The following is a 57,671-nucleotide window of genomic DNA, read 5'->3' as shown; positions in this document are numbered from 1 at the left end:
CCAATGCCATTATTCTCGATTATACAGGCATTTATAAAGCTGATATTGGTGTGAAGGATGGTTATATTGCTGCTATAGGTAAAGCGGGAAACCCGTTATTGATGGACAATGTTGATATTGTTATTGGTGCTTCTACGGAAGTAATTGCTGCAGAGGGAAAAATAGTAACTGCGGGTGGGATTGATGCTCATATTCATTTCATTGCTCCTGGGCAAATTGAGACTGCCCTTTCCTCAGGGATCACGACCATGTTAGGTGGAGGTACAGGTCCTGCAACAGGTACTAATGCAACCACTTGTACACCGGGGCCATGGAATATTCATGGGATGCTTCTTGCTGCAGAAGAATACCCTATGAACCTAGGATTTTTAGGCAAGGGAAATTCTTCAGATGAAAAACCTCTTATTGAACAGATAGAAGCAGGAGCTATTGGCTTAAAGCTTCATGAAGATTGGGGAACAACCGCCGCAACGATTGATACTAGTTTAAAAGTAGCGGATCAATTTGATATTCAAGTGGCTATCCACACAGACACTTTAAATGAAGGAGGGTTTGTAGAAGATACCTTGGCAGCTATTGATGGTCGAGTGATCCATACCTACCATACTGAGGGTGCAGGAGGTGGGCATGCTCCCGATATTATTAAAGCAGCTGGATATTCAAATATTCTTCCTTCATCTACAAATCCAACCCGTCCATTTACAGTAAACACACTTGAAGAACACCTAGATATGCTGATGGTTTGTCATCACTTGGATCCGAGTGTACCGGAGGACGTTGCTTTTGCGGATTCGAGAATTAGAAAGGAAACCATTGCGGCTGAAGATATATTACATGACCTAGGTGTGTTCAGTATGATTTCGTCAGACTCTCAGGCAATGGGACGTGTGGGTGAGGTGATTTCCCGTACGTGGCAAACAGCCGATAAAATGAAGAAGCAACGAGGTAAGCTGCAAGAGGACCTCTCAGTAGGAGATAACTTTCGGGTGAAAAGATATATTGCTAAATACACCATTAACCCAGCGATTGTACATGGTATTTCGGAATATGTGGGATCTGTGGAGGTTGGTAAATTTGCAGATTTAGTTTTGTGGGATCCAGCCTTTTTTGGGGTGAAACCAGATCTTATTCTAAAAGGTGGGATGATTGCTCATAGTATAATGGGTGATCTAAACGCGAGTATTCCTACTCCTCAGCCTGTCTTGTATCGCCCGATGTTTGCGAGTCATGGAAGCTTGAAGTATCGAACATCCATCACATTCGTTTCTAAGGCTGCATACGAAAACGGTGTTCATAAGAAGTTAGGGCTTCAAAAAGAAATAAAGTGTGTTTCAGGAATACGGAACATATCCAAAAAATCAATGATATTTAATGATGCAACACCAAATATTGAAGTAGATCCGCAAACATACGAAGTTCGTGTGGATGGGGAATTAATTACATGTGAACCAGCTGAGGTTGTTCCAATGGCCCAGCGTTATTTCTTATTTTGAGGTGGATAAAATGATCATTGAAAAAGTGCTAGGTAATGTATCGACAATGGAAAAAAGAACTCCGCATGTTGAACGTGTTTATTTGGAAAGTGATTTATTGGTCAAAAGAATCCAACGGGTTGTTACAGACCATGGGAGAGAAATTGGAATTCGTCTAAAGGATAATAAAGATTTGGTTGATGGTGATATTCTTCATATGGATGAAAAAAATATGATTGTTATTTCGGTGAAAGAGGATGATGTGCTGGTAATCATGCCAACTTCGATTGGACAAATGGGTGATATTGCACATCAGTTAGGAAATCGCCATCTTCCAGCCCAATTTGAAGGTGATGAAATGTTGGTTCAGTATGATTACCTTGTTGAGGAATTACTTAAACAGGTAAAGGTACCTTATAAACGTGAAAATAGAAAAGTGGGTCAGGCGTTTCGTCATATAGGACATAGTCATGGATAATGATTTAATGCCTTTACTACAATTATGTGATTCTAATTTTCCTTCTGGCGCATTTTCGCACTCATTTGGATTAGAAACATATATCCAAGAGCAAGTAATTGTAGATAAGGAAAGCTTTAAAACTGCGATTTCTACCTTTGTGGATAAACAATTAGTCTTCTCAGATGGACTTGCTTGTAGGTTATCATATGAAATCTTGGAATCTAGCAGAGATATAAATGAGCTACTCGAAATTGATCGTCTATTGTTTGTATCGAGTCTCGCGAAGGAAACAAGAGAGGGTAATCGCAGAATTGGGGAACGAATGGCGAAGCTGTGTATGGATTTATACTCTTCAACTACCTTAGGGGAGTATTTCCATTCTATAAAAAATAAACAGGGCTACGGTCATTCGGCACTTGTGTTTGCGTTTGTGGCCCATCACTTGCAAATAGATAAGGAGAAAATTCTCTCAGCCTACCTATTTGCCTCTGTGTCATCACTTATTCAAAACGCCGTTCGAGGTGTGCCACTAGGTCAAACAGATGGTCAAAAGCTATTGGTCGAAATGCAAGTGAAGATTCACGAGGCCAAAAATAGAATTATGACACTAACAAAGGATGATTTAGGTGCGGTAAGTCCGGGCTTGGAAATTGCGCAAATGCGTCATGAGAGGCTGCCTGTACGATTATTTATGTCTTAAATAAACGTTATGAAGGAGAGAAGAAGATGGAACCGATACGAATTGGAGTTGGTGGTCCAGTTGGGGCCGGTAAAACAATGCTAGTCGAAAAATTAACGAGAGCAATGAATGAAGAGCTGAGTATGGCGGTTGTGACAAATGATATTTATACAAAAGAAGATGCGAATTTTCTAATTAAAAATGGAGTATTGCCTGAGGACCGTGTGATTGGTGTGGAAACTGGCGGATGTCCTCATACAGCTATTCGTGAGGATGCATCTATGAACTTTGCGGCTATTGATGAGCTAATGGAACTGCATTCGGATTTAGAATTGATTTTTGTGGAAAGTGGTGGAGATAATTTAGCCGCAACCTTTAGTCCGGAGTTGGTTGACTTTTCCATATATATCATAGATGTTGCCCAAGGGGAGAAAATCCCTAGAAAAGGTGGGCAGGGGATGATTAAATCAGATTTATTTATTATTAATAAGATTGATTTAGCTCCGTATGTGGGCGCAAGTCTAGAGATTATGGAAAGCGATACGATTGCAGCGAGAGGAGAAAAAGCATATATTTTCACGAATTTGAAGGATGGAACTGGTTTAGATAAGGTCGTTGATTGGATTAAAAAGAACGCATTATTAATGGGATTGGGTTCATGAGCTACACAGGAGTTTTAGATCTATTCGCCTCTAAAAAGAATGAAAAAACGATTATCTCATCGTGCTATTATGAGGGTGCTTTAAAAATAGCGCGTCCAATCTACCTAGAGGGAGATTCGCCTTCTATCTATCTCATTCATGTGGGTGGAGGGTATGTTAATGGAGATTCTTATTTCACTCAAATACAGGTAGATGACAGTGCTCATCTCCTGGTTACTACACAATCGTCAACAAAGGTGTATAAAACTCCTACTGAACCTGTACGTCAGCAAACAAAAATAAAACTTGGATTTGGAAGTGTACTAGAGTACATTCCAGATCCTTTGATTGCGTATGAAGACGCTCGGTTTATACAAGAAACAGAGGTTGAAATAGAACGTGATTCGTGTTTTTTATATAGCGATATCATTACTCCTGGCTGGGCAAAAGATGGGAGTTTTTTTAAATATGATTGGATTCGGTCCAAACTTAAGATTTTTAGAGATGGACAGCTCGTGTTATTTGATCATCTTTTATTAGAGCCTGATCATCAAATGAACGGAATTATGCAAATGGAAGGATATACTCATATAGGAACATTCATCCTCATTCATGAGCAGGTGAATAAAAAGTTTTTAGATAAGCTTTATTCTCATCTTATTGAAACCTTTTCTGATGTTCATTTAGGATTATCAGCATTACCTGATCAAGGGGGGATTCTGCGAGTATTAGCCAATCATTCTGGAATCATTGAAGCAATCATAGCAGAAGCCCAGACGTACAGCAGGCGTGTGTTATTAAATAAGGAATCAATTCTTTGGCGGAAATATTAAAAAACATCAAAGAATGCTTAAAAAGGTCTTAATTATTGGGGGATTATCATGGAAGATGTAGGATTGTTGTCTATTTTGTGGATTGGCTTATTTCTAGGTATAAAGCATGCGATTGAGCCGGATCATGTGATCGCTGTGTCTACGATTGCGAGTCAAAGTCAAAGGCTTTTAAGATCGTCTTTAACAGGAGTATTTTGGGGGATTGGCCACACGGCGACATTATTTATTGTGGGGATTACGATTTTTCTACTAAAAGGACAGATCCCGGAAGTATGGGCGATGTCACTAGAGTTTTTGGTTGGGATCATGCTTGTCTACTTCGGGGTAGCATCCTTTATGGTTAAAAAACATAAGGATCACGAAGAGGCAATGAATAAACAAGGGAACAAGGAAGTTTCATACGGGAAGTCTCTGTTTATGGGGGTTATTCATGGTTTAGCAGGAAGTTCTGCTATGATTATTTTAACGATGAGTACGGTAAGCTCGATTTGGGAAGGTGCCCTTTATATGGTGATTTTTGGTGTGGGAACAGTAGTAGGGATGCTATGCTTTACTACCATTCTTGGAATTCCGTTTATTTTATCGTCAAGGAAGGCTGCTATTAATAGGCGGTTTATTCAGGCTACAGGAATTATAAGTGCCGCATTTGGAGTTTATTATATGTATAATTTAGGGATCTCAGAAGGTTTATTTAAGTTATGGGTTTCTTAAAGTTGAGGTTAAGAGGTTGTAAGAAAAAGCGCTTGTTGTCTAATTAGGCATCAAGTGCTTTTTGGTTTTTGGGGAAAGTAAAAACCATGTTATATTACCTCACATATTAATGGAACAACGTTTGTAAGGTTGGTATCATTGGATTGTCAGAAAATTTTACATATAAAAATGGGGGTTGAAAAAATGAAAGTAAAACAGTTTTATCTTTTTTTACTAATGGTAGCTTTTACAACGATCATTTCAGCGTGTTCAGGTAGTAATGGTGCATCGGCTCCGGAAGAGGGAAGCTCGGGATCAACTGAAGGTTCTTCTGATTCAGAAGAAGATGTGATTGAAGTAGGAATCTTGCATTCTTTAAGTGGCACCATGGCGATTAGTGAAACATCTGTACATGATGCAGAATTATTAGCAATAAAAGAAATTAATGCAAACGGAGGCGTTTTGGGTAAGCAAATTAAGCCGGTTATTGAGGATGGCGCATCAGATTGGCCTACATTTGCAGAGAAAGCGAAGAAATTATTACAGCAAGATAAGGTTGCAACCATTTTTGGTGGCTGGACCTCTGCAAGCCGTAAAGCCATGCTTCCGGTGGTAGAAGAAAGTAATGGGTTACTATGGTACCCAGTTCAATATGAAGGGATGGAAAGCTCTCCAAACATCTTTTACACAGGTGCAGCTCCAAACCAACAAATTGTACCTGCTGTTGATTGGTTACTAGAAAATCGTGGTACAAAATTCTACTTATTAGGATCAGATTATGTATTCCCAAGAACAGCAAATGCAGCAATTAAAGCACAACTTGAAGATGCGGATGCAGATTTAGTGGGTGAGGAATATACACCACTAGGGCATACAGACTATAACACTGTTATTGCGAAAATAAAAAGTGAAAAACCAGATGTGATTTTCAATACGTTAAATGGTGATAGTAATGTTGCGTTTTTTAAACAATTAAAGGATGCGGGTATTACGTCAGAAGATATTACTGTGCTTTCAGTTAGTGTTGCTGAAGAAGAAGTCCGAGGGATTGGTGCAGATGTGATTGCAGGTCATTTAACGAGCTGGAACTACTATCAATCGACTGAAACTCCTGAAAACAGTGAGTTTGTCGCAGCCTACAAAGCAGCTTATGGAGAAGATCGTGTAACAGCAGATCCAATTGAAGCAGGTTATTTTGGAGTTTATTTATGGGCTGCTGCAGTAGAAAAAGCTGGAACAACAGATGTGGATGCTGTAAAAGAAGCTGCTAAGGAATTAGAATTCCAGGCACCAGGTGGTCTTGTAAAGGTTGACGGTGAAAACCAGCATGTTTATAAGACTGTAAGAATTGGTGAAGTACAGGAGGATGGACAAATTAAAGAGCTATGGAATTCAGGTGAACCAGTAAAACCGGATCCATTCCTAAAGGGATTTGATTGGGCAAGCGGGTTAGCTGAAAGCCTAGGTCAGTAATCATTTTATTAGATTCATATTTTTTAAGATTTATAACATAAGGTACTTGTTGAACGAACTAAATTAGATAGAGGTTTGAATAGCCTCTATCTACTTTTTTTCAATCTTTAGAAATTATAACTATCAAAATTGTTTTGTAGAAAGGAGCAAGGATATGAGTGGTACAATATTAACCCTTTTCAATGGATTAAGCCTTGGTTCCATTTTATTATTAATTGCTCTAGGACTTGCTGTTACCTTCGGTTTAATGAAGGTTATTAACATGGCTCATGGAGAGTTAATTATGATAGGAGCATATGTAACATATGTGATTCAATCTCTTTTTTTAAAGTATGTCCCAGAATCATTTTTTGATCTTTACTTTTTATTATCCATTCCTATCGCCTTTTTCATTGCTGCAGGATTCGGTATTTTACTAGAGGTATCGTTGATTCGATTTTTATATAAACGTCCTTTAGATAGTTTATTGGCAACGTATGGTGTTGGTTTAATGCTTCAACAATTAGCAAGATCGATCTTTGGTGCACCTAATGTTGGTGTACAGAGTCCTAGTTTTTTAAATGGTGGACTTACGATAGGTACGCTTGTTTTGCCATACTCACGCCTTTTTATTTTAAGTCTTTCAATCTTATGTCTTGTTGCTATTTTTCTTTATTTTTATCGAACGACTAATGGTAGAAGAGTTCGTGCTGTTATGCAAAATAGACAAATGGCAGAATGCTTAGGTGTTCAAACCAGAAGGGTCGATTTAGCGACTTTTGCGATTGGTTCAGGTTTTGCTGGTATTGCGGGCTGTGCCTTAACCTTATTAGGTCCAATTGGTCCAACCATTGGTACATATTATATTATCGATGCGTTTATGGTAGTAGTCGTTGGCGGAGTTGGTGCTCTTGTAGGAGCAGTGGTTGGTGCATTTGGAATTGGTTTTTTCAATACCGTCTTTGAATTCTTCACTTCAGCTACAATCGGGAAAGTGCTGGTATTTATGCTAATTATCGCATTTTTACAATGGAGACCTTCTGGACTTGTCAGTTCTCGATCAAGAGCACTTGACGAATAGAGATAAGGAGCGGTGATTTTTATGGGGAAAATAATAAATCAATCGATATTTAATAAAAAAAATCTTCTATTGTTAGGTTTTATCGTGTTACTTTTAGCGCCCTTATTTCTAACAGATTTCCGTCTGAATCTTCTCGGTAAATACTTAGCTTTTGCTATTTTAGTTATTGGTTTGGACTTGTTATGGGGTTATACAGGTGTACTGAGTTTAGGACACGGGATTTTCTTTGGGATTGGTGCCTATGCTATGGGAATGTATTTAAAGTTAGAGGCCTCCGGTACTACTAAACTTCCTGATTTTATGGCATGGAGTGGTGTGCAAGAGCTTCCATTCATTTGGGTGCCATTTCAAAATCCAATCCTAGCCATCCTATTAGGAATATTCATTCCCTTAGTAATTGCATTGCTACTTGGACTGTTAACGTTCCGTAATCGTATTAATGGAGTTTATTTCACCATCTTATCTCAAGCGTTAGTCGTAGTTGTTGTCACTCTTTTTGTAGGCCAACAAGGTTTAACGGGTGGAACAAATGGCTTGACAAGTTTCAGTACCATTTTTGGATTTTCGCTAGCATCTACAACAACGCAGACTGTTATTTATCTTATTACAGCTGCTGTTCTGGCAATGGTTTATTTTGCTAGTAAAGTGCTGATTAACGGACGCTTAGGGCAGGTGTTAATCGGTATTCGAGATGGGGAAAATCGCCTTCGGTTTTTAGGATATGATCCTGCCATCTTCAAAACTTTTATTTATGCTTTATCGGCTGGAATTGCGGGATTAGCTGGGATGTTATTTGTTCTTCAGGTAGGTATTATTTCACCAACCATGATGGGAATTATTCCTTCTATTGAAATGATGCTATGGGTTGCATTAGGGGGACGAGGTACACTGATTGGTCCAGTGCTAGGAGCGATTTTAGTAAACTGGGCAAAAACAACCTTTAGTGAGTCCTACCCAGATATTTGGTTATATTTCTTAGGACTTATGTTCGTTATTGTCGTTGTGTTTTTACCAGACGGTTTGATGGGATTATTTAAGAAATTCCAAAAAAGGTGGAGTGGTTTACATGATAAACAGCCAAACAGTGCTAGAGTCGAAAAAAATTACAGTTGAATTTAGTGGATTTAAAGCAATTAGTAATTTGGATTTTAAGGTAACAAATAATAAAGTTCATTTCTTGATTGGACCAAATGGGGCAGGTAAGACAACTTTATTAGATGTTATTTGTGGGAAAACGCAAGTAAGTCAAGGAAAGGTTGTGTATATGGAGGATCAGAATCTAGTGAAACTAAAGGATTTTAAAATCGTCCATATAGGAATATCTCGAAAGTTCCAAACTCCTTCTATCTTTCAAAACTTAACTGTGTATGAAAATTTAATCATTGCCCTAAAGCAGGATAAGGGACTTTGGGCAACTATTACAGCAAAAATAACAAAAAACCAACAAAAAGATATAGAGGAGATGCTTCATTTAACCGGATTAATAGAAGAAAAGGATCAGCAGGCGGGTGCTCTATCACATGGGCAAAAGCAATGGTTGGAAATTGCGATGGTTTTATTACAGGATCCAGGTCTGGTGTTACTAGATGAACCTATTGCAGGAATGTCTAAAGTTGAAAGAATGAAGACAGGAGAAATGATTCGTGAAATTGCAAAGGATCGAACCGTATTAATTGTTGAGCATGATATGGATTTTGTAAAAGAGTATGCAGATATCGTGACGGTGATGCATGAAGGACAATTACTTTGTCAAGGTTCAATGGAAGAGGTTCAAAATGATCCTCGGGTTCGTGAAGTATACCTTGGACGAAAGGAGGATTAATATAATGCTAGAACTGATAAATTTAGAGGTTGGTTACGGTGAAAGCATGGTGGTAAGGAATATACAGCTGAAGGTAAAGGAAAGCCAAGTGGTTTGTATTATGGGACGGAATGGTGTTGGTAAAACAACATTATTAAAAGCCATTATGGGAATTTTATCACCGAAAAGTGGCAGTATTCTTTTTAAAAATGATAATATCACAAAAACAAGTCCTTCGTATCGTGCCATAAAGGGTATTGGTTATGTTCCACAAGGCAGAGAGATTTTTCCGAAGCTTACGGTTTATGAAAACTTATTAATCGGTCTAGAAGCAAGTGGTGGGACAAAGAAGAATGTAATTCGAGAAGATATCTATGAATATTTTCCAATTTTAAAGGAATTTAAGAATCGAAATGGTGGGGACTTAAGTGGAGGTCAACAGCAGCAGCTAGCTATTGCAAGAGCTTTGGTTTCTAACCCATCTTTCTTGCTATTAGATGAACCAACAGAAGGAATTCAGCCTAATATTGTTGCAGATATTCAAAGAGTTATTCGGGATATTAAAGAAAATAGTAAAACTTCCATGATTTTAGTAGAACAAAATTTAGACTATGCGAAAAGTGTAGCAGATTACATTTATGTCGTTGATCACGGATCAATCGTGTATGAGAGCTCGGTAGATGAGATACAGGATGAAGATGTATATCGGTACTTGAGTGTTTAAGGGGGAAAAGAGGTATCATTTTGAAAGAAACCTTGAAAATTAAATTTCAAAAACGGAATCACCTACAGACTTATGTGCTGAGGTGATTTTTTTATCTAAAAACTCATAAAAATAGACAAATTGTTAGGTGGAAAAAGAAAGTTGATATTCTAAATATACACGTGTTAGACAGAATTAAATAATCATCCCTTGGATATGTACAAAAGAAAAATGAAGTTAATGAGAAAAAATTTGTCACCATGTTAGAAAATGGCGAAATCACCCCAGAGGAAGCTATTAAGCCTTTATAAGATGAATAAGATTGAAACTTACTTAAGATTAAATCGTATACATAAGGTGATAAAGAGAATAAACATGTTTTGGAAAGGGGAGAGGGCCATGGAATATTTTATTGGTTTTATGATGATCGGACTTTTTTTACTGATAGGAAGTACGTTGTTTTCTAAAGGAAAGAAAAAATCCTTAAGGAATGACCCAATCCCAGAACAGCTAGGTTTACAGGTAGTAGAAGGAATTCCGATTGTGAAAAAGCTGAACCAATCATTGCCCAACTTTTATATAGACAATGTGAAAAACCGTGTCTTACAGAGTCATCCGAAATGGAAGGATCATGAGTTCGACTGGGGAATGTTTGAGTTGAAGCGGTATTTCTTGATGAATAGTCTGTTAAAAACAGTCCCGATGTTTAGTCATCATGTGGATGAAATTTGGCATGAGATGCTAATGTTTACAAGGGATTATGAGAAGTTCTCCAAGGACTTTTACAATGATACACTGCATCACACACCTAACATGGATAGCACACCCATTCCAGGAGAACGAGCATTTTTTGATTGGGTATATATTAGTCTATTTGAAGTAACCACAAACAGTAGAGCCATCTGGGGGAGTTTTTTACAGAACCCTATTAAGCGTGAGATTTTAGATGATTTCGTCCTATTGCCTGAAGAGGAGTTACTATCAAAATATTTTAGAAAAAATGAAGATTGGTTGGATGTGAAAAGATATTTAATTCGTAAAATGAAAAGTGAGATTCATGAGGCTAAGCAGCAATACACGGACTCTAAGGAGTTTGCTCCGTATCCCTCAACTAGTAACGCCCACATGTATTCATTGGCAGCGGGGGCAGCTGTCTATTATTCATTTTACGATGAGGAAGAATTTCATGAGCAGATGAGCGAAGTCGTTCCTGAAGAGTACCAAAAAGCAGCTCCTTTCGGTGGAGGATCTTCATGTTCTGGCTTTGCTTGTAGTAGTGATTCACACGATTCAGGTGGTGGTGGAGATTCAGGAGGTTCCAGCTGCTCTAGTTGTGGAGGCGGATGTAGTAGTTAATTTTCATAAAAGCTGAATCCCGCATCTGGGTTCAAGAGGGTCCGCACTTAGCGGTTGGTCACTATGATTTAGCAGAAACAGCACCCGAGTTGATAAATAGACGGAGAAATTCCGTTTAATTAGAAATTTTGATTAAAAATAAGCTTAATAGAAGGAGAGATTCCGCCTATTGGCTAGAAAAGTTTGAAAAGGGGAGATTTTGCTTAGCATAAGCGGAAAACCTTCCCTTATTTTCCCCGAAATGAGCTCCATTCTGCATTTAACCGAAAAATCTCCGCTTATCAATATAACTCGCCAATTATGGCGAGTTATACTTTTTTATTTCACTACCTCAGGCTTCAGTAAAACACTGATCAACCGGTCCATTCCAAGTTCAATGGTTTCAGGGGTTGAATGGCTAAAGTTTAGTCTGAATGTGTTGTTCTTTGGCTCATTCACGTAGAACGGTGCACCCGGAACAAAGGCAACTCCTTTTTCCACTGCTTGGTTTAATAGAGCGGTTGTGTTCAAATGTTCATTCCCTTCTACCCAAATAAACATTCCGCCTTTTGGTTCCTTCCATTTGAATAAATCAGGTCCTAATTTATTTAAATAGTCTCTCATAATCGTCATGCGTTCATAGTAGACACTTCTTATTAAATCAATATGGGAAGCAAGGTTGAAATCACGTAATAAATAATAAAGAGCTTGCTGGTCGATCGAACTGGAATGTAAATCATTCATCTGCTTCGCTTGTACCATCATATTGATGACTTCCGATGGTCCAGTTACCCAGCCTGTACGTAACGCAGGAACCACAGACTTTGAAAATGTGCTCGTATAGATTACATGCCTATGATCATAGTCAAAGGAGGCTACTGGGCAGTATTGTTCCTCTGGATGAAATTGAATATCCCCATATGGATCGTCCTCTAAAATAAGGACATTATTTTCTTGGCAAAGGCTTAATAGCTTTCGACGTCTCTCATCGCTCCAAACCTTTCCGTCAGGATTAGCAAAGGTTGGAATGACATAAACAAATTTAGGACTCCATGTTTCCAATTTCTCTTTTAAATCTTCAGGTAACATCCCGTCTTCATCGCTGCTAACGGAAATGACATTTGCCCCGTAAGATCTAAAAACCTGGAGAGCAGCTAAGTAAGTTGGATCCTCTGTAAGGATAACATCTCCGGGAGTCAGCATGATCCGTGAGAACAAGTCAATGGCTTGCTGAGAGCCTGTTGTTACGAGAATATTGTCAACAGTAGATGAAATTCCTCTATCCGCCATCTTTGCTTTAATGGCGTCTCTAAGCGGAACAAATCCTTCTGTTAACCCATATTGCAAAGAAGAATTTCCTGAAGCAAATACTTTCTCGTAGGCAATTTTTACTTGTTCAATAGGAAAGATATCTTCTGCTGGTAATCCACCAGCAAAGGAGATCACGTGTCCTTGTTGAGTAACCTTAAGAATATCTCTAACTGCAGATGATGCATAGTTTTTAGTTTGGGGTGCAAATGAATAATGCATGGTGGTCGCTTCCTTCTATTAATAGTCTATTAGTTGATTAAAGTAAATTTAAATCGGCATATAATATATTGTTATAAATAGTACAATATAACATCCAGGTTATGCAATGGTTTTTTTAAAATATTTAGAAAAATTAAATAAATATTTTTAATAAAAGGTCCGTGTATTGACAATTTTCTGACTAGTGATAAAAATATTATAATAACATATTGCGAACTGAAATGAAGGAGCAAAAGTAAATGGATAAAGATTTATTAACTGTCCAAATTGGGGAACGGCTGCGGTATTTTCGGCAACAGCGTCATTTGACGTTAGAAGATTTAGCTGAGTTAACAGGTGTGAGCAAACCAATGATTGGGCAAATTGAACGTGGCACCTCTAATCCTACTGTTTCGACTCTTTGGAAAATTGCAGCAGGACTTCAGATTCCTTTTGCTTCTTTCTTAACGACCAATCCCTCAATTAAAATTAATAAAGTAGAGGAACAACCTTTTTTTACGGATGATGATGATTTATTTGAAGTTTACAATACCTTTTCATCACCTGGTATTCCATTTGAACTGTATAGAGTTCGTTTGTTACCTGGGTGTAAGCATTTTTCTGAACAAAGTGGAGCGGGTACACTGAAGTCTATTACGGTCCTTTCCGGAAGGTTAACGGTAAAAATTGGTGAGGAAGAACCTTTTACGATTGATCAGGGGGATTCGGTCTCCTTTACGACGGATATTTCTCAAATCTATGAAAATGCTTCGGACAAGTTATGCGAAATCAATATGGCAATATATTACTCTCGTACACAAGTACAAATTTAGTTTGCCAGGCCTCGCTCAGAATCTACCTATATTTCTTATATTAGGGGATGGATAGGAATACTTTGTGACAATTCCAAATTATATTGACAATGAGTAACTCCAACTCTATTATTGATAATGGTTATCATTATCAACTTAGGAGGAGCAAATAGTATGTCAAACCGCATAACAAAGAAACCCATTTTAATGATGTCTGTGATCATTCTTATTCTATCAATAGCATTACTTGGTTGTTCAAATGAATCAGTAGAAAATGAGAGTTCTACAGGTGAAAGTGGAAATGTGATTACTTTCGCTTGGCCAAGAGATATAGGTGAATTGAATCCGCATATGTATAATCCATCACAATTATTTTCTACATCGATGGTCTATGAGCCTTTAGTAAGTTATGGTGATGGCGGAGAGCTAAAACCACATTTAGCAGAGACTTGGGATATCTCTGCGGATGGGAAAGAATATTTGTTCCATTTACGTCAAGATGTCAAATTTTCGGATGGCACGAGTTTCAATGCAGAGATTGTGAAAAAGAACTTTGATGCTATACTTAATAATGTCGATTTACACAGTTGGTTAGGATTTATTTCAAAGATTGCTCAAACAGAGGTTGTTGACGAGCATACGTTTAAATTAACATTAACAGAACCCTATTACCCTACTATTCAGGAGTTAGCTGTTGTACGCCCTGTACGTTTCCTTGGAGAAGCAGGTTTCCCTGAGGATGGCGACACTTCTAAAGGTGTAGAAAAGCCAGTTGGGACAGGTCCATGGGTATTGGAAGAATATAAAGTCGATGAATACGCTATTTTTACACGTAACGAAAATTATTGGGGAGAAGTCCCGAGTGTTGAGCAAATTAAGGTTAAAGTTGTCCCAGATGCAGAAACACGCGTACTTGCCTTTGAAAAAGGGGATTTAGACCTTCTTTATGGTGAGGGGGTTATCAGTATAGATTCTTTTAATCAATTAGAATCGACTGGTTCCTATGAAACTAGCATATCTGAACCAGTTGCTACTAGGCTGCTTGTGATGAATACGAATAAAGATCAACTATCGGATGAACGTGTCCGTCAAGCTTTACACTATGGATTTAATAAAGAAGCTTTGGTTGAGGGAGTGACATCTGGCTTAGAAGAGAAGGCAGACTATATCTTACCGACAAACTTACCCTACACTTCAGAGGTGGCTGCAACCAAGGTTGATTATGATGTTGAAAAAGCGGTGCAATTATTAGAAGAAGCCGGCTGGAAGTTGCCAAAAGGAAAAACGGTTCGTGAAAAAGATGGGAAATCACTAGAAATAGAGTTAATGTATAACTCAGCTGAGTCGATTCAAAAAACAATGGCTGAAACCTTGCAATCAGAATGGGCAGGATTAGGTGTAAAGCTAAATATTGTTGGAGTGGAGCTTACTACTCAAGTAGAACGATTTAAAGCAAATGAGTTTGAAATGAACTTCTTTAGTAACTATGGGGCACCATATGACCCACATACTTTTGTAAACGTCGTTGCTACAGAAGGATTTGGGTTTAACGAAGCGATCTCAGCTTATCCTAATAAGGAAGAGATACTAAACAAGATTGCTCAAGTAACAAAAACAACAGATGAAGCAGAACGTCAACAACTATACACAGAGATTTTAGGCTCATTGCAAGAGCAGGGTGCAATTGTACCTATTTCGTATATTAAGAAAATAGCTATTTATCAAAAAGATGTTTCTGATTTTACATTCCCTGCGAACCGAGATGAACATCCATTTACAGGAATTAGTGTAAAAGAATAAACAACAGGAGGAGGTTTTTATGGGGACTTATGTCTTGAAACGAATCATCACTATTGTTCCAATTTTTCTTATAGCCACTTTAGTCACATTTGGAATGATCAATCTATCACCAGTAGATCCAGCAGAGGCTTACTTTGCTACAGCACATATCCAGGCAACTGACGAAATGTTGGAACAAAAAAGACATGAGTTCGGATTAGATCAACCTCTTCTTATTCAATATGTGAATACCATCATTAAGATATGCCAATTTGATTTTGGCATATCTTATGTTACGAATAAGCCTGTTTGGGAAGAGATTTCCTCTCGATTGCCAGCAACGATTCAATTAACGATAGGGAGTCTTTTGATCGCTATTTTAGTAAGTGTACCTTTAGGTTTTTTAGCAGGTATAAAGAAAAACAGTGGAATGGACCATTTTAGTCGATTCCTCTCTTTTATTGGAGCATCCATTCCATCATTTTGGCTGGGATATTTATTTATTTTTTTCTTTTCTGTTAAATTAGACCTTTTTCCGGTAGAAGGTACCGGTACTTGGAAACATTTGATTTTACCTTCAGTCACCTTGGCATTCCCTTTAATAGCTTTATATACGAGGCTGTTACGTGCAAGTGTTCTAGAAAATTTACAAGAGTCTTATGTGCTTTTTGCTAGAACGAGAGGGTTTCATGAAAAAATGATCATGGGAAAGCATGTATTACGAATGGCTATCTCTCCAATGATTACGGGACTAGGAATGAATATAGGAAACTTATTAACTGGGGCGATCATTGTAGAGGCCGTCTTTTCATGGCCAGGTTTTGGACGGTATTTTATTGATGCTATTTTTAACCGTGATGTTCCTGTTATTCAAGCCTATGTATTATTGGCAGCGGGTGTCTTCCTTATAAGCAACTTAATTGTCGACCTGGTCCAAATGTATATTGACCCACGTATTTCTAGAAAAGGAAGGCAATATCAATGATTGCAAAGCTTCAATATCAATTAAAAAGCCAAAAAGTGATTGTTATTTCTTCTTTTATATTGCTCGGATTATTTATGATTACGCTCTTTGCTCCTTGGCTTGCACCCAATGACCCTATCGCGGTGAATTTAGCTCACAAACTTCAGCAACCTTCATGGGATTACCCATTAGGAACAGACCATTTAGGCCGATGTACATTTTCCCGTATTCTTTATGGTGCTCGCATCTCTCTCGGTTTTGCCATGCTTATTTTTATTTCGGCTTTGAGTATCGGATTAATTATTGGGATCATAGCAGGGTATAAAGGTGGTTGGGTGGATCAGTTACTCATGAGATTTGGTGATGGCTTAATGGCGATTCCTAGCCTATTGCTTGTCATTGGTTTTGTTGGTATATGGGGAGCAGGTCTAAAACAAGTCATTTTAGGATTGATACTCGTACAATGGGTTTATTACGCTAGGGTCATCCGAGGCATGGTACTAAGCCTGAAAGAACAGAATTATATTACGGCAGCTAAAATCAGCGGGTCCTCTACATGGACCATTATGAAAAAGCATATTATTCCGAATGTCATTCCTTCTCTAGCGGTAATGGGAACATTAGAAATGGGCTGGGCCATTATGAATCTGTCATCGATGTCCTTTTTAGGATTAGGGGTCCAACCTCCTACACCAGAGTGGGGGGCTATGATTCTAGAAGGAAAGTCATATATCAGAACGAATCCAGCTTTGATGCTTTACCCAGGTTTGATGATTATGATCGTGGTTGTTACTTTTAACTTATTAGGAGAAGCACTAGCAGAACGATATGGGGTGAAAAGTCGCTAATAAAAAAGGACGGTTGAAAAATGGAATCAAAAGAGCGATTCATTTTACATGTTCGAGATTTACATGTAGAAGTCAGAACAAAAGAAGGTTCTTTCAAACTGGTTGAGGACATTAATTTTGGAATCAAAAAAGGAGAGATCCTTGGTTTAGTTGGAGAGAGTGGGAGTGGTAAAACCGTTACAAGTATGTCTATCTTACAGCTTCATGATAGAAAAAACATACAAGTGACGGGGAGTATCACACTTCACGACCGAGAATTGAATGGCTTGAAAAACAAGGAGATGCGAAAGATCAGAGGGAAGGATATTGCTTTTATTATGCAAAATCCGATGAATGCTTTTACTCCTGTTTTTACAATTGGTCATCAATTTATAGAAACGATTCAGGCTCACACTTCATTGAATAAAAAGGATGCTAGAGAGCTTGCGGTTGATGTGATGGAAAGTGTCAATCTGCCAGAGCCGGAGAAATTATTAAAACTCTACCCTTTTCAACTAAGTGGAGGTATGCTCCAAAGAGTGATGATTGCCATGGCAGCATGTTTAAAACCGTCTGTTATCATTGCAGATGAGCCGACTACAGCCCTTGATCTTCACAGCCAATTATTAGTTCTGCGTCTGTTAGAAAAAATTCGTGTGGAACATGGAACATCTATCTTACTTATTTCTCATGATCTTGGAGTGATTTCGGAAATGGCTGATCATGTGATTGTGATGAAACATGGGAAAATAGTAGAAACGGCCAATGTGCTAGAGTTATTTGATAACCCACAACATGAATACACGAAGAAGCTATTACGGACAAGGCCGACCTTATATTCTGAAAAACAACCTTATACTTATACGTTGTGAATACTGTCTGAAATTCCAGGAGGTGAAACCAATGAGCTTATTACAGGTAAAGCAAGTAAATCTAAGCTTTTATTCAAAGAGACTTTTCAAAGGCAAGGATCAACCAAAAGTTCTAAAGGATATTTCCTTTGATATTCAGGAAGGAACCTGCTTAGGATTAATAGGTACTAGTGGCGCTGGTAAAAGCACGTTAGGGAGAGTCATCCTTGGAATTCAACGTCCAGATCAAGGTCAGGTTTTGTTTCAAGGACATGATATTTACAAGGCTGATAAACACACTAGACAAAAAATCCGTCGAGATCTCCAAGTGGTTTTTCAAGATTCCTATTCTTCGGTTAATCCTCGCATGACAGCTGAATCAATAATCAGTGAGCCATTAGAGAACTATGAAAAACTAACCATTGAGGAACAAAGAAGAAACGTGATAGAACTATTGGAAAGAGTAGGCTTAAGTGAAAAGGATTTAAAAAAATACCCGCACCAATTTAGTGGTGGACAATTGCAAAGGATAAATATTGCTCGAGCCATCGCTCTGAAACCAAGGTTGATTGTTCTTGACGAATCCGTAAGCAGTTTAGACATGGTCACGCAAAGCTTAATCTTACAATTATTAAGCGACTTAAAGGATGACTACGGCTTAGCGTATCTATTTATCACACATGATATTAAAGCAGCATTTTCCATTTCAGATCAAATAGGCATGCTTGAAAAAGGGGAATTGCTAGAACTCTACGATTCAAAAGACGAATTCTTTGCCTCCAAGCACCCTGTAGTGAAACGGTTAAGAGATTCTGTTCTTTCTGAACATCCGCGCTTTCGTATGATTAGGACTTGGGAGAATAGGGTGTAAAGATTCCCCTCTATTAAGTTACTGAAAATCTTCAGAAAAAAAGTATTGCCATTACAAAATTCCTAAATAAGATGTCTTATTCTAAATCGAGTAGCCAGCAGTATAATAAGCGGAGTTTTTCCGGTTAGATGCAGAATGGAGCCCGTTTCGGGGTAAATAAGGGGAGATTTTCCACTTATGGATAACAAAACCTCCCCATTTTAATGTTTTTCAAGTAAATAGGCGGAATTTCTCCGTCTAATTATGCTATTTTTTATCCTAGTTACCAATTAAGCGAAATTTCTCCGTCTATTTATCAGCTCGGGTTCATAACCTGATTCCCCAACCGAAAAGTATCGTTTTATATTTATACACCAGTATCTAGCTAAGATTCACGAATTTATTACTCATTCGAACTCCCACCAAAAGCCTCTGGAATCATCGTAAATCCTTCAATCACCGTATCTTCTTCTACTTCAATCATCAGGTATCGTTTCCCAGCAAGATGGACTTGTTTGACGTACCGTAAATCTTGTGGGCTAATGGAAATATTAGCGATTTTTGTGCTGATTTTAATGGATTTCGAACTGAACTTCGGTAAGATGTTACTTGCTTTGATCTCATATTTGTCATCATCTATGATTTTTTGGAACGCTGCTTCTACTTTTTCCGTGTTTATATCTTCAATACCACTCATCGTTAACACACGTTCCACGTCTTTGGTATCTAATTTTGGTTGCTCTTCCTCTTCGTTTTCGACGATCATTCGATTAATCTCTTCATACACATTCGCAAGTGTGGAGGTATTTAGCTGATCTCCTGTAACATCTTTAATAATCTCTTCAAAAACGATTTTATCGTCTTGTGCTGTCATGATTTCTTCGCCATTTAAAACGTCCTCAATGAAAGAATAATCTGGCTCGTGAACCTTTCCTGCTGAATAGAGAATATGGTTCACATCTGCTGAATTATCAGTGAAGGCAGGGAATAGAAAGCCAGCGATGGGGGCGTTCAAGTTAATAATGGGATCCACAACAAAATGGTATTTGAACTCTCTTTCTACATAATCAAAGAGCAGCTCTTTTTTCGGCTCCTGGGTATTATTTATGCTACAAAGAATAAAGGGATGAGAGTAAACCCTATCTCGTTCGCTTTCCTCGGCTTCTTCATTTCGGCGTTTTGTAGGTTTTAAATATTCTGCACGTATAAATGTAACGACAATATCCATTTCGTATTGTCTGTTCAAGAGCATTTTGCCTACGATTTTCAGCATTTGCTCTTTCCAGTCTTCCACATCATTGCTTAGTAACCCCTGATGCAAAATGAGCTGGCTACTATTTTCAGCATTCCGTTGAAATTTTAATTCGAAAAGTTTCTCATCCATTTGACCAGCAAGTAACTTCTTAAAATTACCCATAAATAATTCTTGTTGATCTTGGTCAAGCATGGCAAAAGGTTGACTTTCGTGATGATAAATATCACTTGAGTCTTTCATAATATAGACATTGTAAATATCGCTTATTTTAAGTAAATCATTATTTATTTTGAATTGTTTTCGTATGTTTGCTACGTCTTTTTTGTTCATTACTTATTCCACTCCTAAGCTACGCTAATTGCATTTCAACGTGATATATAAGTATTCATCCTCTTTTGGACATTCACTTATTTTAACATAATTTGTGATGGGGAAGGCTTTATAATAGAAAAACCACTTCCTAGGAAGTGGTTTCATGCTTGTTAATCGTTTTGATTTTCTTGATAAAATAGTAATGCTTGTAGAGGGCTGTTCCCACTAATATGATTTGAACGAAAAGGATGTCCACATAAAGGATGGAAAACAGGATGAAGGTATCAGCAATCAAGTTAATCCGTATTTTCTCTTTCCGTGTGAGCCCTTTTTTCTGGAGAAACCTTACTACATATTTTTCATAAAGAACGGTATTCTTGAACCAATTTTCAATCCTTTTAGAACTTTTAGCAAAGCAATAAGAGGCAAAAAGTAAAAATGGAAGGCCTGGCAGAACCGGGAGGATAATCCCTGAAATACCAATTCCTAAGGAGATAAATCCAATAAGGAAAAATAGAATGCTTTTTATATTTTTAATGGTAATCACCTTACTTTACCGAGAGATATACTATAAGCTATAACACAAATAGTGGTATATCTCCAGACATCTATCTCCTTTTTTCAGAAAAAGCATTTAGCCTAAGATGCGTTTTTCCCCATCAATTTCTTTAATCGGGGCGATATTTTGGGTGAACTCCAGTGTCCCCATATACGTTCCCTTCTCATCTCTGACAGCAAAGTATCGGATATAAACATATTTATCTTTGAATTTAATCCAAAAGTCTTCGCTATCTTTTTTCCCTGATTTAAAGTCCTGTAAAATTTCTTCCACCATATGAACACTTTTCGGAGGATGGCAATTTTGGACGGTTCTTCCAATGACGGCTTTCGTTCTTACGAAAATACGCTCTTTCCCATGAGAGAAGTATCGTACCACATCGTCCTGGTCGATAAAGGTGATATCCACAGGTAAATGATTTAACATGAGTTCGAGTTGCTCGATCGATAAAAAGCCTGTTTCCATTCGAATGAAGCCTTCTGACATAGCTGAACTAGCAAGTGCCTTTCTTTCTGGTTTCCACTCGACAGTAGGACTTGTTAAACAATAGCCAATCTCATCACTTTCGTGTGCGATCTTAACCCATTCATCCTCGGTTAGATGCTGAAGTGCCATAGGGAATAGGATATTTTCTTCTTTAAAGATCATCTCAGATACTTCGCGGATCACGAATTCGATACTATTCACGGCTGTTTGATGATCATGATTGGTATAGTTGGTTAAGACTTGTTTAGCCGTTTTTATCGATTCTCGAATTCGATCATCCACTCCCCACATTACTTTGGTAGGACCAAAAATACCGTATTTCTCTAAGAAAGGAAATAACAAATTCTCCTTACGACTGTAATGCTTATCAAGGTCGATTAACAAATTTAAGTCTTCTATTAACTTAAATACGTTATCACTACTATCCTCTACTTTGAAACGGTCAAAATGTAGTTGAATTTTGAAGTTTACAAGCATATCAATTTCTTTATTTTCTAGCTTATAGGTATGAACAGGGTGTCCAGGTTGATCTTCTGGTTTTTGGCTGCGGTGGATTTCTTCAATCGATCCTTTAAAAATGGCTGTATGAACCGAACATAGGCGTTGAACTTCTTCCACTGGTATGCCTTCCTCTTCCATAAGAGCTTGCTCAAGCTGTGAGATCTCCTCGATCGATATCGTTCCGACCGCTTTCTCGAACTCATCTCTAACTTCCTCCACACTTCGTCCCATGTGTAAATCTTTGATAATTGCTTTTAATAGTTCTTGTCGTTCGGTTTTATTTAATGTTTGTTGCTCACGATTATTAATTAACTCACTCATTGGTAGCCCTCCATTACTCTTTTATCTCAAAACCATGACTTTGAAATGTTGTGATTACGGTGTCTAAAGGAATGTCTTTCACTCGACAGCCTTTAGGTATGGTCATGACACGACCGACGGATTGGAGCATAGTAGGTTTGGATATGTTTTCAAAACCTAGACTCTGCATGATGGATACTACTTCCGGATATTGAGTGGATATTTCATAAAGGGTTTGATTTAAATGAATGGTTTTTGACATGTTCATCACCCCAGTAAGTTAGTGCTTTATGTGGTTAATGTATCATATCTGTCTTGAAACAAATGTGATGTGAATCACGAATGAAAATCTTCCTCATTTATAATGAATAATTAGTACTAGGTATATGTTAGTAATCTATCTATTATTTCTATTAAATTTCGATATAATGAATATATTACCAGGACTTTATAAAGGGGGATTTTTATGAAAAGGAAGGAAAAGTCTTTAAAGAATACATTTACGTTCATGCTTTTTACTTTGATCATTGGCATTTTTATCATAAACGCTGCCATCATTTACTTTAATTCTCAACAGTCCATTGATAAAACCCTCAAGACGAATGGAATCATCCATGCGGAAAGGGTCGCAAAGGCGATTGACGCGGAAGATTATGCAAATTTTTTATCAAATCCAGTAGAAAATGAAATGTATACCCAGCTTCGAGAAGAGCTAAATGATTACCGAATAAAAATGGGGGCCATGTATGTTTACACCCTTAGGGTAGAAGAGGATCACTCGCTAGAAATCATGATTGATGGTCTACCAGAGGGTGAAGCGGTTCCGATTGGTGAACCAACGACAGCCACAACATATGAAGATATAAAAGGGGCTACAGCTGGTGGGGTTAGTAGCACAGATATTGTAAAGGATCCTGAGTTTGGGGAATATATGTCGGCTTTTGCTCCTATAAAGGACAAGACTGGTAAGGTGCTAGGGATTGTAGGTGTCGATATGGAAGCGACCCAAGTGCATGCCATCAGCGACTCCGTCATTAAAGAGTCGATTCCTATTCAACTGGGTGTATCTCTTGTGATCCTGTTAACCTCTCTTGGGGGAGTTTATGTTTACCTTGGAAAAAAACTTCGTCCCTTAACGATTTTAACGGATGTATCCAAAGAAATAACGCAAGGGAATCTTTTACAGGCAAAAGAAACCTTAGACACTCTTACCCTTCGATCAAAGGATGAAATTAGTAGATTACATCATTCCATGACAGAAATGAGTACAATACTTGAAAAGATGGCTCATAATATGCAAGGAACCTCTTTAACGATCAATGGAAAAAGCGAAGCGTTACATGCTGCATCTACTGAATTATTGGAAGGTTCGAGCCAAATTGCTTTAACGATGGAGGAAATGGCTACTGGAGCGGAGACTCAAGCAACCTTATCAACAGAATTAGCTGAGAATATGAGACAATTCTCAGGGGTAATTGAAGAAGCAGATTCGAAAGGGAAAGAATTGGCACAATTGAATGATGAAGTGACTCAATACACGGAATCAGGTTACCAATTAATGCAGCAGTCGGTCACTGGTATGAATGATATCCACAAGGTAGTCACACGTTCCGTCACGGAGGTAAAGGACTTAGCTGAACAAACTAGACAAGTATCTTCGTTAGTCACTCTGATACGTTCGATTGCAGACCAAACCAATTTGCTAGCACTTAATGCAGCGATTGAAGCGGCAAGAGCAGGAGAGCAAGGAAAGGGCTTTGCGGTTGTGGCTTCAGAGGTTCGAAAACTAGCGGAGGAAGTATCAAAGTCAGTTGATGAAATTCAAGAGATTGTTGGAAAAGTAGACAATAACTCAAGAAAAGTGGTTGATACCCTTGAAGAAGGATTACTAGTGGTAACAACGGGTCAAGAGAATGTAAAAGATACGGGCCATACCTTTAAGGAAATTTCGCAGTTAATCGATGGAATGAATAGGAAAATTACGGACTTAAGTCAGCAGCTGAATCGAGTTGTTACGCAACAGGACAGCATGAATAAGTCGATTGAAGAAATTGCCGCCATTGCAGAAGAAAATGCAGCCGGTATTGAAGAAGTATCGGCGTCCTCTCAACAGATGACTGGGTCGACGGAAGAGATCAACCAGTGGGTGAAGGAACTGAACTCAGCTTCTGTAGAGCTTAAAGAGGAAAGTGAGCGGTTTAAGGTTTAGAAACTTGGGTCTAGAGGGGGAGCACTTTTGGGTTGGGGGATCAGGTAGAGCACCTGAGCTAATAAATAGAAGGAGGAATTCCGCTTAATTAAAAATTACTATTAAAAATGGCCTAATTAGACGGAGAAATTCCGTCTATTGGCTCGGAAATCCCAAAAATGAGGGATTTTGCTTTGCATAAGCGGAAAACCTCCTCTTATTTACCCCGGAAAGAGCTCGATTCTGGATATAACGGAAAAATCTCCGCTTATTTGATTAACGATAATCTTAATTCACACTACGCTAAACATAAAGAAACTCGCCAAAATGCTATGGCGAGTTTTACTTTTTTACTTAAGAAAGGGGAACTCTTGTTTCTAATTGAGGTGATTTTCGTTTATATACCTGGTATAGAATTAGGGCTAAAAGTGAAAGAATGGCACCAGACACATATGGAAGTGGAATAGCAACCGAGAATAGCCATCCTCCAAGTGGTGGGCCAATGATTCGACCTAGTGAATCAAAGGATGAGAGCAATCCGGTAGTACTTCCGTGTCCTGCACTTGATGTCTTCGTTAGCAATGATGAGACACTTGGCCTAATAAATCCATTCCCAACCCCAAAAACAGTTAAATAAATTGCTGCGGTTACAAAGTTATCAATGAGTAAAATTAAAGAAAAGCCGACGGCAGAGATCAAAATTCCGAGTTGGATAACCGCTCCTTCTCCCCATTTTTTTGTTAGCCTTCCTACTAGTCCACCCTGAACGATGGCACCCGCAAGCCCCATAATCATAAATACGTAACCAAGCTGAGCTGACTCGAGCCCGGCTTTTTCAAAAGCAAAGTAGGCAAATGTGGCTTCCAAACCTGCTAAGGATAAGGTGACAAACCATTGTAGGATATACAAAATGGATGTTGGTCCTTTTAAGGCTGAAAAGATGGACTCTTTCTTTTTATGTAGGTTTTCTTTACGCTGCTCACTTGATAGTGACTCTTTTAAAACAAACAAAACAAGCAAGAAGGTTAGGACAGATGATGCACCTGCAATAAAGAAGGGCGTGTGTAAGCTTTCTTTTGAAAAAATCCCACCAATAGCTGGTCCGAAAATAAATCCGAGTCCTACGGAAGCTCCGATGATTCCCATCCCTTTACCCCGGTTCTCATGTGAAGTGATATCTGCCACATAAGCCATCACGGTTGGCATGTTAGCTGCTGATAAAACTCCCCCGATGATTCTCGCTACAAATAACATCCATAAAGAGGAGGACATGCCCATTAAAAAGAAGCTGACCGCCAGTCCAAAGATTCCAATCATAATGACTGGTTTCCGACCGATTTTATCAGAAATTCTCCCCCAAAAAGGCGCAAAGAATAGCTGCATAAGCGAGTAAACCGCCATTAATAAGCCAAGCTGAGTAGGGGAAGCTCCCAATTCTTCCGCGTAGAACGGCATGACAGGGATAATAATCCCAAACCCTACCATGACTAGAAACATAACTGCAAATAATATAGGCAACGCTTTCTTAACTTCCAAAATCAATACACTCCAATAGGTTTCATTTGTTTCTTTCCTCTTTATTATAACTCTAAGATTGCAGGTGATAAAAGTCTTAAAAGTACTTCGGATATTCTTAGTGGTTTTATACTATGTGTGATTTCATTCGACAAATTTCTCGCACTGGGACAGGGTAATTTTTAACTTTTTTTGTAAAATGAAGATTTATTCCTAATGGACGGGTCTTTTTTTAATAAGAAAAGGAGGAAAACCCCATCTGATTCATAAAGATTTTAGTTCTTTGTATCTGTTAAAAGTCTTGAAGTTGAGATTTTGGTAGTTTGATAGTACCGGACAAAAATCGACAAAGCGCTATGGGTCATTTGACGGGGTTTTCACTACGTGTTACTAAATAATATAGGAAAAAATTACTTCAAAATATAGGAAATTATGAAGGAGCGGTTTGTCTTTGAAAGTGTTTAAGCATTTCCTCCTATTATTAGTCGTTACATGTTGTACCGTTGCTTGTTCAAACAAGGAGCAAACAAAGCAGGAAGAAGAGCCGAATAAGGAAACGACAACGGCTAGTGAGGATAGTAATAAAGAAGAAGAGAAGGAAGTCGTTGAAGCGGTGACGTATCCGGAACAACCTACTGTAGCTGAAGAGATGGTTCAGCAACCAGCTGGTCTCCACTCAGAGGACTTATATGCATCTTTAGCAGGTTCTAATGTTGATTCTGAACTTCCAATGGGTTCTGCCATAGAGGATTTAGTGGTGGAGGATTTAGAGGCAGAAGAAATTTATAATGGATTGATTCATTATATAGGTGCAGATTATTCTCTCGTTTTTGATTCCTTGAAAAATTTTACTCCTGACTACGGAGCATACGATTTATCAAAGGAACAACCATCCTTTAAAAACGTAGCCATTCTTCTAGATTCAAGTGGAAGTATGAATGCTCAAGTTTCCGGTGGAGTGAAGATGGACTTAGCCAAACGTGCTATTGCTACCTATGCTTCTGGACTACCTGCTTCAAGTAAAGTTTCTCTTAGAGTATACGGACACCAGGGTACAGGGAGTGACAATGACAAGGCAATATCATGTTCGAGCACAGAAATGATGTACGATGCCAATACATATGATCAGGCTAGCTTTGAACAGGCACTAACAAAGTTTAAGCCAAGTGGGTGGACACCACTTGCAGCATCCATTACAGCTGCATATGAGGATTTAAAGAAATCAGCGGATGATAAGTCTGAAAACATCCTTTTTGTTGTAAGTGATGGGATTGAGACGTGTGATGGAAACCCAATCGAAGAGGGTAGAAAACTAGCAAACTCGGATTTAAAGGTCAAAGTGAATATTATCGGTTTTGATGTGGATGATGCGGGCCAGAAGCAGTTAAAAGAAACGGCATTAGCTGGAAATGGAACGTATTATACCGTTAACTCGAATGTGGAATTGAACGATACGATTGAAGAATTGCTACAAGATGCAAGGGCCAGCTATGAACGGAACTTTGAAAAAGCAAAGGTTGGCTACAAGGTAAATATGAAAAAAGTAGAAATTGGTCAAGGGATAGAAGATCTTGGCTCTAGCTTTATGGACGTTTCTGATTCGGAAAAAGATATCTTGTTTGAGGCGGTGTCTCGACTAGAGGACCAAGAGAAAATTACCCCTGAAGCAGCGGAAGAATTACGAAGCATACTTGATGATAGACATACAGCGATTAGAGAGTACATTAACCAGCTAGAAGAGGAAGCAAGAGAAAAGAATAACACGAAACATCAGGAAGTGATTTCTAGTCTGAAGTGATCAAACTCCTGAAGACTAGAAAACTAGAAATTTAGAAAAAGAAGGTTGAGAGGATCAAGATGAAGATTTTACTTGATGAGACATTAGGTTTTACAACCGAATTATTTCCTGAGGTTTTGATTAAAAAGATTACGGGGAAAGGGGGGCGCTCTTTGGAGGAAAACTTGACGAAAAAGAGAGCCTTTATTCCCCAAAAATTCAATGCCATTAGCGTAAATATGGATGAAGGAATTGACCAGCTACGTAGCTATATGAGTGGGTTCGATGAATTGCTTTACATATACGATCCTTATGTGACCAATCAAGGAGATATAAAGAGAATTCGAAATTGGATTTATCCCAATCAGAAGCTATTTCTTGTAGATGGGACCAAAAATCGGGGCTATGTATTTTTTCTGTTAACAAAGCTTCAAGAGAGTACCTATGAAGACGTGATGATGTCCTTAAGAGGAGTGAGACAACACTTTCGAATTACGTCAGATCTCCATTCACACAGCCCATCTCGCTATCTTCAATTAAAAAACCCATCGACTAAAATGTACTATTTGCTTGGAAGTGAAGGAACGAAGAAAGCCATTAAGGGAAGCAAGCAGGAATTAATAACAAAGGTAATCGAATATTCTCCTGCTGAAACAATCTATATGGCTTCTAGCAAGCCAGTATCTGTAAAGGAAAGCCATGTTCATACCATCACGTTAAGTGGTATTAGCCTTCCAGTACAATCAGAAACCATTGATATTTTTATTTAGGAAATGATTACATCCAATGTAACGGAGTGACCAGAATGATTGATGCCAAGAGAAAGGCCATTATTTTTTTAACATTATCTTTTTTATTAGCGGTTGCCACTGCAGGCGTCATCTTGATGCAAATTACAGAAGCGCAGAAAAAACTAGGTAAAACCGTAGCCGTTGCAGCTGCAGCTAAAAATATCGGATCGTACAGAGAAATTAAGGAATCGGATATTACTTGGGTAGAGCTTCCAGAAACGAGTGCCTATGAATCGTTTATTACCGATGAAAAGGAATTAAAAGAAGCGATTTCGGTAGTGGAAATAGAGGAAGGAGACTTGCTGACAAGCTCTTTAGTAAGGAAAAAACTCGATATTCCTGAAAATGAGCGTGTGGTATGGCTAAATGCGACAGAAGCCGTCCTTATTGATCAAGAGGTTGCTGAAGGGGATTTAGTTGATTTAGTTGTGGCTAGAAATGATGAAAATGACAATTTAGTTACGGAACGCTTTTTAAATAATATTCGTGTCGTTCAGGTAGAAGAGGTTAAGGAAGGAGCCCCGAGAGTAAAGATTGCTCTATCCATTGAGGAAGCTGAGCGGGTCATTCATTTTCAAAACTCAGCTGTGCAGCTTCGTGTGTTACGAGTGAATCAAGCTTCAGCAGGGTGACCAGGGAATCAATATGATAGGGACCATTGCGTTGGGGAAGGTGCATAAACGGTGAGTACATTTAAAGGATTAATGATTTCGAGAAACCATGCGTGGATAGAAATAGTCAACCAACTCATGGAAGAAATGAATATGGAAATTACAGCTGTTCCTGAGTGGAAGAGGAGCTTTCAGGATAATCAACACTACCATTATGTTCTTGTTGATTTAGATGGTGGAGTTTCTCCACAACAACTACAAATTTCTTCAACAACCGTTCTTATTGGTCTTTCTAGTGAAGACGATTTCGAACAGGCAAGGAACTGGCTAGTTGGTGGAGCAAAGGACGTCATTCTTTTTCCTGAAGAAAAACAGAGATTGCTAGATTTGATGAAAGTGACAAACCAGCAGTTAACGTTTCAAAAAGAAACGGAAGCAGGCTATGGAGCAGGTCAAGTTCATGCGTTTTACAGTGCAAAGGGTGGAAGTGGGAAGACCTTATTAGCGACGATGGCTGCCCAATCATTTAGCATTCACCAAGATTTAAAGGTTTTAGTGATTGATTTGAATGCGCAATTTGGAAATATGGATGTCTTATTTGGCGCGCAGCCATTTCGTTCCTACTATGATTTAATTCCGGTTATGGATGAGATGGATATGAGGCATCTTCTGAACATTTCTACCGTACATGAAGAAACACAAGTAACGTTCATTTCGGGACCAGTGGATCCAACGAAAGCGGAGGCCATTCCGGATGAATTAATCACAAGATTAATCCGTGTAGCGAGATATAACTATGATGTCGTGATTCTTGACTTGCCATCTGTTATTAATAACCTGACATTCACTGGATTAAATGAAGCGAATCATATTCACTATGTGTTAACACCAGATAGTTTAGGGATGAGAGCTTTTAGAAATGCAAGCGAGCTATTCAATCGTTTTCAAATTGGAAGAAATGAAGAGCTCTCTGTGATTGTCAACCGTGTTCACTCCAAATCAGAGCTAAACGAATCACATATTAAAAAGATTATTGATCGTGATGTGAATGGACTAGTGCGTTCCGACTTCTTTTCTATCCAGGCGGACGTGAATATGGGTGAGTCATTTTTTAAGAAAAAGAAGGATAAAGGCACGAACAAGGTAACAAAGGACATGAAGAAATACGTGGATGAGTTCGTTAAGCGAACAAAGGGGTGATGAAGCATGTCGTGGATTGAAAAAGCAGCGGTTCGAACACCTACGAAACAACAAACACCAGCCGATTGGAATATTGGCCAATCACAGGTCGACCGGTGGGTAAGACACTATAAAAATCGACTGATTAAAGAAGCGAATTTAGAAAGCATTACGACACTTCAGCCGGTTGAGAGAAAGAAGACCATTGAACGCCTTGTTACGCAGATGATTAATGAGGAAAAAGTGATTATTACAGCGGATCAAACGGAGCAGATTATCAAACAAATCATCAATGAGTCTGTTGGTTATGGTCCCCTTGAAAGCTTGCTTCGAGATGATAGTATTACTGAAATCATGGTTAACGGGGCGGATGAGGTTTTTATAGAAAGACAAGGGAAGATCGAAAAGACGAATGTGAAATTTAAGGATAACCAGCATGTACGTCATATTATCGACCGGATTATTGCACCACTGGGTCGAAGAATTGATGAAAGCTCGCCCATGGTGGATGCAAGACTTCATGATGGAAGCCGTGTGAATGCAGTTATCCCGCCAATCAGTGTGGATGGTCCATCGATTTCGATTCGTAAGTTTAAACAAGATCCTTTTTCGCTTGATGATCTTCAGAATTTTGGAAGCTTCTCAGAAGAGATGGCACTCTTTTTAAAAGCCGCTGTGAAGGCAAAAGCCAATATCCTTGTATCTGGTGGAACCGGTAGTGGGAAAACCACACTTTTGAATGTCCTTTCTGATTCAATCCCGAGTGGGGAGAGAATTGTCACGATTGAGGATATGGCGGAGCTTCGCTTTACGTACGATAACTTGGTTCGCTTGGAAGCTAGGCCACCGAATATGGAAGGGAAAGGGGAAGTAACGATTCGTCATTTGGTTAAAAATGCTCTCCGGATGCGTCCAGACCGAATTATTGTCGGGGAGGTTCGTGGTTCAGAAGCGATTGATATGCTACAAGCGATGAATACCGGGCATGAAGGATCATTGACTACCATCCATGCGAACAGTCCCAAAGATGCACTGGGTCGACTGGAATCCATGGTGATCATGGCTGGTTTGCCACTAACGGTAGAGGTTATTAGAGGCTATTTCGTTGGTGCTCTGGACTTAATTGTTCAAACCTCTAGGTTTTCTGATGGGAAAAGAAGGATTGTGCATATTTCTGAGCTGGTGGAGGAAGATGGCGAAATCTCCATGCGTGATATTTTCCATTTTGAACGACAGGCCACATTAGCCGATGGAACGATTAAAGGTGAATTTAAACCAACCGGTTATGTTCCTAAAATGTATGACCGTTTCGTTTCACACGGGGTTCAAGTACCTAAGTCACTCTTTGCTGTAGGTGTAGTCAGATGAGTACGGCATGGATGTTGTTATCAGGCAGTATTTTTACTTTTATCACCGGGATTTTCTACATTGTCAATGGGAGAAAAGCTCGTGACACGGTAAAGCGGGTCGATTCATGGTTTGAACAGGAAAAGAAAGCAGAAAGAAAAAGCTTTGTTCTCTTGATTGGGGATAAATTTGACTCCTCCGAGTTATCGGAATCTCTACAAAAGAAGTTAGTTCAGGCAGATTTAAAGCTGAAGCCATCTGAATACACAGGAATTTATATCCTTCTCTTAGCACTATTAACGTTTATCAATGTATTCATTTTAGGCCTATATGTATTTATTGGATTTCTCTTTGCGTACGTCATTGTTGCCTTAGGGTCTAAATTCTTTTTAAACTCTCGAAAAGGGAAACGAATGGATACCTTTAATGAGCAACTTCCTGAGATTTGCCGGATGATGTCTAACGGAATAAAAGCGGGCCAGACGATTCCACAAGCGATGGAAATGGTCGGACGTGATGTGAAGGAACCGAGTAAGAATGAGTTTCAACAGATGGATTATCAGCTGAAGCTTGGTGATAGTCTCGAATATGTGATGAATGGGTTTAAAGAGAGAGTTCCAAGTAACGATATTACCATTTTCGTTAGTACGATTTTGATTCAGCAACGGGTAGGTGGAAACCTGGCTGAGGTGTTGTCAACGATGGCGGAAACGTTGGAGGAACGCAGTCGAGTTCATAAAGAAATTCGTACCGTAACGGCAGAGAGTCGTTCAATCGCCTATATTCTCATTTTCATGCCGTTTTTGATGGCCATGATGATGAATTTATTTATTAAGGGATTCTTGAATGTTCTTTTTACTCCATTTGGAATGATTTTGTCTGCTATTTTCGCAGGAATTGTTAGTATTGCGTTCTTTATTATTAAGAGAATTACGAATATAAGGGTGTAAGCTATGAGATTTATCGGATTATTTTCAATGGTCATGCTCATTATCATCCTGCTTTTCTTGTTTATAAGCTTTATATATGTGTATCTTTTCATTGCGAAACGAGAGAACCTCTTACAAAACAATGGATATGTAAAGGGGAAAAGTAGGCAAAAGGGTAGATTGATCGATCGAGTGATTGCTCCGATTGTAAGATGGGGAAAGCAAGCGGGACCAGTAGGAATTAAATACCCTTACTTTGCCGATATCGAAAAGCACAAAAAGCTATTAGGTCAGGCCGGATATCCACTTGGACTCCAAATTCAAGACTTTTACGGATTCCGTTTCGTGCTCGGTATGATGGGGTTAGGATTTGGTACCATTTACGGTTTTTTAGGGCTTCCTTTAGGAATTCCCATTATGTTTCTAACCATCTTTGGTGGTTTTTTAGGACCAAGTGTTTGGCTGTATATTAAGGCAAAAAACCGCCAAGAGCTGATCAGCATGATGATGCCTGACTTTCTTGATACGGTCAGTGTTACGTTATCCGCTGGTGTGAGTCTGGATGGTGCACTCAAGCAAGTGACAAAACAATTTAAAGGCCCTTTAAGTGAGGAGATCGACCGCTTTAACAAAGAGGTAGAACTGGGGGTTCCGCGTCTAAGTGCCTACCAAGGTTTGATAGAAAGGAATTCTTCTAGAGAATTACACTCTCTAGTTAATGCACTCATTCAAGGAACCTCTCTTGGGGTGCCCGTATCGAGAACCTTTCGACTGCAGGCGGAAGACTTACGTGCGACAAGAGGTTTCTTGGCAAAGGAAAAAGCAGCGAAGGCCAGTCCGCAAATTACATTGGTCACGACCTTTTTTATCGCTCCAGCGGTATTAGGACTCATTGTTGGATTGCTCGCCTTAAATATAATTTATAATCCAGAAGCATTTGGATTGGATTCATTCTTTTTTTAATTAGGCTGTTTTCGTAAAGTTTGTTGCTTTTTCAATATTTACTATCTTGTATGAGTTTATTGGAGCCGAGGGCACTTGACTCCTAAGGAACTATGGAGCAGGAGAGAACCCACAGGCGGTTGTAACCAGCGAAATAAACGGAGATTTTCCCGTTAAGTGCAGAATGGAGCTCGTTTCGGGGGTATATAAACGGAGGTTTTCCGGTTAAACATGCAAAGTCTCCTATTTTCGCTGTTTTTCGAGTCAATAGTCGGAATCTATCCGTCTATTTAAGCTATTTTTCTATGCTAATTACTATTAAGCGGAATTTCTCCATCTATTTTTCAGATCGCATGCTTAACGTAGACCGCCAACCGATAAGTGCGGGAATCAACGGGTAAAATTAATTCTAAAACAACAATTTATGAGAAAAGAGCCTTTAATTAATAAAAAAACAAAGATTACTAGGGAGGAAAAAATAATGATGAAGAAAACATGGAAAAAGGTCACAGGTGTTTATAATCGTTATGTTAATAATGAAGTGGGAGCTCAAGCGCTTGAATGGGTCGCATTAGGTTTAGTAGTTTTAGCGATTATGGGTGTGATTGCCGCTGGAATTGACGGAGATACTTCAATCGGGAAAGCGATAACTGCAAAACTATCTGAATGGATTAGTGGAATGTAAGAGTTCATAGAGAGTGAGAGTAAACCATGAGGAAATTGCTAAAAGCATATGTAAAAAATGAGCGTGGCTCACAAGCAATTGAATTTTTAGCGTTGTTTCCGCTTATGCTCCTATCGATCCTCCTTATATGGCAGATAGGGCTCATTTCTTTTTCGTTAGTAGTAGCAGAATCGGCTGCTAGGGATGGAGCGAGGGCTGCTGCTATTCATGATGGCGAGTGGCAGGCAGTAGCTAGAAAGTCAGCAGCTGGCATCAAAATTGTTGATGTTAGGGGAGGACCTGGTACAGATGAAGCTGAGGTCATCCTTGATGTAAAGGCTCCTATTGTTAAGCTTCCTCTAATAGCGGATATTGACTTTACTTTTACCGTTGATGCGGTCATGCCTATGGAGGAAAAGCCAGATGAGGATTAGACTAAATGCGCATTTGAAAAATGAAAAAGGCAGCGGAACAACCGTGTTTATGGTTGGCATGGTTCTCGCTGCTCTTTTTTTGGCCATCATCTTTTTTGATTTTTCCACGATCTTTGTGAACAAGCGCGTCACGCAAACGGGAGCAGATGCTGCGGCGCTCGCGGCAGCAAAATCTTCAACCATCTCCATGAGGGAAGAATTGAAGGAAGAAACGCAAGAGGAACTCGATGAGCTTGGGGAACGCTGGGAGGATTTTTTAGAAGCAGCGAATGCACCAGGGGAACCGCCTGCTGAAGGAGAAACGCCTCCTCCAGCACCTACAACAGATGAGCTCTTAAGGGCTTTTATTGAAATGGTAGAGAGGCAGAAAGGCAAAAATATGCCGGGATCCATTGAGCGTTGGCTCCTTAACCATAGTGTGAGTGTAGAGGCAGAGGAAGCGATGAAGTTCTTTTTTAGCGATGCGGAAGTAAGTGATATGTCCTGTAAAGCAGTACGGGACAACTTAGATGAGGCTAGAGAAGAAGCGGAAAAGTTTGCTGAGAAAAACGATAATGACAGAGTCATAGATTTTCAATTTATACCTGATCAGTTTCGGATGTATGTGGAAACCGACAGGAAGGGGAAATACACAACTGTATCAGATGAGGGTGTGCCAGCTATCAGCTCAGAGTCTTCAGCACGAATTGGCGAACCTGCTGGATTCGACATATCTTGTAGTTAAATCTTATAAACTAAGATGAGGAGGACTGGATAGGTGCGTGATAGACAAAACCTAAGAATACTATTCACTCTTTGTACCCTGTGGATGTTGTTATTCATTCCTTTGCAGTCGGTCATCGCAGATGTAGATGATGTAATCACCGACAATGGAGGAATTAATGAAACAGATCCTAGCGATGGATCAGATGAATCCGCCGGTGGAGGTGGAGAGGATGTTCCTTGGTGGGAAGAAGCCTGGGATAAGGTAGTAGATGTTGGATCAGACTGGAAAGACCAATTGGGTGAAATTGGGAAAGATATCAGCAACGAGTGGAATGATTTCCTAGATTCATCAGAGGAAGTCTTTTCGGATGTTTCTGATTGGTTTGATACAAAATGGAATGAAGCCGGAGACTGGCTTGATACAAAGTGGAATGAAGCGGGAGACTGGATTGATCAGAAATGGAACGAGGCCGGAGATTGGCTAGATCGTAATAAATGGGCACAGACCCTTATTGCTGCAGTGATTGCAACGGTAGTCATAGTGGCTGTTTTGGCTGGTTTGGCGGCACTTGGTGTCGTTGGAGCGATTTCTCTTGCTGTTGTAGCGGTCATCGCAGTAGGAGCCATCGCTGGAGGTTTTATTTATCAGTGGATAGCGGGAGATGACTACAGCTTTTGGGGGGCATTAGGAAGCTCGACAGTTGGAGGAGTTCTTGGATATTTGGGTATGGCCTCTGGTGCCTTTGCTTCTGCCTGGGGATGGCTACGAGCAACCGCCTGGCCAGCTGTCCAAGGCTGGGTTAGAAATACAGCGGTTCCGTGGATCACCGGCAAATGGCAAGCGGGTGTAAACTGGGCGAGAACCGTTGCTTTTCCGTTCATCCGAACCAAGTTTACGGCTGGGGTGAATTTTGTTCGTACGAAATTTACTGCTGGGATGAACTGGGTGCGAACAACTGCTTTTCCTTGGGTTCGCGGGAAGGTTATTGCTGGATGGAATTGGTTAAAACAATCTCCGATTGCCAAAAAAGCAGGGATTGGCTTTGTGGCAGGGGCATTTTCATCAACAATGGGAAGTCTTATTAGTTTATATACTTCCCAAGAACCGATTTCTCTAACTAGTATTCTAATTGATGCTGGTATTGGTGCTATTTCTGGGGGACTATTAGGGGCTCTAATGAATGGTGCTAGTTTAACTTGGAAAGTAGTAACAGGTCTGGGTATTTATGGTGGAATGGAAAATATGCTTGGGGATCTACTTAAAGGTGAAGAAGGATGGTTAAGTCTAGAAACTTTTGCAATTGGTGCAGGAGTTACCGTAATATCACTTAAGGTATTCGGTCCGCTATGGGAAAAGGTATTTACAGTTGAAGCACCTGCCGAAATTGTAATAAAGACAACGGAAGAAATAACCAAAAAGCTTCCTGAGATATATAATTATGTAGAGGATACTATCAAGAGTAATTCAAATCAACCAATAGAAGAACCCAAAAAACCTGATCCATCTAGAAATAATCAGACAAAAGAAAATAATAGTAGTTTAAACCAGGATGGTTTAAATCCAACTAATCAAGAACAAACGGAAGTACAAAACCCGAAGAATCACACTGTTGCACCCATTCAATAATTATGGATAGGAGATTACTATATGAAAAAAAGTACCTTTTCGAAGATAGCTTGGTCTTATATAACTCTAGTTTCTGTTGCTTTAGTTATATATTTGTTCAAAGTTCAGGAAAATGGTTATATAAACCCCGTTGGGCAAAAGGATAATATTTTATGGTTTATTATTCTTTTGGCAGTTGGATTAGTACTTTTAGGTGTGATGATGGCTGCAACTAAGACAGATAAAGAAGGTAGAATTGACTCAAAGACAATATTAGGAGGACTGGTAATAGCTTGCTTCTTTTTAGTTTGGAGAGTTGGTATGGTTATTTTCTAAGAGGTAAATAAGCATAAACATCAAAGAATAAGACATCCTATTTCAATGTCCTTCTAGTTGGTGGAGTTTCTACAAGCTATAAAAGCATAACGATACTCAGCTCCAGAAGAGAGTGGAACCAGGGGGGCAAATCATGGTGGGTCTTTAATAGCCTTGTTTTCCCTCGTATGGCGAGTAGCAATGGTGATATTTTAATTTATACATCTATAACATAAACTTTATTATGAGGGTCTCTATGCTTTAGGAATATTATTCTTAAGGATGGAGCCTTTTTTAAATAGGGTTAAAGTAGATGAAACCTTTCAGGAAGGTAATATCTTATGGATAAGAAAAAATTCTCAAAAATTACAAATCTATATCAACTTGTCGTTGTAGCTGCATTTATTATCTATGCCTATAATGTACAAGAAAATTGGAGAATAGATGTTTCAGAAGAGAAATACACGTTAATAGGCTTTGTCATCCTTCTACTTTTAGGTGGAGCGTTATCAGCAGTAGAGCTAAAAGCCTCAACAGGTAACGAAAAAACAATTTCCAAGAAGGCTATTTACTGGGGCGTAGCCTTTGCCCTTGTATTTTTCACATGGAGGCTAGCATTAGGATTATTTTAGGCTGAAAAAGATAAGTAGATTAAGATCAATCTCAGGATTTCCTCTAGATAGGATGTGAGTTAATGCGACGTGTTAAAGCGTCGCTTTTTTTTGTGTGAGCAAAGATATGTGTCAAAGGTCATTTTATTAGTAAATTTCTTACATGACAGGAGGTTGGACATAGGTATTTGTTCTGATTATAGAACGAGTGATTAATAGTATAATAGTAGTGTAAATTTGGAAATGAAGTATTTACTGATGTAAATATTGTTAGCTGCTTGTATAGATAGGGTTAAGATTTCGTTAAAAAGAACGATAAAAGAGATGAAAATGGTAAGTTGATAGTAATACCTCAAGTACTTCCTTCCAAGAGAAAGGAGGAATAATGAATTGGTTGGTTTGGTTAGTTGGGAGTACTTATTTGAGGTTAACTATAAAAGAGATTTAGAGGAGGAACACACTTGAAGAGGCTTAGGAAACAGCTTTTTGCAGTAACAACCATGATTGTCATGTTAATTAGCATGGTTCTCCCATATCGGGCACAAGCGGCTGAACCGATTACGGTTGCGGAGGCGATTGCGAATAATACGGGGACAGCAACAGTTGCTGGGTATATTGTAGGTTATACAATAAGTGGCAGCGGTGGAAAGGCTACATATGATTTTGAGGCGCCTTTTAAAGATGATTTGAATTTTGCTATTGCAGATAGCCCTGATGAAAGAGATGCTACAAAAATATTGCCAGTTCAGCTTACATCATCGTATCGTCCAACATTTGGATTGCTTACTAATCCCTCAATTATTGGGGAAAAGGTAGTTATCACTGGTTCACTGGAGTTATACTTTTCAGTTCCAGGTTTAAAGTCACCTTCAGCCATCTCATTCGACGGCACAACTCCACCTCCAGATGAGGAAGACCCTGTAACAGGCGAAAAAGGCTTAAAAATTCGCGACATCCAAGGTCAATCTCATACTTCACCATATAAAGATAAAAATGTAGTAGATGTACCGGGCGTAGTAACTTACGTTGTAGACGGTAGTAATTTCTATATTCAGGATCCAAATCCAGATGACAACCCAAATACAGCAGAAGGATTACTAGTCTACAAGCCATCTCATGGTGTTGCTGTCGGCGATAGTGTAACCGTTTCTGGTCTTGTTAAAGAGTGGGTTCTGGATGGATACGCAGAAAAGCTAGAAACGGACTTAGCAATGACAGAAATTAACGCTCAATCAGGAAAGATTACGAAAGTTTCTAGTGGTAATGAACTTCCTGCTCCGATCGTCATCGGTAAGGACGTTATTCCACCATCATCTGTCATCGATAATGACAAATTTGAAACGTTCGATCCAGCTGAAGATGGCATTGATTTTTATGAGAGTCTTGAAGGCATGCTCGTGTCTATTGAAAACCCATCCGTAACTGGTCCGCAGAAATATGGAGAAGTTCCTATCATTACGGGTCAAGTGGAAGGAAAAGCGTATACCAAGGAAGGCATTCCTCTTTTACCAAAAGAGAATCAAAATCCTGAAAAAATGCTTCTTCAGCTTGATGATCGCAGTTATGTCACAAAAGCGGGTGACTCTTTTGACGGAACTGTCACAGGAGTGGTGAGCTATACCTTTAGTAACTTTAAGATTCTCACAAAAGCAGCTGATCTTCCAGAACTAGTAGAAAGTGAAAGAATAAATGAAGTAACTACGATTCAAGAAGAGGAAGATAAATTAACAGTTGCAGCTTATAACATCGAGAATTTCGTTGCTTCAGACACAGTGAAGCGAGATAAGCTAGCAAGGTCGATGGTAGACAACCTAGGTTCACCAGATATTATCGGCTTAGTTGAGGTACTTGATGAAAGCGGAGAAACCAATAACGGTGTGGTCAAAGCAGACGCGAACTACAAAGCACTAAGCGATGCGATTGCTGGATTTGGCGGTCCAACGTACGCATGGACAGAAATCGCTCCTGAAAACGGTAAGGACGGTGGAGTTCCTGGTGGAAACATCCGCGTAGGATATCTTTATAACCCTGACCGAGTGACTCTAAACGAGGCACCAAAGGGAGATGCGACAACAGCGGTTGGATACGAAGACGGCTCCCTAACATTAAACCCGGGTCGTATTGACCCAACAAATTCGGCATTCAATAGTAGCCGTAAACCACTTGCCGCTGAGTTTACTTTCCAAGGTGAAGAAGTAATTGTCATCAACAATCATTTCAACTCAAAAGGTGGAGACGAACCATTATTCGGGAAAAATCAACCACCTTACCTTGAAAGTGAAGCGCAACGTGTGGAAATTGCAAACATCGTTAATGGCTTTGTCTCTGACATCAAAGAAAAAAATGAGGATGCGAATGTAGTCGTTTTAGGAGACTTGAACGATTTTGAATTCTCAGCACCACTTTCCGCTTTAAAAGGCGATGTTTTAACAAACTTAGTTGAAACGTTACCTGCAAATGAGAGATACACATACAACTACCAAGGAAATGCACAGGTTCTTGATCATATTTTAGTATCCAATAATTTAGCTGCAGCAGCAGAACTTGATATCGTGAACTTTAACTCTCCATATATGGAAGAGCATGGACGTGCTAGTGATCATGACGCACTAGTGGCACAATTAGATTTAGCGGTAGAAGAAGGGCCGTTCACCTTGTCACTTCTTCACACGAATGATACACATGCGTATGTGGAGCAATTCCCACGACTTATTACTGCAGTGAATGAGCTGCGTGCTCAAAAGGAAAATAGCTTATTGCTGAATGCAGGGGATGTGTTCTCAGGAACCTTGTATTTTAGGCAATATCTAGGTTTAGCTGACTTGTATTTTATGAATCAATTGGGCTTTGATGCTATGACTCTTGGAAATCATGAATTTGATAAGGATTCAGCAACTTTAGCGAACTTTATCAAGCAAGCGGAGTTCCCAATCGTGTCTTCTAACGTGAACATGACAAATGATTCTGAACTCGGGCCATTGTTCAATGATTCAATTGGTGGAACGAATGAACAAGGTGAGATTTTCCCAGCGATTATTAAACAAGTGGATGGGGAAGAAGTGGGTATTTTTGGATTAACAACGGAAGATACGGCATTCCTAGCCAATCCTGGTGATAATGTTGTATTTGAAGATGCGGTTGAAAAAGCAAATGAAACAGTGGATATGCTTGAAGCACAAGGTGTAGATAAGATTATTGCGCTTTCGCATTTAGGTTATCAGCCAGATGTTAAGCTAGCTGGTAAAGTGGATGGAATTGACGTCATTGTTGGTGGGCATTCTCATACCACGCTAACTGAACCAGTTGTTATTGAAAAAGAAGAGCCAACGTTAATCGTTCAAGCCAATGAATATTTGAAATACCTTGGTGTGCTTGATGTCACTTTTGATGAAAATGGTGTGGTCGCGGATTACGCTGGCGAATTAAAAGCGTTAAGCGGTTATGATGAAGATGCTGCAGCGAAGGCAAAGGTAGAAGAGTACAAAGTGCCTTTAACTGAGCTTCAAAAGCAGGTAGTCGGTAGCACATCTGTTGCGTTAAATGGGGTACGTGATGATGTGCGCAGCAAGGAAACCAACTTAGGAAACTTAATTACAGATGGAATGGTAGCAAAAGCGAATGAATTCATTCCAACGTATATTGCGATGCAAAATGGTGGGGGAATTCGTGCTTCCATTGATACCGGTGATATTACTCTTGGTGAAGTATTAACGGTATTACCGTTCGGAAACAACCTAGTTACACTTGATTTAACCGGAGAAGAAATCCTCGCTGCCTTAGAGCACAGTGTGAGTGCACCTGGTGCGGGTGCATTCATGCAAGTAGCCGGTCTGAAATTCAAATATGACGTTGCTAAGCCAATTGGTGAGCGAGTGTGGTATGTGGAAGCGATGACGGCTAATGGGTATGAAGAGCTGCAGTTGGATCAAACATACCGTGTTGCGACAAATGCGTTCACTGCTGATGGTGGAGATGGTTACACGATGTTTAAAACAGCGAAGGATGAAGGTCGTATCGCTGAGTTATACATTGTTGACTTTGAAGTATTTACTTCCTATCTGGAAAAATACAGTCCTGTTTCACCGGTAGTTGAAGGGAGAATCGTTCAAGAGGTGTCTGATCGTGTGGCACCAGATGCTCCTGTTGTGAACGATGTTACGGACCAATCGGTTGAGGTCACAGGAACGACAGAAGCAGGTGCGGTTGTTGAAGTGTCTGCTGATGGAACGGTGATTGGAACGGGAACAGCTTCATCAGAAAATGGAAGTTTTAGCATTGTCATTTCAAAGTTAACAGCTGGTACACAAGTCTCAGTAAAGGCGACAGATGCGGCTGGTAATGAGAGTGAGGCCGCAGTAGTGACGGTTCTAGATGTAACAGCTCCTAATGCACCAAAAGTGAATTCAGTCATTCATAATGACACCGTGGTTACTGGAACAACTGAAGCAGGAGCCACGGTGAAAGTGAGGATGGGTGACAAGGAGCTTGGTACGGTTGTCGCTGATAGTAAAGGAAAATTATCAGTAACAGTAACAAAGCAAAAACACAAAAATGAATTATCCGTAACCGCAACAGATGCTGCTGGAAATGAAAGCAAAGCAACTACTGTTGACGTACTAAAGAAAAACAAGAAGTAATAGAGAAGGCAGGTTGCTGTTGGGGCAACCTGCCTTTTAGTATGTCTAGAGGGGTGATCTGAGCAAGACTAGAAAAATGTAAGCCACTTTATTAAAAACACTCAATTTCCTACTCAAAATCACCGTTTTCTTTTTCAAAAAGCTCCTTAACCTTCTCAAAAGAAAGCGCTCCTGTCTCGCTATAGACCACATCTGCTAAAGGAAAGGATTCCTTAGGTCCGATCGCAACAGCAAACATATTCGCTGCCTTAATGGCTTCCACACCTGCAACGGCATCCTCGACTCCAATGCAAGATTCAGGCTCAACTCCCAGTAGTTTAGCCGCTGTTAAAAACACTTCTGGGTGCGGCTTTCCGTTTATAACCGTTTTGGCGTCAACGATGACGTCAAAGTTATTTTTCAGACCAAGTGATTCCATAACGGTAAAGGCATTTTTACTTGCTGAAGCTAGCCCTAGCTTTAGTCCGTTTGCTTTAATCGCAACTAGTAATTCTTTGATTCCAGGCAGGATATCAGACGGGCTAATTTTTGTAATGAGCGATAAATAATGGTCGTTCTTTTTTGAAGCAAGCACTTCTTTCTCTTCTGCTGAAAAATCACCAGATCGTCCACCAATCTCAAGGATTTTCTCTAATGATTCCATTCGTGAGATGCCTTTTAACAGCTCGTTATCTTCACGGGTAAAGGTAATCCCTATATCACCAGCAAGGGCTTGCCAAGCTAAAAAGTGATACTCAGCAGTGTCGGTGATTACTCCGTCAAGGTCAAAAATAAACGCATCTAATTTCATAAGATCTCTCCCTATAAAAAAGGGGCAAGCCCCTCATGTCCTTATTTTTTAAGAGTAACGGTCGTTGTTCCGTTTTCTGGTAGCACTAGTTCCTCGCCATAAAGCTTCATGAATAATTCTGGTCCTTCTTGTGCAATCGTCACACCATCTTTTGACACATGGATCGTTAAGAGATGGTTACGATACACGATTTTGAAGGAATAAGAAGACCATGATTTTGGAACGAATGGTGCAAATGAAAGAGTTTCATGGGCAGTTCTCATTCCTGCGAAGCCTTGAACGATCGCAAGCCAAGCGCCCGTCATACTAGTAATATGAAGACCGTCCTCTGTGTCATTGTTGTAGTTATCTAAATCTAGACGCGCGGTACGATGGTACATCTCGTAAGCCTTTTCCTCTTTTCCAAGCTCTGCGCCTAGAATGGCATGGACGGAAGGAGAAAGAGACGATTCATGAACGGTCATTGGCTCATAGAAGTTAAAGTTTCTTTCCTTTTCTTCGTAAGTGTACTCGTGATTTAAGAAATACAAGCCTTGAAGAACGTCTGCTTGTTTGATGAAGCAGCTTCTCAAGATTTTATCCCATGACCATTTTTGATTTAGTGGACGATCTTCCGGTGCCAACTCGTCTACCGTTTTTAAGTCTTTATCAAGGAACGTGTCATGTTGAATGAATACATCCAGTTCTTCATCATATGGAAGATACATTTTATCGATGATCTCCTGCCATTTGGCCATTTCATCTTCTGTGATTTGAAGATCGGATACACGTGTTTCATGACCACTCGCTTTAAGTGCATCAATGACTTCTAATGTATATCGAAGGGTCCAACGAGCAATCGTATTGGTGTACCAGTTATTGTTTACGTTATTTTCATACTCATTTGGACCGGTTACGCCATGCATCATGTAGACATTTTTCTTTTTATTGTAGTGAACACGATCTGCCCAAAATCTAGAAATACCTGTAAGTACGTCTATGCCATATTCGTTCCAATAGTCTTTGTCACCTGTGTAATTGACATAATTGTAGATGGCGTAGGCGATGGCACCATTACGGTGAATTTCCTCAAACGTGATTTCCCATTCGTTATGACTCTCAATTCCGTTGAACGTAACCATCGGGTAGAGGGCGCCGTTTAGACCTTGCTGCTGGGCGTTATGATAAGCACCATCCAGTTGGTTGTGACGATATACTAATAGATTACGAGCTACCTCTGGATTTGCAGTAGATAAATAGAGTGGTAAAGCGTATGCTTCGGTATCCCAATACGTGGCGCCGCCATATTTTTCTCCCGTAAATCCTTTTGGTCCGATATTCAAACGTGCATCTTCACCGTAGTAGGTACTGAACAACTGGAACAAATTGAATCGGATGCCTTGCTGTGCTTCGTCATCTCCATTGATTTCAACATCCGCAATGCTCCAACGCTTAAGCCAAGCTTCTTTATGTTCTTGGAGAAGGGAATCATAGCCTAATTCATCCGAATGGGTAAGTACTTCCTCTGCCTTCGTTATCAACTGTGCCACTTCATAATCTCTGTCAGTTGTGACAGCGACATATTTGATCAATGAGACAGGTGTATTTTCTAAAGCTTGAACAGAAATCGTATTTTCAACATATTCTTCACGCTCAGCTGTAGAATGAGACAAAATTTCTCCCTCCACTACAAGACGCATACTAGCTGCGACATGGAAGGTAGGAGTGCCAAACGGATTATCCTTCGTTTTCATGACTAGATGACCGTTGCTGTGACTAACGCCTCGTTCCACTTCCAACCAGAAATCTTCGTCATAGTTGGAGTCTTCATTTCTCACATCTCCATCTAAGTAAGGGGTGAACGTTACATTCCCGGAATAATTTTTCGGGGTTACCTGATACTTGATGACAGCAAGCTCTGGATGGCTAATCGATAGGAAACGAACGACCTCTACATCGGTTTCCTTGCCGTTTTGATTGATAGTAAAGCGACGGGTTAACACGCCGTGCTGCATGTCGAGCTCTCGATAATAGCTTGTGACCTGGTTTTCGTAACAATCCATTTCTTCTCCGTCGATCGCTACTCGGATGCCGATGTAGTTGATGGAGTTAATTACCTTTCCAAAATAGTGAGGATAGCCATTTTTCCACCAGCCAACCCTTGTTTTGTCTGGAAACCAAACTCCTGCGATGTAGGAGCCGCGGTGAAAGTCTCCTGTATATGTTTCCTCAAAGTTTCCGCGCATTCCCATATGACCATTTCCAAGGCTCATCATACTTTCTGCTAGTCGAAAGTCTTCTTTGTTTACGGTTGTTTCAACGATCTTCCATGGATCGATGCTAAATAATCTTTTCATGTAATCACCTCAAAATATTTTAAATGCGCAAACGTTTGCACCAAACGATAAAAAAATGCAAAGAGCTACACATCTATATTGTAAAGGATTTCATAGAAAAATGCCTTATAAAATTGTTATATTTTTTTGACAAACTTTTTACTCTACGATTTTATCAATATTTTCCAAATGGTGTAGGGTTGAAACTTCTGTCATAGGATAAACGTCTATTAAAAAAGGCGGGATTGATCAATAATATTCGTTTTTTACAGGAAATTGACAAATATATCTCGAATATATGTAGAAGGTATGAAATTTTTGCTATTAACAGGAGGTTGTTATAGGAGTGAGTCAAATGAATCCAGTGATAAACCGAATTCTTCAAAATATAGAAAAAGTAATGATTGGGAAAAGAAATGTTGCGGAGTTAAGTCTAGTAGCATTACTAGCTGAAGGACATGTACTGCTAGAGGATGTGCCAGGTGTCGGGAAAACGATGATGGTCCGTGCGTTGGCGAAGTCTGTGAGCGCAGAATTTCGTCGGATTCAGTTTACTCCGGACCTTCTTCCATCCGATGTGACAGGGGTATCGATATATAATCCAAAAGAATTGGAATTTCAATTCCGACCAGGTCCGATTATGGGGAATATCATTCTTGCCGATGAGATTAACCGAACGAGTCCAAAGACGCAATCGGCTCTGTTAGAGGGAATGGAAGAAAGTAGTGTCACTATTGATGGCGTGACACATAAGCTTGAACGGCCATTTTTTGTTATGGCGACGCAAAATCCAATCGAGTACGAAGGCACGTATCCGCTTCCTGAGGCTCAGCTTGACCGATTTCTTTTAAAAATGAGAATGGGATACCCAGAGTTAGAAGAGGAGATGGAAGTTCTGGCTCGAGCGGAAAAGAGATCACCCATTTCGGAATTACAGCCTGTTATCGACCTAGAGGAATTAAGACAGCTTCAGGAAGAAATACAAAATGTAGTGGTAGATGATACGATCAAGCGCTATATCGTGGATATTTCTCATCGCACACGAACGCATAGCAGTGTGTACTTAGGTGCGAGTCCGCGTGGATCGATCGGGTTAATGAAGGCCGCACAGGCGTATGCATTTATGCATAATCGCGATTATGTGTTACCTGATGATGTCCAGTATTTAGCGCCATATGTACTTGCGCACCGGATTATCCTCAAGTCAGAGGCGAAGTTTGAAGGAATTACGGCGGAGGATGTTATGTCACGAGTGGTGGAAAGAGTTCCTGTTCCTGTGAAAAGGCTTGTGAAGTAATGAGACAAATTTTTCTATCGATACAACATATTTGGAAACTGATCATTTTGCTGTTTCTAATCGCTGTCACGTTTTCGTATGCCATGTTCCAAGGTGGATTTGTTAGCTGGTTTTTATTTTATAGCTTTGTCCCGTTTGCTTTGTACGCTCTTTTTTTGGCCGCCTACTCTACTCGAAAGTTTCAGGTTAGTAGAGAGTTTTCTAGATTTGAATACAGTGCAGGCGAAACCTTAAAGGTGAAAATTCATTTGACGAGAACCAATGCTTTTCCACTGTTTTACCTGGTTGCAGAGGATCTATTAAGTGAACAACTTCGTGGCAATCAAAACGCAAAACTGCTTTTATTCCCGGGCTTTAAAAAGCAGTTTACATTTGAATACGAGATTCCACAGTTACCTCGAGGGGAACATATTTTTCAGAGTGTTCGCCTGAAGCTTGGAGATCCTTTAGGTTTAATAGAGAGAGAAGTAGACTTTGACTTAACGGATCGGTTCATTGTTTATCCTCAAATAGAGGAGCTGGTCTATCGTCCGCATGAAAACCAGTTTGACCAAGGGATGACCGCTTCCAAAGAACGAGTGCAGAGAGATACGACGATGGCGATTGGTCTCCGAGAATACCAGCCGGGAGATAAGTTCTCTTGGATCAATTGGAAAGCAAGTGCGAAGCGGAATGATCTTATGACGAAGGAATTTGAACAGCGTCAATCACATGATATTTGCCTGATTATGGACTGTGTACCATCCGCAGGGTTTGAGACGGTGGTTTCCTTTACGGCATCTTTAGTAAAGGGAATTCTTCGAAAAGGAGCACAGGTGGGGCTATTAACCTTGGGTAAGGATCGCCAATTCTTTCCTGTCCGTAGTGGGGAAGATCATCAACAGAGCCTTTTTTATCATCTGGCTAAAATTAAAGCAGAGAGTCAAGTACCCTTAGATAGAGTACTTGGGGGAGAAAGCTTTCTTGGAAACCAAACCGTCTCCTTTATGCTGGTGACTTCTCAACTAACCAAGCCACTAATTGAAAAAGCAAGCTTTTTCTCTGTGAAAAAAGGAGCAGTGACCCTCTATTTGGTGAAAAACCAAGGAGAGTCCTTGAATCCGTTAGAAATTTCTTTGAAAAGTTCCGCAAATGCTAGAGGCGTTCGAGTGGTGCTTGTTCATGCAGGGCATTTTTCTGAGGTGTTTTCGGAGGTGAGCAGGTAATGATAAAAGGGAATAAGAAAAAAGAAACGACGACCACTCTCTTTCTTTACTTGCTTGGGTTTTTATTACTGTGGGAGTGGTTACGGCCAGTTGACGAATTAACCGATACAGGAAATGTTTATATCTTTCTCGGGTTTTTGTTGTTATGCTTAGTGATTTCCTTTACGAAGGTTCAGATGTTATTAGGAGCACTGTTGAAGGTCGTTTATATCCTTTATTTTATTCATCGCTATTATTTTGAAGGGTCATTTTTTCAATTATCATGGTTCTCACAGTTTTGGGATGATTTGATCCTCAATATCAGTTATTCGTTCCAGATGGAATGGAATGCGCTAACCTTTGAATTTAGAAGCCTTCTGTTCTTTATTTTGCTTTGGCTTATGGCTTATTTGATCCACTATTGGCTGATTATTCGTAGACAAATGTTTATTTTCTTTTTTATGACGCTTGTTTACATTACCGTATTAGACACGTTTACCCCTTACGAAGCAGACGGTGCGATTGTTCGAACCGTAGTCGTTGGTTTTGCAGTGATGGGAATGTTAACATTTCACCGTTTGGTTGAGAGAGAAGCTATTGTGAAGGGGGTATCCTCCAAAGGTAAGTGGGGGCTCCCTCTATTATTAATGATTGGAGCCAGTGTGGCCCTAGGTTTCGGTGGGCCAAAAGCGGAACCGATTTGGCCGGATCCTGTTCCGTACCTGACTTCCTATTCAGAAGATAGTGGAGGAGGAGCGGGTGGACAAAGGGTAGGTTATGGTACCGATGATACGAGTCTAGGAGGTCCGTTTATTGGAGATGATACCGTTGTTTACGAGACGGAAGTGGACCAAAGGCATTACTGGAGAGTAGAAACAAAGGATATTTATACGGGAAAGGGCTGGGAGGTATCGAGCTTTGATGATCCAGTTCCATTCACTCAAAATGATGTGTTCCCAATTAGCTCCTTTAATCAGGAAGGATTAGAGGTAAAGGAGCTAACAGCAAATGTATCTTCTGTTCGAAGTTATCCTCATATTATTTATCCGTTAGGGTTGAAATCTGTTAGTACCGAGAATGTAAGCTACTCTTTCCGGGTCAATGAAGGACTCGAAAAGGTATATACTTTAGAAGCTGATCGAACAGCGCCGTTGGAAGAATACACTGTCTCATACGATATTCCGAGATATAGTGTAACGGCAATGAAGGCGACCAAGAGCTTAGAGGAAGCTGGGTTAAGTCCAGAGTTTATCTATCAATATACGCAACTTCCTGAAACATTGCCGCAACGAGTGAAGGACTTGGCGCTTGAAATTACAGGTGAACAAGAAACATGGTTTGATAAAGCTAGAGCAGTAGAAAGATATTTTGGGCAGAACGGATTTACGTATGATCAGATTGATGTGGCTGTACCAGGGGCGGATGAGGATTACGTGGATCAGTTTTTATTTGAAACGCTAAGAGGATATTGTGATAATTATTCCACCTCCATGGTTGTTTTATTACGCTCAGTAGGTATTCCTTCTCGCTGGGTTAAGGGATATACAGAAGGGGAGTATCAAGGGCCAACGGTATCAGGGAAACGAGGCTATACGATTACCAATAACAATGCGCACTCGTGGGTTGAGGTATATTTTCCTGAGGTAGGTTGGGTTCCTTTTGAGCCTACGCAAGGTTTTTCAAGTAATGTTCAACTAAATTTTGATTCAACCACTGAGAACTCAACGGAGGTAGAGACACCTGAAACGGAGGAACAGCCTGAAGTAGAAAGACCAGAAGAAGCTCCTGAAGAAGCAGCTTCCACTGAAAGCTCTTTTTCTTGGAAGGAATTATGGTCTAAAATGGAGGCAGGTTTTGTTAAACACTGGAAACGGGGACTGATCACTTTGAGTGTGATGGGACTAGTTGCCTACATTGCCTATAAACTAAGGTTAAAATGGCTTCCATATGTACTGGTTCTCATTTTTAGGTTCAGGAAAAAAGATGATGACTTCCAAAGAGCCTATTTGGCCTTGTTGAAGCAGCTCGATCGATATGGGATTAAGAGAAAGGAACATCAAACACTCCGAGACTACGCCGAGTATGTTGATTACTTCTTTTCCTCGAAAGATATGGGGACACTTACTTCTCTATACGAGAGATATGTGTACAAAGGGACGCTTGAAGAAGGAAGCTGGGACCGAACGCGAGAATTGTGGGAAAATTTAATTAAAAAGACAATTGCTTGACCGATAAAACGACATGTTGTTACAATAATCTCTAATATTATAAAAATGTATCTCTTCATATATCCTCGAAAATATGGTTCGAGAGTCTCTACCAAATCGCCGTAAATGATTTGACTATGAAGGCGGAGCTTTCTATGGTTGTTAGAGATATCAAGCTAGAATTCTGCCTTCAAAATTTTTTTTGGGGGAAGAATTCTAGCTTTTTTATTTGGAATAATAATTATGAGGTGAATTGAATGTCTGAAAAGGTAGGTTTATCAGGTCAGGAAATGATCGTTGTATTGGACTTTGGAAGTCAGTACAATCAGTTGATTACTAGAAGGATTCGTGAATTTGGTGTGTATAGTGAACTGCACCCGCATACGATTACTGCAGATGAAATCCGTCAAATGAATCCAAAGGGGATTATTTTATCTGGTGGTCCAAACAGCGTGTACGATGAAGGATCATTCCGTTGCGATGAGAAGATTTTTGAACTTGGCTTGCCAATCCTAGGAATTTGTTATGGCATGCAGCTAATGACAACTCATTTTAATGGGAAAGTGGAGCCAGCAAAGCACCGTGAGTATGGAAAAGCGGCTATTCAAATTGAAAACAATTCGAAATTATTTGCTGACCTTCCACAGGAGCAAATCGTTTGGATGAGCCATGGAGATTTAGTAGTAGAAGCTCCTCCAGGCTTTACAGTCGATGCAGTTAGTCCGTCTTGTCCGATTTCTTCTATGAGTGATGCGGATCGTAAGTTATACGGGGTACAATTCCATCCAGAGGTTCGCCACTCTGTTTATGGAAATGAGCTGTTAAAGAATTTCGTATTCGGTGTTTGTGAATGTGCTGGAAACTGGTCGATGGAAAACTTTATCGAAGTTGAAATGGAAAAAATCCGCCAGCAAGTGGGGGACAAAAAAGTTCTTTGTGCACTAAGTGGTGGGGTGGATTCATCCGTTGTAGCGGTACTTATTCATAAAGCAATTGGTGACCAATTAACATGTATCTTCGTTGACCACGGCTTACTTCGTAAAGGGGAAGCTGAAAGTGTAATGAAAACTTTTGCAGAAGGCTTTAACATGAACGTGATTAAGGTGGATGCGAAGGAGCGCTTCTTAGGGAAGTTGGCTGGAGTAAGTGACCCAGAACAAAAGCGTAAAATCATCGGTAATGAGTTTATTTATGTGTTTGATGATGAAGCGGCAAAACTTGAGGGAATTGATTTCCTAGCACAGGGTACACTATATACTGATATTATTGAAAGTGGTACGGCTACAGCTCAAACGATTAAGTCACATCACAATGTGGGTGGTCTTCCTGAAGACATGCAATTCACATTAATTGAGCCACTTAGCACACTATTCAAGGATGAAGTACGTGCGCTTGGTACGGAACTTGGAATTTCTGATGAAGTTGTTTGGCGTCAACCTTTCCCAGGACCAGGACTTGGCATTCGTGTGCTTGGAGAAATTTCTGATGATAAGCTTGAAATCGTTCGTGAATCGGATGCGATTTTACGTGCGGAAATTAAGAAGGCTGGACTGGATCGTGATATTTGGCAATACTTCACTGTCCTACCTGACATTCGTTCAGTAGGTGTAATGGGAGATGCTCGTACGTATGATTATACGATCGGTATTCGTGCGGTTACTTCTATTGATGGGATGACTTCTGACTGGGCAAGAATTCCGTGGGAAGTATTAGAAATCATTTCTACTCGTATTGTTAACGAAGTTAGCCATGTAAACCGAGTCGTCTATGATATCACAAGTAAGCCACCAGCAACAATTGAGTGGGAATAAAATCTAACAAAATACGAACAATAAAACGGACATTTGAAAAAATGTTCGTTTTTATATTGACGAAAATCCGAGACCTTGGTATGATGAAAAAGTACTAATAAATGTCGTTTTTCGTCGTATAATCTTGGGGATATGGCCCAGAAGTTTCTACCGAGCTACCGTAAATAGCTTGACTACGAGGTGAGTGATAAATGGGCTCTTTCTTGGCCTTTATTTCGCGAATCTTTGTTGTCAGGCGCTCCTCGTTGTTGGAGCGTTTTTATTTTTCTAAAAATGGAGGAAAAGAAAGAAATGAAAAAATACTTTCAATTTGAAGAGCTTGGAACGAACTATCGTCGCGAGTTTATGGGTGGATTAACTACCTTCCTAGCAATGGCATATATTTTAGTAGTCAACCCACTTACGTTGACACTAGCAGATGTACCGGATCTTCCTGATACGATGCGTATGGATTATGGAGCGGTCTTTGTCGCTACAGCATTAGCAGCAGCAGTAGGGTCAATCATTATGGGACTCATAGGTAAGTTCCCGATTGCATTAGCACCTGGTATGGGTCTGAATGCATTCTTTGCTTACTCAGTTGTCTTAACACATGGAGCCCCATGGCAACATGCATTAGCAGCAGTATTTATTTCAAGTGTGTTCTTCTTATTATTAACCATCTCAGGGTTACGTGAAAAAATCATTAACGCGATTCCGGTAGAATTAAAGCACGCAGTGGGTGCTGGTATCGGATTGTTCATTACTTTTATTGGTTTAAAAAATGCAGGCATTATCGTAAATAATGAGGCAACATTGGTTGGACTTGGTGATTTAACAGCTGGAAATACACTACTAGCTATTTTTGGTCTTCTAATTACAGTGATCATGATGACAAGAGGTATTAACGGAGCCGTATTCTTCGGAATGATTATTATGGTTATCGTTGGTATGATCTTTAACTTAATTGATGCACCTGAAACGGTTGTTGGTCCTGTACCAAGCCTTGAACCAACATTTGGTTCTCTATTCTCAGCATTTGGTGATCCATCATTCTACACAGCTACGATGCTTGGGATCGTTTTAACATTCTTATTCGTTGACTTCTTTGATAACGCAGGAACGCTTGTAGCCGTTGCAAACCAAGCGGGATTAATGAAAGAAGATAAACTTCCTAATGCAGGAAGAGCACTATTTGCAGATTCTATTGCATCATTAGTAGGTTCTATTTTTGGAACATCAACAACCACTTCTTATATTGAATCATCTGCAGGGGTAGCTTCAGGAGCAAGAACAGGTTTTGCGGCACTTGTAACAGCAGGATTTTTCCTATTATCATTATTTTTCTTCCCGGTATTATCGGTTGTTACGTCCCCTGTAACAGCGCCGGCCCTAATTATTGTAGGGGTACTCATGGTATCTTCTTTAGGGAAAATTGAGTGGAATCGTTTTGAGATTGCTGTACCATCTTTCTTAACTATCATTGCTATGCCACTAACATACAGCATTGCAACAGGTATCGCAGCTGGATTCATTTTCTACCCAATTACGATGATGGTAAAAGGGCGTACAAAAGAAATTCACCCAGTGATGTATGTATTCTTTGTTATCTTCGTATTATACTTTATGTTCTTAACTGAATAGGATTTAGGGTTGGCTACTTGTAGTCAACCCCTTTTATTATGACGTTTTTTTGAAAAACATGAATGCGTTTGCGTATTCTAATTGACAAGCTTTTGTCCCCTATATATGATTAAACTTATTATGTCGAAGCTCTCAAAATAAAGCGGGGAATTATGATGTCTGGACTTATCATTAGTAAGAATTTAAATAATAATGTAGTGATAGCTGACCACTCGGACTATGGAGAGGTTGTTGTGATCGGTAAAGGCATCGGATTTAACCGTAAAACGGGAGATGTCATCGACGAGGCGTCAGCGGAAAAGCTTTTTGTATTAAGAAATGAAAAGGAACAAGAAAATTATATAAAACTCCTTCCATTTGTTGAAAGCAATCTTCATGAAGTATTCATTTCTGCAATTGAGCTAATAAAGAGAAGAGCAAACGCAGAGTTAAATGAGCATATCCATGTCGCATTAACCGACCATTTAATGTTTGCTGTCAGTCGGCTTTCGAACGGAATGGAAATGAGAAATCCTTTCTTAATAGAGACAAAAGCACTCTATCCTTTTGAATATGAAATAGCTAAAGAAGTTGTAAATTTGATCAAAGAGAGTACAGGGTTGGAGCTTCCTGAAGGGGAAGTAGGATTTATTTCTCTGCATATTCATAGTGCTGTGATGAATCGAAATCTATCAGAAGTGAATCAGCACTCTCAATTGGTTACTCGTTTGATCGATATGATTGAGGAGCAACTTGAAATTTCAATCGATAAGGAAAGTATTGATTATATGAGGCTTGTTCGACATATACGGTTCACTATTGAGCGTGTTCATAGCGGAGAAAAAGTTGAAGAACCAGAAAAAATTGCAAACCTCTTGAAAGAGGAGTATCCGGTGTGTTACAATCTCTCGTGGAAGCTCATTAAAGTGATGCAACAAGCATTAAAGAAAACGGTATTTGATGCAGAAGCAGTGTATCTAACGATGCATTTGCAAAGGCTTCAAAAGAAAGTTAAATAATTCGAACTTATCTTTTATACGTGTTACTGATTCGATCAGGCATGAGTGAAGAAGATAATTGAAATGGAGATTTACGGGTATTATAACCTTGTAAGCTCTATTTTGATTCCTTTTTCCCTCGTGCCTTTTTTGTTTTCTTTTGCAAATTGGGAAGCGACAATGAGCGAAATAAATTATTTAGGAGGTTCTACCATGTTTAAAAAGGTGTTTGGTGTTTTACAAAAAGTTGGTAAAGCATTGATGTTACCAGTTGCTTTACTTCCTGCAGCAGGTATTTTACTTGCATTAGGAGCAGCGCTTAAAAACCCTGCATTATTGGAGTTAGCTCCATTTTTAGATAACAATGGAGTAGCGATGGTTGCTTCAATCATGCAAAGTGCGGGGGATATCGTATTCGGAAACCTTCCAGTTCTCTTTGCAGTTGGGGTTGCTGTTGGTTTAGCAGGTGGAGATGGAGTAGCTGGATTAGCTGCTATCATCGGATACTTAATTATGAACGTAACAATGGGTACAGCTTTAGGCTTAACGGCTGAAGATGTAAACGGATTAAATTACTCAAGTATTCTAGGAGTTCCAACACTACAAACTGGGGTATTCGGTGGTATCATCGTCGGTATTATCGCAGCAGGTCTTTACAATAAGTACTATGAAATTGAATTGCCATCTTATTTAGGATTCTTTGCTGGTAAGCGTTTCGTACCAATCATCACAGCTGCTACTGCAGTTATCCTAGGTCTTGTGATGTTAATTGTATGGCCACCAATTCAAAATGGTCTAAATGCATTCTCTCAAAACATGGTTCATGCAAACTTAACATTATCAGCGTTTATCTTTGGTGTTATTGAACGTTCATTAATTCCATTCGGATTACACCATATCTTCTACTCACCTTTCTGGTATGAGTTTGGTCAATATACAACACTAGCTGGAGATGTGGTTCGTGGTGACCAACGTATCTTCATGGCAGAAATCAGCGATAACGTTCAAAACTTAACAGCAGGTACATTTATGACTGGTAAGTTCCCGTTCATGATGTTCGGTTTACCTGCAGCAGCATTAGCTATTTATCACGAAGCTCGTCCTGAAAGAAAAGTGGTTGTTGGTGGACTTATGGCTTCTGCTGGTTTAACAGCTTTCTTAACAGGTATTACGGAGCCAATTGAATTCTCATTCTTATTCGTTGCACCAATTCTATTTGCTATCCACGCAGTATTTGCTGGTCTATCATTCATGGTTATGCATCTTTTAGATGTAAAAATCGGTATGACATTCTCTGGTGGTTTAATTGACTATATTCTATTTGGTCTAATCAACCCACAAACGAATGCTTGGTTAGTAATTCCTGTCGGTCTTGTGTTTGCGGTAATTTACTACTTCGGTTTCCGTTTTGCGATCCGTAAGTTTAACTTAAAGACTCCAGGTCGTGAAGTGGAAGAAGAGGGAACAGAAGGAGCAGCTGGACAAACTAGTGACCTTCCATACGATATTTTAGAAGCAATGGGTGGAAAAGATAATATCTCTCACCTTGATGCATGTATCACTCGTCTTCGTGTATCTGTAAATGATATCGGATCTGTTGATAAAGATAGACTGAAAAAACTAGGGGCAGCTGGAGTACTTGAAGTAGGTAACAATATTCAAGCAATCTTTGGTCCACGTTCTGAAACGATTAAAGGTCAAATGAAAGACATTATGGCTGGAAATAGACCAACTCCAGCAGCAAAAGCTACTGAAACAACAAATGAAGTAAGTGCACCGGTTTCTGGTGAAGATGCAATCGTATCTCCATTAACAGGTAACCTAAAGCCAATCACAGAAGTTCCGGATGCGGTATTCTCTGGTAAAATGATGGGTGATGGATTCGCGATTGAGCCAACAGAAGGCACAGTTGTCTCACCTGTAAACGGAAAAATCGTTAACCTATTCCCAACTAAGCACGCAATCGGAATTGTGTCTGATAGCGGACGCGAAATCCTAATCCACTTCGGTATTGATACAGTAAACCTAAAAGGAGAAGGTTTTGAAGCGTTAGTTGGTGAAAATGATAAAGTTGTTGCAGGTCAACCATTACTTAAGGTAGATCTTGAGTTTATTAAGAAAAATGCAACATCAACGATTACTCCTGTAGTATTCACAAACCTTGCTGAAGGCGAAAAAGTAACTATCAACAAGCAAGGTGCTGTAACACTTAAGGATCAAAACATCATTTCAATCACTAAGTAATATATTATAGAAGAAACACGACCAGTCTTTCCTAGGGAAGGCTGGTTTTTTGGTGGGTAAATAAAGACTGGAGAAAGTAGTAACAGGTTTACTTGTGAGGTGGTGCAAATCGGTAAATAGGCGGAGAAATTTCTTTTATTTAGGAAATTGGACTGAAAATAGCTAAAATAGACGGAAAGATTCCGACTATTGACTCAAAAAACATGAAATTCGGTAACTTTACGTTGCTTAATCGGAAAAACTCCGCTTATATAGCCCGAACCAAGCTCAATTCTGTAGTCTAACCGAAAAAACTCCGCTTAAAAAATTACTGGTTTCTCAAAAAAAACTCTTGAACCTTAATTAAATGCGTCACAGGTAGCTTCGCATTACGTGGTCTGCCCAGTCCACCAATGTTAAGGAGTATATGTGCTCATGTAGTTACCCTTTAAAAAACATTGTGAATGATATTGTTGTAAAGATTACTTTGGATATTATTACCACGGATATCTTGTTGACTCTCTAGGCTCACGATGGTATTATATAAAAACAGTCGCTGATGACGAAACAACAAACTTAAAAAACTTTTAAAAAGTTGTTGACTTCGAGTGATTGAAATGTTATTCTAATATAGTTGCTTCTAACGAAGCGAAATTGTTCTTTGAAAACTAAACAAATCATACGTCAACAAAAAAATGATTAGTGTTGAAAAAAACACTAGCCAACGTTTTAACTTTAAGAGCTAATCTTACTCTTTATTGGAGAGTTTGATCCTGGCTCAGGACGAACGCTGGCGGCGTGCCTAATACATGCAAGTCGAGCGGATCTTTGGGAGCTTGCT

At 39.6% G+C, this 57,671-nt stretch carries 48 protein-coding genes, 1 rRNA gene, 1 pseudogene and 2 riboswitches (1 of these 52 running past the window's edge); of the genes and pseudogenes, 42 read left to right on the top strand and 8 right to left on the bottom strand.

Annotation, left to right across the window (positions count from 1 at the left end; translation table 11 throughout):
* The 13 genes and pseudogenes from ureC to ACFFHF_RS19340 form a co-directional block, all read left to right on the top strand.
* Positions 1 to 1,493 carry the 3' portion of an urease subunit alpha gene (ureC, locus tag ACFFHF_RS19395; protein ID WP_160549460.1) on the top strand. 217 nt of this gene lie to the left of the window's left edge, so only the last 1,493 of its 1,710 coding nucleotides appear in the window; the start codon falls outside the window, past its left edge; its stop codon occupies positions 1,491 to 1,493.
* A 10-nt stretch (positions 1,494 to 1,503) separates the two neighbouring features.
* Complete coding sequence (ureE, locus tag ACFFHF_RS19390; RefSeq protein WP_160549458.1) at positions 1,504 to 1,950, top strand: urease accessory protein UreE; 447 nt, start codon at positions 1,504 to 1,506, stop codon at positions 1,948 to 1,950.
* Positions 1,943 to 2,632: an urease accessory protein UreF gene (locus ACFFHF_RS19385; RefSeq protein ID WP_377058860.1), complete on the top strand. Its 690-nt coding sequence runs from the start codon at positions 1,943 to 1,945 to the stop codon at positions 2,630 to 2,632. The genes ureE and ACFFHF_RS19385 overlap by 8 nt, the downstream gene beginning before the upstream one ends.
* Before the next feature lie 26 nt (positions 2,633 to 2,658).
* Positions 2,659 to 3,273, top strand: coding sequence for an urease accessory protein UreG (ureG, locus tag ACFFHF_RS19380; RefSeq protein WP_340901940.1), 615 nt, complete (start codon positions 2,659 to 2,661; stop codon positions 3,271 to 3,273).
* Positions 3,270 to 4,085, top strand: coding sequence for an urease accessory protein UreD (locus tag ACFFHF_RS19375; RefSeq protein WP_377058859.1), 816 nt, complete (start codon positions 3,270 to 3,272; stop codon positions 4,083 to 4,085). Before ureG ends, ACFFHF_RS19375 begins: the two co-directional genes overlap by 4 nt.
* A 48-nt stretch (positions 4,086 to 4,133) precedes the next feature.
* Complete coding sequence (locus ACFFHF_RS19370) at positions 4,134 to 4,796, top strand: urease accessory protein UreH domain-containing protein (protein ID WP_377058858.1); 663 nt, start codon at positions 4,134 to 4,136, stop codon at positions 4,794 to 4,796.
* 183 nt (positions 4,797 to 4,979) lie between these two features.
* The gene (gene urtA, locus ACFFHF_RS19365) at positions 4,980 to 6,248 is read left to right on the top strand and encodes an urea ABC transporter substrate-binding protein (protein ID WP_377058857.1); all 1,269 of its coding nucleotides are present in this window, start codon (positions 4,980 to 4,982) and stop codon (positions 6,246 to 6,248) included.
* A 154-nt stretch (positions 6,249 to 6,402) separates the two neighbouring features.
* A complete protein-coding gene (gene urtB / locus ACFFHF_RS19360; RefSeq protein ID WP_377058856.1) occupies positions 6,403 to 7,308 on the top strand; it encodes an urea ABC transporter permease subunit UrtB in 906 nt (301 codons plus the stop codon).
* Positions 7,309 to 7,329: 21 nt separating this feature from the next.
* Positions 7,330 to 8,421 carry an urea ABC transporter permease subunit UrtC gene (urtC, locus tag ACFFHF_RS19355; protein WP_377058855.1) on the top strand — a complete coding sequence of 364 codons (1,092 nt, stop codon included), beginning with the start codon at positions 7,330 to 7,332 and terminating at the stop codon, positions 8,419 to 8,421.
* Positions 8,375 to 9,130, top strand: coding sequence for an urea ABC transporter ATP-binding protein UrtD (gene urtD, locus ACFFHF_RS19350; RefSeq protein ID WP_377058854.1), 756 nt, complete (start codon positions 8,375 to 8,377; stop codon positions 9,128 to 9,130). Before urtC ends, urtD begins: the two co-directional genes overlap by 47 nt.
* A 4-nt stretch (positions 9,131 to 9,134) precedes the next feature.
* Positions 9,135 to 9,833 carry an urea ABC transporter ATP-binding subunit UrtE gene (gene urtE, locus ACFFHF_RS19345; RefSeq protein ID WP_377058853.1) on the top strand — a complete coding sequence of 233 codons (699 nt, stop codon included), beginning with the start codon at positions 9,135 to 9,137 and terminating at the stop codon, positions 9,831 to 9,833.
* Between the two features lie 182 nt (positions 9,834 to 10,015).
* Positions 10,016 to 10,123 (top strand): annotated as a pseudogene (locus ACFFHF_RS24810) (DUF2089 domain-containing protein); the annotation flags it as partial.
* 88 nt (positions 10,124 to 10,211) lie between these two features.
* Entirely contained in the window at positions 10,212 to 11,168 is a 957-nt protein-coding gene (locus ACFFHF_RS19340) for a UCP032817 domain-containing protein (protein WP_377058852.1), read from the top strand.
* A 318-nt stretch (positions 11,169 to 11,486) separates the two neighbouring features.
* Here ACFFHF_RS19340 and ACFFHF_RS19335 read toward each other — a convergent pair whose 3' ends face one another.
* Entirely contained in the window at positions 11,487 to 12,677 is a 1,191-nt protein-coding gene (locus ACFFHF_RS19335) for an aminotransferase-like domain-containing protein (RefSeq protein WP_160548024.1), read from the bottom strand.
* Positions 12,678 to 12,916: 239 nt separating this feature from the next.
* Between ACFFHF_RS19335 and ACFFHF_RS19330 the strand changes: the two genes are divergently transcribed.
* The 6 genes from ACFFHF_RS19330 (at position 12,917) to nikE (ending at position 18,760) form a co-directional block, all read left to right on the top strand.
* Positions 12,917 to 13,489: a helix-turn-helix domain-containing protein gene (locus ACFFHF_RS19330; RefSeq protein ID WP_160548023.1), complete on the top strand. Its 573-nt coding sequence runs from the start codon at positions 12,917 to 12,919 to the stop codon at positions 13,487 to 13,489.
* A 153-nt stretch (positions 13,490 to 13,642) separates the two neighbouring features.
* Positions 13,643 to 15,268: a nickel ABC transporter substrate-binding protein gene (gene nikA / locus ACFFHF_RS19325; RefSeq protein ID WP_160548022.1), complete on the top strand. Its 1,626-nt coding sequence runs from the start codon at positions 13,643 to 13,645 to the stop codon at positions 15,266 to 15,268.
* A 19-nt stretch (positions 15,269 to 15,287) separates the two neighbouring features.
* Entirely contained in the window at positions 15,288 to 16,232 is a 945-nt protein-coding gene (gene nikB / locus ACFFHF_RS19320; RefSeq protein WP_119706396.1) for a nickel ABC transporter permease subunit NikB, read from the top strand.
* Positions 16,229 to 17,059, top strand: coding sequence for a nickel ABC transporter permease subunit NikC (nikC, locus tag ACFFHF_RS19315; RefSeq protein ID WP_160548021.1), 831 nt, complete (start codon positions 16,229 to 16,231; stop codon positions 17,057 to 17,059). Before nikB ends, nikC begins: the two co-directional genes overlap by 4 nt.
* A 20-nt stretch (positions 17,060 to 17,079) precedes the next feature.
* Positions 17,080 to 17,910: a nickel import ATP-binding protein NikD gene (gene nikD, locus ACFFHF_RS19310; protein ID WP_160548020.1), complete on the top strand. Its 831-nt coding sequence runs from the start codon at positions 17,080 to 17,082 to the stop codon at positions 17,908 to 17,910.
* 31 nt (positions 17,911 to 17,941) lie between these two features.
* Entirely contained in the window at positions 17,942 to 18,760 is an 819-nt protein-coding gene (gene nikE / locus ACFFHF_RS19305) for a nickel import ATP-binding protein NikE (protein WP_160548019.1), read from the top strand.
* A gap of 382 nt (positions 18,761 to 19,142) precedes the next feature.
* Here the strand turns inward: nikE and ACFFHF_RS19300 are convergent, their stop codons facing one another.
* From ACFFHF_RS19300 to ACFFHF_RS19285, 4 genes are all read right to left on the bottom strand, one after another.
* Positions 19,143 to 20,324 carry a DUF4317 domain-containing protein gene (locus ACFFHF_RS19300; RefSeq protein WP_340901963.1) on the bottom strand — a complete coding sequence of 394 codons (1,182 nt, stop codon included), beginning with the start codon at positions 20,322 to 20,324 and terminating at the stop codon, positions 19,143 to 19,145.
* Between the two features lie 130 nt (positions 20,325 to 20,454).
* The gene (locus tag ACFFHF_RS19295; protein WP_377058851.1) at positions 20,455 to 20,853 is read right to left on the bottom strand and encodes a YbaN family protein; all 399 of its coding nucleotides are present in this window, start codon (positions 20,851 to 20,853) and stop codon (positions 20,455 to 20,457) included.
* Positions 20,854 to 20,940: 87 nt separating this feature from the next.
* The gene (locus tag ACFFHF_RS19290) at positions 20,941 to 22,173 is read right to left on the bottom strand and encodes a DUF438 domain-containing protein (RefSeq protein ID WP_377058850.1); all 1,233 of its coding nucleotides are present in this window, start codon (positions 22,171 to 22,173) and stop codon (positions 20,941 to 20,943) included.
* Between the two features lie 13 nt (positions 22,174 to 22,186).
* The gene (locus ACFFHF_RS19285) at positions 22,187 to 22,414 is read right to left on the bottom strand and encodes a DUF1858 domain-containing protein (protein WP_377058849.1); all 228 of its coding nucleotides are present in this window, start codon (positions 22,412 to 22,414) and stop codon (positions 22,187 to 22,189) included.
* Between the two features lie 204 nt (positions 22,415 to 22,618).
* Between ACFFHF_RS19285 and ACFFHF_RS19280 the strand changes: the two genes are divergently transcribed.
* Positions 22,619 to 24,361: a methyl-accepting chemotaxis protein gene (locus ACFFHF_RS19280; RefSeq protein WP_377058847.1), complete on the top strand. Its 1,743-nt coding sequence runs from the start codon at positions 22,619 to 22,621 to the stop codon at positions 24,359 to 24,361.
* A 333-nt stretch (positions 24,362 to 24,694) separates the two neighbouring features.
* On the opposite strand, the gene ACFFHF_RS19275 is transcribed toward ACFFHF_RS19280, so the two are convergent.
* Positions 24,695 to 25,876, bottom strand: coding sequence for an MFS transporter (locus ACFFHF_RS19275; RefSeq protein WP_377058846.1), 1,182 nt, complete (start codon positions 25,874 to 25,876; stop codon positions 24,695 to 24,697).
* 436 nt (positions 25,877 to 26,312) lie between these two features.
* Here ACFFHF_RS19275 and ACFFHF_RS19270 point away from each other — a divergent pair, with 436 nt between their 5' ends.
* The 14 genes from ACFFHF_RS19270 (at position 26,313) to ACFFHF_RS19205 (ending at position 42,403) form a co-directional block, all read left to right on the top strand.
* Complete coding sequence (locus ACFFHF_RS19270) at positions 26,313 to 27,653, top strand: VWA domain-containing protein (protein WP_377058865.1); 1,341 nt, start codon at positions 26,313 to 26,315, stop codon at positions 27,651 to 27,653.
* Positions 27,654 to 27,712: 59 nt separating this feature from the next.
* Positions 27,713 to 28,402: a hypothetical protein gene (locus tag ACFFHF_RS19265; protein ID WP_377058845.1), complete on the top strand. Its 690-nt coding sequence runs from the start codon at positions 27,713 to 27,715 to the stop codon at positions 28,400 to 28,402.
* A gap of 35 nt (positions 28,403 to 28,437) precedes the next feature.
* Positions 28,438 to 29,055 carry a CpaB family protein gene (locus ACFFHF_RS19260; protein ID WP_160548010.1) on the top strand — a complete coding sequence of 206 codons (618 nt, stop codon included), beginning with the start codon at positions 28,438 to 28,440 and terminating at the stop codon, positions 29,053 to 29,055.
* 51 nt (positions 29,056 to 29,106) lie between these two features.
* A complete protein-coding gene (locus ACFFHF_RS19255; RefSeq protein WP_160548009.1) occupies positions 29,107 to 30,234 on the top strand; it encodes a CpaE/TadZ family protein in 1,128 nt (375 codons plus the stop codon).
* A 6-nt stretch (positions 30,235 to 30,240) separates the two neighbouring features.
* Positions 30,241 to 31,581, top strand: a complete 1,341-nt coding sequence (locus tag ACFFHF_RS19250) for a TadA family conjugal transfer-associated ATPase (RefSeq protein WP_377058844.1) — start codon at positions 30,241 to 30,243, stop codon at positions 31,579 to 31,581.
* Positions 31,578 to 32,510 (top strand): type II secretion system F family protein, encoded by a 933-nt coding sequence (locus tag ACFFHF_RS19245; RefSeq protein WP_377058843.1) that lies wholly within the window; start codon positions 31,578 to 31,580, stop codon positions 32,508 to 32,510. The genes ACFFHF_RS19250 and ACFFHF_RS19245 overlap by 4 nt, the downstream gene beginning before the upstream one ends.
* Positions 32,511 to 32,513: 3 nt before the next feature.
* Positions 32,514 to 33,452, top strand: a complete 939-nt coding sequence (locus tag ACFFHF_RS19240) for a type II secretion system F family protein (protein ID WP_160548006.1) — start codon at positions 32,514 to 32,516, stop codon at positions 33,450 to 33,452.
* Positions 33,453 to 33,912: 460 nt separating this feature from the next.
* Positions 33,913 to 34,116 carry a hypothetical protein gene (locus ACFFHF_RS19235; RefSeq protein WP_119706414.1) on the top strand — a complete coding sequence of 68 codons (204 nt, stop codon included), beginning with the start codon at positions 33,913 to 33,915 and terminating at the stop codon, positions 34,114 to 34,116.
* Between the two features lie 26 nt (positions 34,117 to 34,142).
* Positions 34,143 to 34,529 (top strand): TadE/TadG family type IV pilus assembly protein, encoded by a 387-nt coding sequence (locus ACFFHF_RS19230; RefSeq protein WP_340901987.1) that lies wholly within the window; start codon positions 34,143 to 34,145, stop codon positions 34,527 to 34,529.
* Positions 34,519 to 35,253, top strand: coding sequence for a pilus assembly protein TadG-related protein (locus ACFFHF_RS19225; protein WP_340901988.1), 735 nt, complete (start codon positions 34,519 to 34,521; stop codon positions 35,251 to 35,253). Before ACFFHF_RS19230 ends, ACFFHF_RS19225 begins: the two co-directional genes overlap by 11 nt.
* Before the next feature lie 33 nt (positions 35,254 to 35,286).
* Entirely contained in the window at positions 35,287 to 36,861 is a 1,575-nt protein-coding gene (locus ACFFHF_RS19220) for a hypothetical protein (protein WP_377058842.1), read from the top strand.
* Positions 36,862 to 36,882: 21 nt separating this feature from the next.
* Positions 36,883 to 37,176: a hypothetical protein gene (locus ACFFHF_RS19215; RefSeq protein WP_340901991.1), complete on the top strand. Its 294-nt coding sequence runs from the start codon at positions 36,883 to 36,885 to the stop codon at positions 37,174 to 37,176.
* A gap of 320 nt (positions 37,177 to 37,496) precedes the next feature.
* The gene (locus ACFFHF_RS19210; RefSeq protein WP_340901992.1) at positions 37,497 to 37,787 is read left to right on the top strand and encodes a hypothetical protein; all 291 of its coding nucleotides are present in this window, start codon (positions 37,497 to 37,499) and stop codon (positions 37,785 to 37,787) included.
* A 440-nt stretch (positions 37,788 to 38,227) separates the two neighbouring features.
* Positions 38,228 to 42,403 (top strand): 5'-nucleotidase C-terminal domain-containing protein, encoded by a 4,176-nt coding sequence (locus ACFFHF_RS19205; RefSeq protein WP_340901993.1) that lies wholly within the window; start codon positions 38,228 to 38,230, stop codon positions 42,401 to 42,403.
* A gap of 109 nt (positions 42,404 to 42,512) precedes the next feature.
* On the opposite strand, the gene pgmB is transcribed toward ACFFHF_RS19205, so the two are convergent.
* Together pgmB and mdxK are read right to left on the bottom strand one after the other, a co-directional pair.
* Positions 42,513 to 43,193: a beta-phosphoglucomutase gene (gene pgmB / locus ACFFHF_RS19200; RefSeq protein ID WP_340901994.1), complete on the bottom strand. Its 681-nt coding sequence runs from the start codon at positions 43,191 to 43,193 to the stop codon at positions 42,513 to 42,515.
* A 41-nt stretch (positions 43,194 to 43,234) separates the two neighbouring features.
* Complete coding sequence (gene mdxK, locus ACFFHF_RS19195) at positions 43,235 to 45,529, bottom strand: maltose phosphorylase MdxK (RefSeq protein WP_340901996.1); 2,295 nt, start codon at positions 45,527 to 45,529, stop codon at positions 43,235 to 43,237.
* A gap of 334 nt (positions 45,530 to 45,863) precedes the next feature.
* On the opposite strand from mdxK, the gene ACFFHF_RS19190 reads away from it, so the two are divergent.
* The 8 genes from ACFFHF_RS19190 to ACFFHF_RS19155 all read left to right on the top strand — a co-directional run.
* Complete coding sequence (locus tag ACFFHF_RS19190; RefSeq protein WP_377058841.1) at positions 45,864 to 46,805, top strand: AAA family ATPase; 942 nt, start codon at positions 45,864 to 45,866, stop codon at positions 46,803 to 46,805.
* A complete protein-coding gene (locus ACFFHF_RS19185; RefSeq protein WP_340901997.1) occupies positions 46,805 to 48,010 on the top strand; it encodes a DUF58 domain-containing protein in 1,206 nt (401 codons plus the stop codon). Before ACFFHF_RS19190 ends, ACFFHF_RS19185 begins: the two co-directional genes overlap by 1 nt.
* Positions 48,010 to 50,217, top strand: a complete 2,208-nt coding sequence (locus ACFFHF_RS19180) for a DUF4129 domain-containing transglutaminase family protein (RefSeq protein ID WP_340901999.1) — start codon at positions 48,010 to 48,012, stop codon at positions 50,215 to 50,217. The genes ACFFHF_RS19185 and ACFFHF_RS19180 overlap by 1 nt, the downstream gene beginning before the upstream one ends.
* Positions 50,218 to 50,252: 35 nt before the next feature.
* A riboswitch (purine riboswitch) is annotated at positions 50,253 to 50,354 on the top strand.
* A 99-nt stretch (positions 50,355 to 50,453) separates the two neighbouring features.
* Positions 50,454 to 52,007, top strand: a complete 1,554-nt coding sequence (gene guaA, locus ACFFHF_RS19175) for a glutamine-hydrolyzing GMP synthase (RefSeq protein ID WP_340902001.1) — start codon at positions 50,454 to 50,456, stop codon at positions 52,005 to 52,007.
* Positions 52,008 to 52,101: 94 nt separating this feature from the next.
* Positions 52,102 to 52,203: riboswitch (purine riboswitch) on the top strand.
* 95 nt (positions 52,204 to 52,298) lie between these two features.
* Positions 52,299 to 53,630 (top strand): NCS2 family permease, encoded by a 1,332-nt coding sequence (locus tag ACFFHF_RS19170; RefSeq protein ID WP_377058840.1) that lies wholly within the window; start codon positions 52,299 to 52,301, stop codon positions 53,628 to 53,630.
* 155 nt (positions 53,631 to 53,785) lie between these two features.
* On the top strand, positions 53,786 to 54,628 hold the full coding sequence (glcT, locus tag ACFFHF_RS19165) for a glucose PTS transporter transcription antiterminator GlcT (RefSeq protein WP_160547995.1): 843 nt from the start codon (positions 53,786 to 53,788) through the stop codon (positions 54,626 to 54,628).
* Positions 54,629 to 54,820: 192 nt separating this feature from the next.
* Positions 54,821 to 56,851, top strand: coding sequence for a glucose-specific PTS transporter subunit IIBC (ptsG, locus tag ACFFHF_RS19160; RefSeq protein WP_377058839.1), 2,031 nt, complete (start codon positions 54,821 to 54,823; stop codon positions 56,849 to 56,851).
* A 734-nt stretch (positions 56,852 to 57,585) separates the two neighbouring features.
* Positions 57,586 to 57,671 (top strand): 16S ribosomal RNA (locus ACFFHF_RS19155); the annotation flags it as partial.

This window comes from Robertmurraya beringensis, from assembly GCF_042433785.1.
GTDB lineage: Bacteria > Bacillota > Bacilli > Bacillales > Cytobacillaceae > Robertmurraya_A > Robertmurraya_A beringensis.
The sequence above is the reverse complement of the archived record's forward strand: the minus strand, read 5'-3'. Positions and strand labels throughout refer to the sequence as shown.

Coding starts and splice junctions, on each gene's coding strand:
- nikB (WP_119706396.1), top strand. CDS start 15,288: ATGGGGACTTATGTCTTGAAACGAATCATCACTATTGTTCCAATTTTT.
- ACFFHF_RS19265 (WP_377058845.1), top strand. CDS start 27,713: ATGAAGATTTTACTTGATGAGACATTAGGTTTTACAACCGAATTATTT.
- mdxK (WP_340901996.1), bottom strand. CDS start 45,529: ATGAAAAGATTATTTAGCATCGATCCATGGAAGATCGTTGAAACAACC.
- ACFFHF_RS19190 (WP_377058841.1), top strand. CDS start 45,864: ATGAATCCAGTGATAAACCGAATTCTTCAAAATATAGAAAAAGTAATG.
- glcT (WP_160547995.1), top strand. CDS start 53,786: ATGTCTGGACTTATCATTAGTAAGAATTTAAATAATAATGTAGTGATA.
- ACFFHF_RS19240 (WP_160548006.1), top strand. CDS start 32,514: ATGAGATTTATCGGATTATTTTCAATGGTCATGCTCATTATCATCCTG.
- nikC (WP_160548021.1), top strand. CDS start 16,229: ATGATTGCAAAGCTTCAATATCAATTAAAAAGCCAAAAAGTGATTGTT.
- ACFFHF_RS19330 (WP_160548023.1), top strand. CDS start 12,917: ATGGATAAAGATTTATTAACTGTCCAAATTGGGGAACGGCTGCGGTAT.
- urtA (WP_377058857.1), top strand. CDS start 4,980: ATGAAAGTAAAACAGTTTTATCTTTTTTTACTAATGGTAGCTTTTACA.
- urtD (WP_377058854.1), top strand. CDS start 8,375: ATGATAAACAGCCAAACAGTGCTAGAGTCGAAAAAAATTACAGTTGAA.
- ACFFHF_RS19235 (WP_119706414.1), top strand. CDS start 33,913: ATGATGAAGAAAACATGGAAAAAGGTCACAGGTGTTTATAATCGTTAT.
- ureG (WP_340901940.1), top strand. CDS start 2,659: ATGGAACCGATACGAATTGGAGTTGGTGGTCCAGTTGGGGCCGGTAAA.
- ACFFHF_RS19335 (WP_160548024.1), bottom strand. CDS start 12,677: ATGCATTATTCATTTGCACCCCAAACTAAAAACTATGCATCATCTGCA.
- ACFFHF_RS19300 (WP_340901963.1), bottom strand. CDS start 20,324: ATGAACAAAAAAGACGTAGCAAACATACGAAAACAATTCAAAATAAAT.
- ACFFHF_RS19245 (WP_377058843.1), top strand. CDS start 31,578: ATGAGTACGGCATGGATGTTGTTATCAGGCAGTATTTTTACTTTTATC.
- ACFFHF_RS19215 (WP_340901991.1), top strand. CDS start 36,883: ATGAAAAAAAGTACCTTTTCGAAGATAGCTTGGTCTTATATAACTCTA.
- ACFFHF_RS19185 (WP_340901997.1), top strand. CDS start 46,805: ATGAGACAAATTTTTCTATCGATACAACATATTTGGAAACTGATCATT.
- urtB (WP_377058856.1), top strand. CDS start 6,403: ATGAGTGGTACAATATTAACCCTTTTCAATGGATTAAGCCTTGGTTCC.
- ACFFHF_RS19210 (WP_340901992.1), top strand. CDS start 37,497: ATGGATAAGAAAAAATTCTCAAAAATTACAAATCTATATCAACTTGTC.
- nikA (WP_160548022.1), top strand. CDS start 13,643: ATGTCAAACCGCATAACAAAGAAACCCATTTTAATGATGTCTGTGATC.
- nikD (WP_160548020.1), top strand. CDS start 17,080: ATGGAATCAAAAGAGCGATTCATTTTACATGTTCGAGATTTACATGTA.
- ACFFHF_RS19385 (WP_377058860.1), top strand. CDS start 1,943: ATGGATAATGATTTAATGCCTTTACTACAATTATGTGATTCTAATTTT.
- urtC (WP_377058855.1), top strand. CDS start 7,330: ATGGGGAAAATAATAAATCAATCGATATTTAATAAAAAAAATCTTCTA.
- ACFFHF_RS19280 (WP_377058847.1), top strand. CDS start 22,619: ATGAAAAGGAAGGAAAAGTCTTTAAAGAATACATTTACGTTCATGCTT.
- ACFFHF_RS19180 (WP_340901999.1), top strand. CDS start 48,010: ATGATAAAAGGGAATAAGAAAAAAGAAACGACGACCACTCTCTTTCTT.
- ACFFHF_RS19225 (WP_340901988.1), top strand. CDS start 34,519: ATGAGGATTAGACTAAATGCGCATTTGAAAAATGAAAAAGGCAGCGGA.
- ACFFHF_RS19250 (WP_377058844.1), top strand. CDS start 30,241: ATGTCGTGGATTGAAAAAGCAGCGGTTCGAACACCTACGAAACAACAA.
- ACFFHF_RS19260 (WP_160548010.1), top strand. CDS start 28,438: ATGATTGATGCCAAGAGAAAGGCCATTATTTTTTTAACATTATCTTTT.
- ACFFHF_RS19290 (WP_377058850.1), bottom strand. CDS start 22,173: ATGAGTGAGTTAATTAATAATCGTGAGCAACAAACATTAAATAAAACC.
- ACFFHF_RS19285 (WP_377058849.1), bottom strand. CDS start 22,414: ATGTCAAAAACCATTCATTTAAATCAAACCCTTTATGAAATATCCACT.
- ureE (WP_160549458.1), top strand. CDS start 1,504: ATGATCATTGAAAAAGTGCTAGGTAATGTATCGACAATGGAAAAAAGA.
- pgmB (WP_340901994.1), bottom strand. CDS start 43,193: ATGAAATTAGATGCGTTTATTTTTGACCTTGACGGAGTAATCACCGAC.
- urtE (WP_377058853.1), top strand. CDS start 9,135: ATGCTAGAACTGATAAATTTAGAGGTTGGTTACGGTGAAAGCATGGTG.
- guaA (WP_340902001.1), top strand. CDS start 50,454: ATGTCTGAAAAGGTAGGTTTATCAGGTCAGGAAATGATCGTTGTATTG.
- ACFFHF_RS19370 (WP_377058858.1), top strand. CDS start 4,134: ATGGAAGATGTAGGATTGTTGTCTATTTTGTGGATTGGCTTATTTCTA.
- ptsG (WP_377058839.1), top strand. CDS start 54,821: ATGTTTAAAAAGGTGTTTGGTGTTTTACAAAAAGTTGGTAAAGCATTG.
- ACFFHF_RS19170 (WP_377058840.1), top strand. CDS start 52,299: ATGAAAAAATACTTTCAATTTGAAGAGCTTGGAACGAACTATCGTCGC.
- ACFFHF_RS19230 (WP_340901987.1), top strand. CDS start 34,143: ATGAGGAAATTGCTAAAAGCATATGTAAAAAATGAGCGTGGCTCACAA.
- ACFFHF_RS19340 (WP_377058852.1), top strand. CDS start 10,212: ATGGAATATTTTATTGGTTTTATGATGATCGGACTTTTTTTACTGATA.
- ACFFHF_RS19375 (WP_377058859.1), top strand. CDS start 3,270: ATGAGCTACACAGGAGTTTTAGATCTATTCGCCTCTAAAAAGAATGAA.
- nikE (WP_160548019.1), top strand. CDS start 17,942: ATGAGCTTATTACAGGTAAAGCAAGTAAATCTAAGCTTTTATTCAAAG.